Source organism: Pseudomonas sp. NCHU5216 (assembly GCF_052156495.1).
GTDB lineage: Bacteria > Pseudomonadota > Gammaproteobacteria > Pseudomonadales > Pseudomonadaceae > Aquipseudomonas.
On the sequence record NZ_JBQLIX010000011.1, the window covers coordinates 57,672 to 114,797 of the forward strand.

Consider the following 57,126-nt stretch of genomic DNA (forward strand, 5'->3'; position numbering starts at 1 on the left):
AACTGCGTGTCGAGGCCGGCCAGCGCCTGGCATTGCGCCTGGATCTGGGCGATACCGGCGAAATCAGTGCACCGCCGCTGGACGTGGCGGCCCTCGTCGACGATATCGCTGCCACCACCCAGGCCTGGCACGGCTGGGTGGGCCATATCGGCTGGACGGGCCCCTACCGCGAACCAGTGGTGCGCAGCGCCATCACCCTCAAGCTGCTGATTTACCAGCCAACCGGTGCGGTGGTCGCCGCCGGCACCACCTCGCTGCCAGAGGCACCTGGTGGTTCACGCAACTGGGACTACCGCTTCACCTGGTTTCGTGATGCCGGTTTCACCCTGGCCGCGCTGTTCGCCCTCGGCTGCCGCTCCGAGGCTCACGCCTGGGCCAGTTGGATGGAGGCGACCATCGAGCGCCACGGCATGCCGCTGCGCAACTTCTATGACCTGGACGGCTGCCTGCCACCCGGAGAGCGCCTGCTCGACGCTCTGCAGGGCTATCGCGGGGCGCGGCCGGTGCGGGTCGGCAACGCCGCCGATGCCCAGTTCCAGTTGGACATCTATGGCGAGCTGCTGCAGAGCGTATATATCTGCGACACAATGGCCGACGATGCGCTGCATTCGCACTGGGCCTACCTGCGCGAAGCGGCCGACTTCATCGCCGGGCACTGGCGCCAGGCGGATGAAGGCATCTGGGAAGTCCGCAGCGCGCCGCGCCACTTCGTGCATTCCAAGGTCATGGCCTGGACTGGCCTGCAGCGGGCCTTGTGGCTGCAGCAGCGTCACGGGCTGGAGGCCGACGTCCAGCGTTGGCGGCGCGAGAGCGAGCAACTGCGTTCCGAGGTGCTGCGCCATGGGCTTAACGCCGAGCGCAGCCACTTCGTCCGTGACTATGGGGGCGACGGCCTGGACGCCAACCTGTTGCTGTTGGCCCGCACCGGCTTCATCGACGGCCACAGCGAACTGTTTCGCAATACCGTGCAGGCGGTGCGCCGCGCCCTGGCGATCGAGGATCGCCCCTGGCTGCTGCGCCGCTACCACCGCCAAGACCCGGACGGCCTGCCTGGCGAGGAAGGCGCCTTCGTCATCTGCAGCTTCTGGCTGGTCGACGCCCTGGCCACCAGCGGTGCTCAAGCGGAAGCCGAGGCGCTGTTCGAGCAACTGCTGGCCCTGCAAGGTGGCCACGGCCTGCTGGCCGAGGAAGTCGACCCGCGTAACGGCCAGCAACTGGGCAACCTGCCCCAGGCCTACTCCCATGTGGGCTTGATCAACGCCGCCCTGCGCCTGCGCTTCGGGCCTCGCATTCCGGGCGAGACCAGCCCGCTGCAGCAGCGCTCAAAAGGTTGAAACCCTGCCGACCTGTCCTCGGTCACACCCCAGAGGCTGGCGGTTCAACCCTGGGCCGCCCGCCGTATTTGCTTGAGGAATGTCAGTGAGACCAGACGAATGAAGAAACTCGACCAGGTGGTGGTGATCTGCGGTGCCAGCGCCGGAGTGGGACGCGCCACCGCACATGCCTTCGCTGCCGCCGGTTACGCCGTCGGCTTGATCGCTCGCAGCGACGAGGGGCTGACCTCGACGGTCGAGGATTTGCAGCCTTATGGCGTCGACATCCTGGCCATCAGCCTGGACGTGGCCGATGCGCAAGCCCTCACCCTGGCCGCTCAGCGATTCGAGGCCGAACTCGGGCCGGTAGACGTCTGGATCAACTCCGCCATGGTGACCGTGTTCGCGCCGATAGAAGAACTGCTGCCGGACGAGATCAAGCGCGTCACCGAGGTGACCTACCTGGGCACCGTGCACGGCACGCAAGCCGCGCTTGCACTCATGCGCCCACGCAACCGTGGCGTCATCATCCAGGTCGGCTCGGCGCTCGCCTATCGTGCGATTCCCCTGCAGGCGGCCTATTGTGGCGCGAAGTTCGCGATACGCGGCTTCACCGATTCACTGCGCTGCGAGCTCATCCACAAAGGCAGCGACATCAAACTGTGCATGGTGCAACTGCCGGCCATGAACACGCCGCAATTCGACTGGGCGCGCAACAAGATGGCCAGGCCCGTCCAGCCGGTACCACCGATCCATGATCCGGAGGTCGCGGCTCGAGCCATTCTCAATGTCGTCTCCGCACCACCGCGAGAGCTCTGGCTGGGCATGTCATCGATCAAGGCCATCCTGGGCAGCCTGTTCCTTCCTGGCCTGCTCGATCGGCTGCTGGCGAAGAAAGCCTGGTCGGGCCAGCTCGAAGGCGATAGCGAACTTGCCCCGGGGGCAGAAAACCTGTTCGCCCCCGTGGACGGTCTGCACGAAGTACGCGGACGCTTCAAGCGCCATTCGCGCAAGCACGCCTTGGCATTGAGCTCAAGCCGGGTCATGGCCACGCTGGCAATCAGCGGGCTGCTGCTGGCCTTGCTGATATTCTGAGGTGCGCATGGGCGGGCATGACCGCAGGCCGCGCTTGAGTCTTGGTAGTGCCGGTTGGTTCTCTGGCTAGGCGGTGCTGTCGGCAAGAGCCTGCTGCTCGATGCTGTGCTCATTCGCTTGGCTCATCACTTCCACAACTTCCACAACTTCCACAACCCTTGGTTGATGGATAAGGACGGCAAGCACTATTGGGGCATCGAGGATCGGAATGCCAATGGCTGCGCAAGTAGGCCTACCTATCAGTCCTCCCCACCAAGTCCATCTCCTCTACCAGAATCGTAATCCTGCCCACTGTTGCCACCAGGCGTCCGACTGCGCCTCCGAGAACGTCTCCAGACATAGGTAAGCGTCACTGCCACCCCAACAATGGCAACAGCAATAGCCAAGGAATCCATTACTTGATCTCCTCCAGCGCACGCCCAAACTCATACGGCGAAACGAACTGCTCCCGGTTCGCATCCAGGTAGTCCGCCCACCACTGCACCATCAACCGGCGTTCGCCCAGGTGCTCGGTCTTGTGGATGCAGGATGCCCGCGCGGCGTTGCGCTCATGGGGGGCTCATCTGTCGCTCCGCCGTATTGTATCCTTGCTTCACTAGGCCCGACTCCACCAGAGCAGAATAGGCCATGGTGCGAAAGTGGTGGCCACAGACGTCCACCAGGGTGTCGCCCATGCACCACACGGCGAAGTTTACTGTCTTCTCGTTCATGGGGTTGTAGTGGTAGTGAATGGTCGCCAAGGAAAACCAGCGGGTAGCGACCAGAGAGAGCTTGAATCTGCTCGAGCAGAGCCAGGGCCTGGCGGGACAGGGGAACCAGATGAGGCGTGCGCCTCTTGGCGCAGCGGTGGGAATGCTTTGAGCCCTTGATCGGTTTACGCTGAACAGGGCTCGTCCAGAGGTCTCGGTCGAAGCGCACTTCTATAGACTTCTTTGAAATGACTATAGATTGCTAGATGGTGCCCGAAGCCGGACTCGAACCGGCACGCCATTGCTGGCGAGAGATTTTAAGTCTCCTGCGTCTACCGATTTCGCCATTCGGGCGGTAGCGCTGTGCGAAGGGCGGACTATATACAGCCCTCCGCCTCCTCGCAAGGCATGCAAAGCACGCCGCGGGGAATGAAAAAGGCCTCGTAAATCATGGATCTACGAGGCCTTTTGAATTGGAGGCTGAGGTCGGAATCGAACCGGCGTTCACGGATTTGCAATCCGGTGCATAACCACTCTGCAACTCAGCCTTGAAACGAACGAGCCGCCTTGGCGACTCGTGTAAAACTGGAGCGGGAAACGAGACTCGAACTCGCGACCCCGACCTTGGCAAGGTCGTGCTCTACCAACTGAGCTATTCCCGCTTGTCTTGTCGACGGGCGCCATTCTATAGAATCGAATGGCGCCGTCAAGCCTTTGATTCAAAAATACTTATTTCTTTTCCGTGGTGGTGCTGAGGTGCGGCCAGGCGGCCAGCAGGTAGTGCAGCATCGACCACAGGGTCAGCACCGCAGCGACCACCAGCAGCACATAACCCAGTATCACCCAGAAGGTGAAAACCGGCGGGTTACCCAGCAGGATGACCAGGGCGACCATCTGCGCAGCGGTCTTCCACTTGCCCAGGTTGGACACGGCCACGTGCGCCCGCGCGCCCAGCTCGGCCATCCATTCCCGCAGCGCGGAGACCACGATCTCACGGCCGATGATGGTCGCGGCCGCCAGGGTCAGCCAGAGGTTGGAGTGCTCGGCTACCAGAAGCACCAGCGCCACGGCCACCATCAGTTTGTCCGCGACCGGGTCGAGGAAGGCGCCGAAAGGCGTGCCCTGCTCCCAGCGGCGTGCCAGGTAGCCATCGAGCCAGTCGGTAGCGGCCGCGACGGCGAAGACCCCGCTGGCCGCCCAGTAACTCCAGGAGAACGGCAGATAGAACAGCAGTATGAAGACCGGTATCAGCGCGACCCGGAGCAAGGTAAGCAAGTTGGGGATATTCATCGGCACAACTAGGCTGCGAGGTGAACGAGCATTCTACTCGCTGTGCAGAGTGTCATAAATCGACTCAGCGAGCTTTTTACTGATTCCCGGCGCTTTGGCGATTTCCTCGGCGCTGGCACGGGACAGTTCCTGCAGACCTCCGAAGTGATTGAGCAGTTCGCGCCGTCGCTTGGGGCCGATGCCAGGCACTTCTTCCAGGGTCGAGGTACGCCGCGTCTTGCCGCGCCGCGCACGGTGCCCGGTGATGGCGAAGCGGTGCGATTCATCGCGGATCTGCTGGATCAGATGCAGCGCCGGGGAATTGCCGGGCAAGGTGAATTCGTGCTCGGCGTCATTCAGGTAGAGCACTTCGAGGCCGGGCTTGCGCGTCGTGCCCTTGGCCACGCCAAGCAGGATCAGATCGGGCACGGCCAGCTCCTGCAGCACTTCGCGGGCCATGGCCAGTTGCCCCTTGCCGCCGTCCACCAGCAGCACGTCGGGCAACTTGCCCTCGCCCTCCCTGATCTTGCTGAAGCGTCGGGTCAGCGCCTGATGCATGGCGGCGTAATCGTCGCCAGCGGTGACCCCTTCGATGTTGAAGCGGCGGTAATCGGACTTGAGCGGGCCTTCGGGACCGAACACCACGCAGGAAGCGACCGTCGCCTCGCCGCTGGAATGGCTGATATCGAAGCACTCCATGCGCTGCGGTGGCTCGTCCATCTGCAGCACATTGGCCAGGGCCTCGAAGCGCTCGGCCAGGTGCTGTCGATTGGCCAGGCGCGCGGCCAGCGCCTGTTCGGCATTGGTCACGGCGAGCTGCTGCCAGCGGGCACGGGTGCCGCGCACGCGCAGGCTGATGCTGAGGCTGCGCCCACGCAGTGATTCGATGGCTTCGACCAGCGTGGCGAAGTCTTCATGCTGCACGTTGACGATCAGCTCGCTGGGCAGGTCGCGCTCGACATTGCCCAGGTAGTACTGGGCGAGGAAGGCCATCAGCACATCGCCGCCCTCCTCCTCGATGGCCACCTGCGGGAAGAAGTTCTTGCTGCCCAGCACACGCCCACCACGCACGCTGATCAGGTGCACGCAGGCGCCCCCCGGGGTGAGCATCACCGCCACCACGTCGACGTCGCCCGTACCGCCTTCCATGCTCTGCTGATCCTGCACGCGGCGCAGCATGGCAATCTGGTCGCGTAGCTCGGCGGCCCGCTCGAACTCCAGTGCCATGGACGCCTTTTCCATGCTGGCGGACAGCTCCTCGCTCAACGCATTGCTGCGTCCTTCGAGGAACATCACGGAGTGGCGCACATCCTCGGCGTATTCCTGCGCGTCGACCAGGCCGACACAGGGCCCCTTGCAGCGCTTGATCTGATATTGCAGGCACGGCCGCGTGCGGTTGCGGTAATAGCTGTCTTCGCACTGGCGAACGAGAAAGGTCTTCTGCAGCAGTGCGAGGCTCTCGCGAATCGCCAGGGCGCTGGGATAGGGGCCGAAGTAGCGGCCCTTGGCCTTCTTCGCGCCACGATGAATACCCAGGCGCGGGAATTCACCATCCGAGAGAAACACGTAGGGATAGGACTTATCGTCGCGCAGGAGGATGTTGTAGGGCGGCCGCCATTCCTTGATCAGCGTCTGCTCGAGCAGCAGCGCCTCGGTCTCGTTGCCAGTGATGGTGGTCTCGATCTGCGCGATGCGCGCCACCAGCGCGGCGGTCTTGGGCGCCTGCCCGGTCTTGCGGAAGTAGCTGGCAAGGCGCTTCTTGAGGTTCTTCGCCTTGCCCACGTAGAGCAGCCGGCCCTCGCCATCGAACATGCGATAGACGCCGGGACGGCCACTGCAGGTCGCCAGGAAGGCACTGGAATCGAAAACGGCGGACATCTTCAGTTGACGGCGTCGACCATGCCGTGGCGTACCGCGAGCAGAGCCAGCTCGACGTCGCTGGTGATGGAAAGCTTCTCGAAGATGCGATAGCGGTAGGTGTTGACCGTCTTCGGTGACAGGCACAGCTTGTCGGAGATGGTCTGTACCTTGTGGCAGTTGGCGATCATCAGGGCGATCTGGATTTCCCGCTCGGAGAGCAGGTCGAACGGCGAGCCGCTGGTCTGCGGCTGGAAGGATTTCAGCGCCAGTTGCTGGGCGATCTGCGGGTCGATGTAACGCTGGCCGGCGAATACCAGGCGAATGGCCTGCACCATTTCGTCCAACGCGGCGCCCTTGGTCAGATAACCGGCGGCGCCGGCCTGCAGCAGACGCGTGGGGAAGGGATCTTCCTCGCACACGGTGACGGCGACGACTTTGATGTCGGGATGGCTGCGCATCAGCTTGCGGGTGGCTTCCAGGCCGCCGATGCCGGGCATCTTCACGTCCATCAGCACCACGTCGGGTTTAAGCTCGCGAACCTTGAGCAGGGATTCCTCCCCGGTGCAGGCTTCACCGACCACTTGCAGGCCATCGATGTCGGCGAGCATGCGGGTAATACCCGTGCGAACCAGATCGTGGTCGTCGACTACCAGCACCCTAATCACTCGCCACCTCATTGCCCATTGTCAGCCACCACACACGACGGTGAAGTTGTACTTGCCGAGCACCATAGCAGGCAGGCGGATGAAGGCCCAGCTTGGCGCATGGCAGTCAAAAATTAAGCGTCAGATTAAGGTAAGGCGTTGCACAAGGCAAAAGAGAAATTGGCAGTGTTGGCTCAGCTCACGCCGTCCCGCTCGACCAACCCAGGAAATCGCATTCTTCCGTTCCTACCCCTTTGCTGCATGACCGCTCTCGATTGTGCTCGCGCCGTAATGCAGCTCAGCAAGGTGATTCTAGCAAGTCATATCGATTCGTGGGGGTATGGCATAGCGTAATGAGCGGCCTCAAATCCATGGCCAAGCCTAGAAAAGATTACCCAAGGCCTTGCATTCACTTTAACCCTCTTCCCTGCCCGTCATCTTGTCGACATAGGCCGCAAAGAACCAATCCGGAATATCCTCGGTCTTGAACTCAAGGGCATTGCCATCGGTGATTTCAGCAAGAAGCACGGAACCCTCACCGGAGTTATCGAAGATATAGGCACGATTGCTAGCCGCTACGGCTGCCGGCAGCAGTTCAAGCGATCTCACGTATCGGGATCGAACCTTGTCAGGCTCGACCTCGTGCCCACCACCCTCAACACGAATTCTCACGCGGTCAACGTTGATTTCAGGGTCTTCAGTCGAAACGAAATAGAGGTAGGTTCGGTACCCATGCTCCATGGCCTTCTGCATTATCTCGACCTTGCTGGGGTGAGACATGACCGTTTCAAAGGTGAAATCCACACCTTTTTCGAGCAGACGCTGACGAATGAAGTCAGCAATTACCGAGGCGAAATAGGAGTCGACCCTGACCTTGCTGTAGTCGATTCTGGAACCGTCCAGGCCGAGCTTGGCGGCCTCCTCACTCAGCCCCTTCTTGATCAGCAAGGGGTTTGTAGCGTGGATATCGAGAAGATCTTGAAGGCAAACTTCGATATCGAAGGCGGCCAGGTCTATGAACCCCGTGGCCTTGGCCTCCGCTTCCAGCACGTCGGCATTCACGAATATTCGGATTTTCAGGAGTTCGGTTAGGTCATCCTTGATGGTGCTCTTACCCGATCCGTTTGGCCCAGCGAAGATTCGAAGCCTAGGCACTGTGTCCAGCCACTTGGCCTTCTATGCTGCGCACAGCGACCACTTGGCCGACAGTCACCTTACGCCGTGGCTTAGCCTTGCCTACTACTTCAATGCTGCCATCACGCGAAACACGAACCAGGTTACCGTTGTGGGTACGCAGGACGCCCTTGCTACTTGCCTGCAATGCGCGCAGGTACGCGGAACGGGTGGCCTCCATTGCTTGGCGGGCAACCATTTCGGAAGACTCCAGGCCGGACTGGGTAGGCTTTGCTTTTGCTTTCGTGCTCATAGGACGCTCCAAGCGAGAAGAACAAAGGCTGTTTCGTCGCTTGGGACATCATAGCTTCAAAAGGCGGCGCCCAAAAGAGCAACTCATGGCTTGTATGGGGGCGCTGGCGAGGGGGAGCCCAGCGCCATTCCTTGCATACAGGAGATGGCGGAAGCGGTGAGATTCGAACTCACGGATAGTTGCCCATCGACGGTTTTCAAGACCGTTGCCTTAAACCACTCGGCCACGCTTCCGTATTCGTAGTGCGCAGGTCAGGGATGTTGCATACCTGCGCAGCGATGCGGGCGGCAATCTTACCGGAACGCAACACACTGTCAAACTCTCTGTCTTGGCACTTGGGTAAGCTCTGTTATGATCCGGAGCAATCGGATTACGGATCCCCTCGTACTTACCAGGAGTGTCGCCATGCAAGAGCAAGATTATGTACTCAACCACTCGCAGGCCGACCAGATCGAGGTCAGCCGCGTGCTGCGCAACACCTACAGCCTGTTGGCCATCACCCTGGCCTTCAGCGGTCTGGTGGCCTTTCTCAGCCAGCGCGCCAACCTGCCGTACCCGAACTTCTTCGTGGTGCTGATCGGCTTCTACGGCCTGTTCTTCCTCACCTACAAGCTGCGTGACTCGGCCTGGGGCCTGGTTTCCACCCTCGCCCTGACCGGTTTCATGGGCTATACCCTCGGCCCGATCCTCAACCTCTATCTGGGCATGGCCAACGGCGCGCAGGTGATCACCTCGGCGTTCTCCATGACCGCACTGGTGTTCTTCGGTCTGTCCGCCTATGTGCTCACCACCCGCAAGGACATGAGCTTCCTCAGCGGCTTCATCACCGCCGGCTTCTTCGTGCTGATCGGCGCGATGCTGGCCAGCTTCTTCTTCCAGATCAGCGGCCTGCAACTGGCGATCAGCGCCGGCTTCGTGCTGTTCTCCTCGGTGTGCATCCTGTTCCAGACCAGCGCCATCATCCACGGTGGCGAGCGTAACTACATCATGGCCACCATCAGCCTCTATGTGTCGATCTACAACCTGTTCATCAGCCTATTGCAGATCTTCGGCATCATGGGTGGTGACGACTGACAGGTTTCGTCCCCCTCTGAGCCCGCTTCGGCGGGCTTTTCTTTTTGTGCGCGGCACCTGCCAGGCCTTATCATTGCCGCAGTTTTGAGCTGTCGGACGCCCCATGAAGTTTGCCATCGCCCTGTTCGCCGCACCTCACCTGCCCGCCTCGCGCCGCGCCCTGCGCTTCGCCCAGGCGGCATTGGCGGGTGGCCACGAAATCGTCCGCCTGTTCTTCTATCAGGATGGCGTGCACAGCGCCGCCAGCAATGTGGTCAGCCCGCAGGATGAGCTGGATATGCCCAGGGAGTGGCGCGAATTCGTCGCGGCCAACGGGCTGGACGCCGTGGTCTGCATCGCGGCGGCGCTGCGCCGGGGCGTTCTGGATGAGGCGGAAGCGCAACGTTACGCCCGCCCTGCCGCCAACCTGCAGGCGCCTTGGGAGCTGTCCGGTCTGGGCCAGTTGCACGAGGCGGCGCAACAGGCCGACCGCCTGATCTGTTTCGGAGGCCATTGATGAGCAAATCGCTGTTGATCATCAGCCGTCAGGCCCCCTGGAGCGGCCCCGGCGCTCGCGAGGCACTGGATATCGCCCTGGCCGGCGGCGCCTTCGATCTGCCCATCGGCCTGCTGTTTCTCGATGACGGCGTGCTGCAACTGAGCACCGGCCAGCAGCCCGGTGCGCTGCAACAGAAGGATCTCGGTGCCAACCTGCAGGCCCTGCCGATGTTCGGCGTCGAGGATCTGTACGCCAGCCAGCGCAGCCTGAACGAGCGCGGCCTCGGCGAGGCCGAACTGAACCTTGCGGTGCAGCACCTGGACGATAGCGCGCTGACCGCCCTTCTCGACCGTTACGACCAGGTGATCACCCTCTGATGGCCACCCTGCACATTCTTTCCCATTCGCCGTTCGCCGACAGCCGTCTGGCCAGTTGCCTGCGTCTGCTCGGTGCAGGTGATGCCCTGCTGCTCAGCGGCGATGCGGTTTACGCGCTGCAACCCGGCACGGCCAATCTGCAGGCGCTGCAACTGATGCCGGCCAGCATTGCCCTGCATGCCCTGGACGAAGACCTCACCGCCCGTGGCCTGCAAGCACCGGAGCGGGTGCAGGCAGTGGACTACCCCGGGTTCGTCGAACTCTGCACCCGCTACGCCAAGGTCAATAGCTGGTTATGAGCACGCTGAACGTCGGTGGACGCGAAATCGCCCTGGACAAGGACGGCTACCTGGTCGACCTGCAGGACTGGTCACGCCCGGTCGCCGAGGCACTGGCCAACGGCGAAGACCTGCAACTGAGCGATGAGCACTGGGAAATCCTTCAGCTACTGCGCGATTTCTATGCCGAATTCCAGCTCTCGCCAGCCAATCGCCCGCTGATCAAATACGTGGCGTTGAAACTGGGTACGGAAAAAGGCAACAGCCTGCACCTCAATCGCCTGTTCAAGGGCACCCCCGCCAAACTCGCCGCCAAGCTCGCCGGCCTGCCGAAACCGACCAATTGCCTATGAACCTGATCACCCCCGCCGAACACCCTTTCGCTCAGTTCGTGCGCATTCTCGGCAAGGGCAAACGCGGCGCACGCGGCCTGACCCGCGAAGAAGCGCGCGAAGCCATGGGCATGCTGCTCGATGGACAGGTCGAGGACGCCCAGCTCGGCGCTTTTCTGATGCTGCTGCGACACAAGGAGGAAAGCGCCGAGGAGCTGGCCGGCTTCACCGAGGCGATCCGTCAGCGCTTGCCCACGCCAGGCGTTGCCGTGGATCTGGACTGGCCCAGCTACGCTGGCAAGAAGCGCCACCTGCCCTGGTATCTGTTGGCAGCCAAGGCCCTCGCCGCCAGCGGCGTGCGCATCTTCATGCACGGCGGCGGCGCCCACACGGCCGGGCGCCTGTATAGCGAGCAGCTACTGCAGCGCCTGGATATCCCGCGTTGCCAGGATTGGCAGGCGGTTGCAGAAAGCCTCGACCGGCACAACCTGGCTTTCGCCTATCTGGGCGACTGGATGGCGCCCTTGCAGCGCATGATCGACCTGCGCAACACCCTTGGTCTGCGCTCGCCGATTCACTCCCTGGCGCGGGTGATCAATCCGCTCGCGGCCCGTTGCGGTCTGCAAAGCATCTTCCACCCCGGTTACCAGGCCGTGCACCGCGAGGCCAGCCGGCTGCTGGGTGATCATGCCATCGTCATCAAGGGCGAAGGCGGCGAGATCGAGGTCAACCCGGACGCCGCCTGCCACCTCTACGGCACAGGTGATGGCGAGGCCTGGGATGAAGAGTGGCCCGCGCTGTCAGCGCAGCGCCACGTCAAACCCGAGCGCCTGGATGCCGAGCACCTGCTGGCCGTCTGGCGCGGCGAGGCCGAGGACGACTATGCCCGCCTGGCCATTCTGGCGACCATGGCGCTGGCCTTGCGTGGCCTGGGCCTGGGCCGCGATACGGCCTTCAGCGAGGCGGAAAAGCGCTGGAACGCACGCCACTTATCGAGCTGACCGATAGGCGGAGCCAGGTTTTTCCATCTTTCTATCGAAGCAACCGCGATAGACTGCAGATTCATTCGCAGGCAAGAGGTAGGCAGCATGGGTTTGCTGATCGAAGGCACCTGGCACGATCAATGGTACGACACCGGCAAGAGCGGCCGTTTCCAGCGCGAGGAAGCGCAACGCCGCCACTGGATCACCGCCGACGGCAGCGCCGGCCCCAGCGGCGAATCGGGCTTCAAGGCGGGGGCAGGGCGTTACCACCTGTACGTTTCCCTGGCCTGCCCCTGGGCACACCGCACCCTCCTTCTGCGCAAGCTCAAGGGCCTGGAAGATCTGATCGAGGTGTCGGTGGTCAGTTGGCTGATGGGCGATCACGGCTGGACCTTCGACCCTCAGCACGGCTCCAGCGGTGACAAGCTCGACGACCTGGAATACCTGTATCAGCGGTATACCGCCGATGACGCCAGCTACACGGGCCGCGTTACCGTGCCGCTGTTGTGGGACAAACAGCAGCAGCGCATCGTCAGCAACGAGTCGGCCGAAATCATCCGCATGTTCAACAGCGCCTTCGACGGCCTGACCGGCAACGACCTGGACTTCTATCCGCAGCCGCTACGCGAGCGCATCGATCGGCTCAACGATGGCATCTATCCGGCGGTGAACAACGGCGTCTACCGCGCTGGCTTCGCCACCACCCAGGAGGCCTACGAAGAGGCCTTCGACGAGCTGTTCACCACGCTCGACGAACTGGAAGCCCTGCTGGGCGAACGGCGCTACCTGGCCGGTGAGTACCTGACCGAAGCGGATATTCGCCTGTTCACCACGCTGATTCGCTTCGATGCCGTCTACCACGGGCACTTCAAGTGCAACCTGCGGCGCATCCTCGACTACCCGAACCTGTCCAACTGGCTGCGCGAGTTGTACCAGTGGCCGGGTGTCGCCGAGACGGTGGATTTCACCCATATCAAGTCGCACTACTACGCCAGCCACGCCACCATCAACCCCACCGGCATCATCCCCAAAGGGCCTCGGCAGGACTTCAGCCAGTCGCATGACCGTGGGCGGCTGCCAGGCAAGGGCGTATATCGCCCTTAGGTCGATTGCACGGGGCGGATCGCGCTGTATTGATTCGCCCTGCTGCGCTCCTCAGGCATCAGAGCCCGCGTTGCGCGCCCTCGAACCAGGCCAGCTTGTCACGCAGGGTGACCACCTCACCGACGATCACCAGCGTCGGTGCGTGCACCTCGTGCTCGGCCACTAGCTGCGGCAAACTTTCCAGCGTGCCGGTGAACACCCGCTGGCTCTGCGTGGTGCCCTGCTGCACCAGGGCCGCCGGCGTGTTGGCCGCACGGCCGTGAGCGACCAGTTGCGCGCAAATGTCCGGCAGGCCGACCAGGCCCATGTAGAACACCAGGGTTTGCCCCGGCGCCACCAGATCCTTCCAGGGCAGGTTGCTGCTGCCATCCTTGAGATGGCCGGTGACGAAGCGCACCGACTGCGCATGGTCGCGGTGGGTCAGTGGGATACCGGCGTAGGCGGCGCAGCCCGAAGCGGCGGTGATGCCCGGCACCACCTGGAAGGGAATGCCCTCGCCCGCCAGTTGCTCGATCTCCTCGCCGCCACGGCCGAAGATGAAGGGGTCGCCGCCTTTCAGACGCAGCACGCGCTTGCCTTCTCGCGCCAGGTCGATCAGTAGCTGGTTGATCTGTTCCTGCGGCACGGCGTGCTCGGCGCGGCGCTTGCCCACATAGATGCGCTCGGCATCACGGCGGCACAGGTCGATGATCGCCGGGGCCACCAGGCGGTCATAGAGCACCACGTCGGCCTGCTGCATCAGGCGCAGGGCACGGAAAGTCAGCAGGTCGGGGTCGCCAGGGCCGGCGCCGACCAGATACACCTCGCCCAGCGCTCGCGGCGCGGCACCGGCCAGGCGTTCTTCCAGAAGGCGCTCACCCTCCTCCGGCTTGCCGGCGAATACGCTCTCGGCGATCTGCCCCTGAAACACGTCCTCCCAGAACACCCGGCGCTGCTGTACATCCGGAAATAGCTGCTTAACCCGATCCCGGAAGCGCTTGCCGAGGTTGGCCAATTGGCCATAGGTGGCCGGAATCCAGGTTTCGATCTTGGCGCGGATCAGCCTGGCCAGCACGGGGGCATCCCCGCCGCTGCTGACCGCGACGATCAGTGGCGAACGGTCGACGATGGCCGGGAAGATAACGCTGCACAACGCCGGCGCATCCACCACGTTGACCGGAATGCCCAGCGCCTGCGCCTCTGCGGAAATACGCGCGTTGAGCGGCTCGTCGTCGGTGGCGGCGATCACCAGCCCGACGCCCTGCAGGTCACCACTGGCGTAACCGCGCAGAAACACGCCAGCCTCGCCGGCCATGGCCTGCAGTTCACTGCGGATCTCCGGAGCCACAACATGCAGGCGCGCCCCGGCCTCGGCCAGCAGGCGCGCCTTGCGCAGCGCCACCTCGCCACCGCCGACGACCAGCACCGGGCGCTCTTTGAGCTTGTGAAAAAGCGGAAGAAATTCCATGAAGCAGCCTCAAGCTGCAAGCCACAAGCTTCAAGCGCGTCTTGCAGCTTGGGGCTTGCAGCTTGCGACTCTGGTTAGATGACGTCGATACCGCCCATATAGGGCTTGAGCACTTCGGGCACGCGAATGCTGCCGTCGGCCTGCTGGTAGTTTTCCAGTACCGCGACCAGGGTGCGCCCCACCGCCAGGCCGGAGCCGTTGAGGGTGTGAACCAGTTCGGTCTTGCCGGTTTCCGGGTTGCGGTAGCGCGCCTGCATGCGACGCGCCTGGAAGTCACCGCAGTTGGAGCAGGAAGAAATCTCGCGGTACTTGTCCTGGCTCGGCACCCAGACCTCCAGGTCGTAGGTCTTGGTGGCACCGAAGCCCATGTCGCCGGTGCACAGGGCCAGCACCCGGTAAGGCAGCTCCAGCGCCTGCAGCACGCGCTCGGCATTGGCGGTCAGGCTTTCCAGCGCTTCATAGGACTTGCTTGGCTCGACGATCTGCACCATCTCCACCTTGTCGAACTGGTGCTGGCGGATCATGCCGCGGGTATCGCGCCCGGAGGCACCGGCTTCGCTGCGGAAGCACGGGGTATGGGCGACGAACTTCAGCGGCAGTTGCTTGGCATCTAGAATCTCGCCGGCCACGATATTGGTCAGCGACACCTCGGCGGTCGGAATCAGGTAAAAGTCGGCCTCGCCTTCGCGGGTGATCTTGAACAGGTCTTCCTCGAACTTGGGCAACTGGCCGGTGCCCTGCAGGGCCGGCGCCTGTACCAGATAAGGTGTGTAGGCCTCTTCGTAGCCATGCTCGGCGGTGTGCAGGTTGATCATGAACTGCGCCAGGGCACGATGCAGGCGGGCGATGGGGCCGCGCAGCAGGGCGAAACGGGCGCCGGACAGCTTGGCCGCGGTCTCGAAATCCAGCCAGCCATGCTGCTCGCCAAGGGCGACGTGATCCTTGATCTCGAAATCGAAGGCACGCGGGGTGCCCCAGCGGCGCACTTCGACGTTGCCCTCTTCGTCCGCGCCTACCGGCACCGACTCGTGCGGCAGGTTGGGAATGGTCAGCATCAGGTGATCGAGCTCGGCCTGGATGCCGTCCAGCTCACGCTTGGCCTCCTCCAGCTCGTTGCCCATGCGGTCGACATCGGCCAGCAAGGGCGCGATGTCCTCACCGCGCGCCTTGGCCTGGCCAATGGACTTGGAACGGCTGTTGCGCTCGGCCTGCAACTGCTCGGTGCGCACCTGCACCGACTTGCGCTGACTCTCCAGTGCCTCGAGGCGGGCGACATCGAGGGCGAAGCCTCGGGTAGCGAGGCGCTCGGCGATTTCGGTGAGTTGCGTGCGGACGAGTTTGGAATCGAGCATGTTCGGGTCTCAATACATCGGCGAAATAAGGTGACGGCCACCAGTGTGACGCGGGTGGTGGAGTGTAAAGCCTTAACAGGCTGTTGAAAAACTACCTGCGTTGGCAATGCTGCGTTAAAAACAGACTCAAAATGCTCATATACAGCTCGTAAACTGCGCTTTTTCGCCTGTTTTTTCCTTGCCTTGCCTGCCTCGCCTACGTTTTTCAACGGCCTGTTAGCGGGTCAGGACGCCAATCGAGCCAGGCTCAGACCGACCCAGGCCGCCAACAGACCGCCCAGGATACTGAAGGCCAGATAGCCGAAGGCCTCCGGGGCACGACCGCCGTCCAGCAGCTTCATGATTTCCAGGCTGAAGGAGGAAAAGGTGGTGAAGCCGCCCAGCAGGCCGGTGACCAGCCCGGTGCGCAGCTCCAGCGGCAGGTCGGTGCGAGTCAGGAACAGCCCGGAGAGCAGGCCGATCAGCAGGCAGCCGACGAGATTCACGGCGAAGGTGCCCAGGTAGAAGTGACGCGGCCAATAACCAGCGAACCAGCTCGCTATCAGAAAGCGCAGCACCGATCCCACAGCTCCGCCCAGAGCGACGGCCAGCGCGACACGAATCATGGTTTTCTCCTTTGCCTGGGGCTGCTGGCGTCCAATTGACGCAAATGCTGCAGCTTATCGCGGATCTTCAGCTCCAGACCACGCGGCACCGGATCATAGTACTGCCGAGGTTCGAGGGTTTCGGGGAAATAATCCTCGCCGGCGGCATAGGCATCCGGTTCGTCGTGAGCGTAGCGGTATTCGTCGCCGTAGCCGAGCTGCTTCATCAGCTTGGTCGGCGCGTTGCGCAGGTGCAGCGGCACTTCCTGCGAACCCTGTTCGGCAGCATCGCGCATGGCCGCCTTGAAAGCCGTGTACACCGCGTTGCTCTTCGGCGCACAGGCCAGGTAGACGATGGCCTGGGCCACCGCCAGCTCGCCTTCCGGGCTGCCCAGGCGCTCCTGCACGTCCCAGGCGTTGAGGCACAGGGTCAGGGCGCGTGGGTCGGCGTTGCCGATGTCTTCGCTGGCCATGCGTACCACACGGCGGGCGATGTACAGCGGGTCGCAGCCACCGTCGAGCATGCGCGCGTACCAGTACAGGGCGCCGTCGGGGCTGGAGCCGCGCACCGATTTGTGCAGCGCGGAAATCTGGTCGTAGAAGGCTTCGCCGCCCTTGTCGAAGCGCCGACGGCTGTCACCCAGCAGGTTCTGCAGCAGTTCGACATCGATCTCACCGCCGTCCTCGGCCAGGTCGGCGGCGTTCTCGAGGAAGTTCAGCAGGCGTCGGCCATCGCCATCGGCAGCCGCCAGGAGAATCTGGAAGGCCTCGTCCGGCAGGCGCAACTGGCGCTCGCCCAGGCCTTTCGGGTCGGTGAGTGCGCGAGTGACCAGCTTGCGCATGGCCGCTTCGTCGAGGCTTTTCAGCACATAGACGCGGGCCCGTGACAGCAGTGCGTTGTTCAGCTCGAACGAGGGGTTTTCCGTGGTGGCGCCAATGAAGATCAGCGTGCCGTCTTCCACGTAGGGCAGGAAGGCGTCCTGCTGGCTCTTGTTGAAGCGGTGCACCTCGTCGACGAAAAGGATGGTGCGACGGCCATACTGGGCCGCATGCTGCTGAGCCACCTCGACGGCCTGGCGGATTTCCTTGACCCCCGAGAGCACGGCGGAAATGGTCTCGAAATGCGCGTCGGTGACCTTGGCCAGCAAGCGCGCCAGGGTGGTTTTGCCCACGCCCGGTGGCCCCCAGAAGATCATCGAGTGCAAGGCGCCCTGCTCCAGCGCCTCGCGCAGCGGCTTGCCCGGCGCCAATACGTGCTCCTGGCCGACGTACTCGTCCAGGCTGGTGGCACGCAAACGCGCAGCCAGAGGCTGCGCGACGGGTTGGCGGCCGAACAGATCCACGGCTTACTCCTGGATGACGTCCGCGCCGTCGGGGATGTCGAAGCTGAACAGGCTGTCGTCGACCGGCTCGTTCATCTTCACGTTGAGGAACAGGATGTTGGTGCGCTGGCCGATGCTGTCGATCAACTGCATGTCGTTGAGCACGCGGTTGCGGAAGGACAGGCGCAGGCTGTCGAACAGGCTGTCCTTGGCCTTGGGCTTGAGGATGAAGTCGACCACGCTGCCGCCTTCCTTGTAGTCGATGTCGAAGTTCTCGCGAATCTGCGACACATCGCCGGAGAGCAGCAGCGCCGGGGTATGGGTCAGACGCTGGTCGAGGGTCTGGATGGTCACCTGTTGCAGATCCGGGTCATACAGCCAGACCTTCTTGCCGTTGGAAACCAGCAACTGTTCCATCGGCTGATCGGTGTGCCAGCGGAACATGCCTGGGCGCTTGAGCACCATTTGCCCGGCGCTTTCCTGCAATTGGGTGCCACTGGCATCGAGAGTCAGTTGGGAAAAACGAGCGCTGATGGTCTGCGCCTGATTGAGCAATTCGGTCAGACGCTTGACGGCCGCGTCCTCGTCGGCGTGAGCGGTGAGCCAGGTGAAACTCAGAGCAGCCAGCAGTAGCAGGCGGATAACGCGCATATGAACCCCTTGAGTCCGTGTAAGGAAGGATTGCTGGCGGCCGCAGCCGCCTCGAAATATCTAGACCGCAAGCCCGGCAGGCGGTGCCGGGCGCTCAGTCACGCGATGGCCCGGGCGCGATGACCTCGCGCGAGCCGTTGGTGTTCATCGCGGTCACCACCCCTGCCATTTCCATCGCCTCGATCATCCGCGCGGCGCGGTTGTAGCCGATCTTGAGTTTGCGCTGCACGGCGGAAATGGAGGCGCGGCGGCTTTCCAGCACGAAGTTGACGGCCTCGTCGTACAGCGGGTCTTCCTCACTGCCCTCGCCGCCGCCTTCGCCACTGCCACCCTCGAAGCCGGTGCTGCCGCCTTCGTCGACACCGGCAAGGATGTCCTCGTTGTAATCCGGTGCACCGCGCAGTTTCCACGCCTCGACCACGCGGTGTACCTCGTCATCGGAAACGAAGGCGCCGTGCACACGGATCGGCAGGCTGGTGCCGGGCGGCATGTACAGCATGTCACCGTGGCCCAACAGTTGCTCGGCACCACCCTGGTCGATGATGGTGCGCGAATCGATCTTGCTCGACACCTGGAAGGCCATGCGCGTCGGGATGTTGGCCTTGATCAGACCGGTGATCACGTCCACCGACGGACGCTGCGTGGCCAGAATCAGGTGAATGCCGGCTGCCCGCGCCTTCTGGGCGATACGGGCGATCAGCTCTTCCACCTTCTTGCCGACGATCATCATCATGTCGGCGAACTCGTCCACCACCACCACGATGGTCGGCAAGGGCTTGAGCAACGGCGCCTCGTCATCCATGTTCTCGCGGCGGAACAGGGGATCCGGGATGGGTTCGCCCGCTTCGATGGCGTCCTTGACCTTGCGGTTGAAGCCCGCCAGGTTGCGCACGCCCATCTTCGACATCAATTTGTAGCGCCGCTCCATCTCGGCCACGCTCCAGCGCAGGGCGTTGGCCGCTTCCTTCATGTCGGTGACCACCGGACACAGCAGGTGCGGAATGCCTTCGTAGATCGACAGCTCGAGCATTTTCGGGTCGATCATGATCAGCCGCGCATCTTCCGGGCTCGACTTGAACAGGATCGACAGGATCATGGCGTTGACCCCCACCGACTTACCCGAGCCGGTGGTACCGGCCACCAGCAGGTGCGGCATCTTAGCCAGGTCGGTGATCACCGGCTTGCCACCGATGTCATGCCCCAGGGCCAGGGTCACCGGCGACTTGGCTTCGTCGTACTCCGGCGTCGACAGCACTTCGGAGAAGCGCACGATCTGCCGGTTCTCGTTGGGAATCTCGATACCGACCGTGGTCTTGCCCGGAATCACCTCGACCACGCGCACGCTGGTCACCGCCAGCGAACGGGCCAAGTCCTTGGCCAGGTTGGCGATACGGCTGACCTTAACCCCGGCAGCCGGCTGAATTTCGTAGCGAGTGATCACCGGGCCCGGGTGAATCGAGTCCACCGCCACCTCGACGCCGAACTCCTTGAGCTTGATTTCCAGCAGATGGCCGACGCCGGCCAGCGATTCCGGCGAATACTCGACCTTCTTCGCCTCGGCCGGGTCGAGCAGGGAGATCGGTGGCAAGGTGCCTTCCACGGCACTGTCGACGAACAGCGGCGCCTGCTTTTCCTTCTGTACGCGCTTGCTCGGCTCCGGCGCCTTGGCCGGTGGCGGTGTGGCAATGACCGGCGCCGGGCGCTTCTCCCGCTCGCTCATGTGCTTGCTCAGCGATTCCTCGCGTTCGAGCATGCGCTCCTTGACCCTGGCCTGCTCGCGGCGGTCGGCGATGACCGGCGCCGCCACTTCGTTGACCCGCTCGTCCAGCTCGCGCAGTTGCGCGACCATCTGCTTGCGCTCGCTGCGAGCGCTCCACCAGCCACTGATGGCGCCGTAGATCAGCTCGATCAGATCGAGGGTGATCTTGCCGGTCAGATCCATCACGCGGAACCAGGACAGGTCGGTGAACACGGTCAGGCCGAAGAGGAACAGCGCCAGGAACAGCAAGGTACTGCCCTGCACGTTCAGCGCATGCACCGCCAGGTCGCCCAGGCTGGCACCGAGCATGCCACCGCCGGAGCCCTGCATGCCGGGGCCTGCCGCAAAATGGATATCACCCAGCGCCACGCCGGAGAGAATCAGGAACACCAGGCCGATGCTGTGCCAGGAAAACATCCAGCCATTGAAGTGCCAGGGTTGATTGCGCGTGCGAAACACCTGCAGGGTCTTGACACCCAGCAGCAGCGGGAAGATGTAGGCGAAGTAGCCCAGCGCGCCGAACAGTGCGCTGGACAACCAGGCGCCGATGCTGCCACCGGCATTGGCGATGCGCTGAACCTGAACGCTGTTGTCCCAGGCAGGATCCGAGGCACTATAGGTGAGCAGCGCCATCAACACGTACAAACAGAGTGCTGCCAAGGCGATCAGGGCGCCTTCCTTCAGTCGATACTGAAGTTTCAGGCGCCAATCCGGAGTCTGCGAGGTGGAATTCTTCAAAACAGCCATATCCTGCGCGCTAGGCGCGTCCATCGGTAATTGCCGCAAAAGGAGGCATTGTACGGTTTTGCCCGCCTATCGTCATAACCTGAGCAATCAGACGGCGCTCCCGCAGCAGCGATGCTTCGGTGTAGCATAGCCGCCAGCAGATTCCATGCGGCTCAATTGGAGCACGCATTCTCTTTTGTGACAAAGGCTTATGGGGTTTTTTTATGAGCGAAGTCAAGCATTCACGCCTGATCATCCTGGGTTCCGGCCCTGCCGGTTACAGCGCTGCCGTCTACGCCGCGCGTGCCAATCTCAAGCCCGTGATCATCACCGGCATCCAGCCTGGCGGTCAGCTCACCACCACCACCGAAGTGGACAACTGGCCCGGTGACGTCGAAGGCCTCACCGGCCCAGCCCTGATGGAGCGCATGCAGAAGCATGCCGAGCGTTTCGACACCGAGATCATCTACGACCACATCCACACCGCCGAGTTGCAGAGCCGCCCCTTCGTGCTCAAGGGCGACAGTGGCACCTACAGCTGCGATGCGCTGATCATCGCCACCGGCGCCAGCGCCCAGTACCTCGGCCTGCCGTCGGAAGAGGCCTTCTCCGGCAAGGGCGTCTCGGCCTGCGCCACCTGCGATGGCTTCTTCTATCGCAACCAGGTGGTGGCCGTGATCGGTGGCGGCAACACCGCCGTGGAAGAAGCGCTGTATCTCTCCAACATCGCCAAGGAAGTGCACCTGGTGCATCGCCGCGACAAGCTGCGCGCGGAGAAGATTCTGCAGGACAAGCTGTTCGACAAGGCCGAGAACGGCAATATGCGCCTGCACTGGAACCACACCCTGGACGAAGTACTGGGCGACCAGACGGGTGTCACCGGCGTGCGCCTGAAGAACACCCTCGACGGCAGCACCCAGGAACTGGAGCTGGCCGGCGTGTTCATCGCCATCGGCCACAAACCCAACACCGAGCTGTTCATCGGCCAACTGGACATGCACGACGGCTACCTGAAGATCAAGGGCGGCAGCGAAGGCAATGCCACTGCCACCAGCATCGAAGGCGTGTTCGCCGCCGGCGACGTGGCCGACCACGTTTATCGCCAGGCGATCACCTCGGCCGGCGCCGGCTGCATGGCTGCGCTGGACGTCGAGAAGTTCCTCGAAAGCAATTGACAGAACCGGGCGAGCCGTTCGCTCGCCCTCCCCTGCCCCGCCGGATAACCGCGCATGCTGACCTGGCTGCAACGTGACTCACTGCAATTCCCGCCGCTCGACAAGGCCATGCGCGAGCCCAATGGCCTGCTGGCAGCCGGCGGCGACCTCAGCGCCGAACGCCTGATCAGCGCCTACCGCCACGGCTGTTTTCCCTGGTTCCAGGACGGCCAGCCGATCCTCTGGTGGTCACCGGATCCACGCACAGTGTTGTTCCCCGAGGAGCTTCACGTTTCCCGCAGCCTCGCCAAGCTGCTGCGCCAGCAGCGCTTTCGCGTCAGCTTCGACCAGGACTTCGCTGCCGTCATCGCTGCCTGCGCGGCGCCACGGGATTATGCCGATGGCACCTGGATCACCGGCGGCATGCAGCAAGCCTATCTGCGCCTGCATGAGCGCGGCCTCGCCCATTCGGTGGAGGTCTGGCAGGACCAGGAACTGGTCGGTGGCCTGTATGGTCTGGCCATGGGCCGCCTGTTTTTCGGCGAATCCATGTTCAGCCGTACCGACAATGCTTCCAAGGTGGGCTTCGTCACGCTGGTCGGCAAACTGCAACAATGGGGCTTCACCCTCATCGACTGCCAGATGCCCACGCAACACCTGCATAGCTTCGGCGCCAGAGCCATACCGCGCGCCACCTTCGCCGAGTATCTACAGCGTTATCTGGACGAACCCAGTGCCGCCGACTGGCGTCCATGACGCAGCAGGCGAATGCCGACAACTTGTGACCTCGACAGATATTGCCCAACGCGTGTGGTAGGCCTCAAAACCCTGGCTTACACTCTAGAGGCAAGGCTTTAACGAGGTACCACCATGACCGAGCTGGCTCGCCTGAAGTTCTACGCCACCCAGCCCCATCCATGCAGCTACCTGCCCGACGAACAGGCCACCACCCTGTTTCTCGATCCCAGTCAGCCCATGGACGTACAGGTGTATGCCGAACTTTCCGACATGGGCTTTCGCCGCAGCGGCGACCATCTCTATCGCCCGCACTGCCAGCAATGCACGGCTTGCATTCCGGCGCGCATTCCCGCTGCGTTGTTCATCCCCAATCGCCAGCAACGCCGCATTCTCAAGCGTAACGAAGACATCAACGTGCGCTCGGTACGCCCGGCATTCACCGAGGAGTACTACGACCTGTACGTGCGCTACATCGAGCAGCGCCATGCCGATGGCGACATGTACCCACCCAGCCGCGATCAGTTCGCCACCTTCCTGGTGCGCGACCTGCAGTTCTCTCGCTTCTATGAGTTCCGCCTGCAGGATCGCCTGCTGGCCATCGCCGTTACCGACGTGCTGCCCAATGGCCTCTCGGCGGTCTACACCTTCTATGACCCCGACGAGGAGCGCCGCAGCCTCGGCCGTTTCGCCATTCTCTGGCAGATCGGCGAAACCGAGCGCCTGGGTCTGGAGGCCGTTTACCTGGGCTACTGGATCAAGAACTGCCGCAAGATGAACTACAAGACCCAGTACCGCCCCATCGAACTCTTCGTCAATCAACGCTGGACACTACTCACCTAGGGTCTGTTGACGTTTCGCTCGCGGCCGCGACGGAGCCAGTTTTTGCGCGGAGCTAGGCGCGAGACGCGAAGTTTGGTCGCCCAAATGAGCCGTTGAGCAACAACGGTTCGCGCAAAAACTGGCCCGTCCCTTCGGGTTGCGCGGCAAATTGCGCCATGCGTCGTTGCGGGATTTGGCAAGGGAACGACCATTACCTGCATCCCGCGCCTAGCCCGGCGCAATTTGGCGCAGCAACGCGGCTCACGTCGAAACATCAACAGGCCCTAGCGCCCTCCGCCAACCTTCCAGGCCCCTCGACAATCCAAGCCACTTGGCGTAGCCCCCTGTTTTCGGGCACAATGCACGCCGCTTTTGCCTGGCGCCAGTTGCACCGGGCCATTTTCTGGATACCGAGGGCTTTACTGCATGTCGAAAGAAGACAGCTTCGAAATGGAAGGCACTGTCGTCGACACCCTGCCCAACACCATGTTCCGCGTGGAGTTGGAAAACGGGCACGTCGTTACCGCGCACATCTCCGGCAAGATGCGCAAGAACTACATCCGCATTCTCACTGGTGACAAGGTGCGCGTCGAACTGACACCTTATGACTTGAGCAAGGGCCGCATCACCTACCGCGCCCGTTAAGCCAAGCACCAAACGAAAGCGCCCGGCATATGCCGGGCGTTTTCGTTGCTTGCAAAGAAAGCGCAGCGGCCGAAGCCGCTGCAGCCTGCGTGGCGATCAGGCGACCTCCGCCGCCGTCTCGAACTCGAAGCTCGGTTCGCCATCCTTGATGTCGATGTAGACCACGCCACCGTGCTCGGCCAGTTCGCCAAAGAGGATTTCCTCGGCCAGCGGACGCTTGATCTTGTCCTGGATCAGGCGCGCCATCGGCCTGGCGCCCATCTGCACATCGTAGCCGCGTTCGGCCAGCCAGCCGCGCGCGGCATCGCTGACTTCCAGCGTGACATGCTTGTCCTCGAGCTGCGCCTGCAGTTCGGTGAGGAACTTGTCGACGATGCTCTTGATCACTTCGTGGCTCAGGCGGCCGAACTGGATGATGGTATCCAGGCGGTTGCGGAACTCCGGAGTGAAGCTCTTCTTGATGACTTCCATGGCATCGGTGGAGTGATCCTGCTGAGTGAAGCCGATCGATGCCCGCGAGGCGGTTTCCGCACCGGCGTTGGTGGTCATGATCAGGATCACGTTGCGGAAGTCCGCCTTGCGCCCGTTGTTGTCGGTCAGGGTGCCGTGATCCATCACCTGCAGCAGCAGGTTGAAGACTTCCGGGTGCGCCTTCTCGATCTCATCGAGCAGCAGCACGCAGTGCGGTTGCTTGGTGATCGCTTCGGTAAGCAAGCCACCCTGATCGAAACCGACATAGCCGGGCGGCGCACCGATCAGGCGCGACACGGTGTGGCGTTCCATGTACTCGGACATGTCGAAGCGCACCAGCTCGATTCCCAGCGCCTTGGCCAGTTGCCGCGCCGCCTCGGTCTTGCCGACACCAGTGGGGCCGGCGAAGAGGAACGAGCCCACCGGCTTGTCCGGCGCCTTGAGCCCGGCGCGCGACAGCTTGATGGCAGTGGCCAGCGAGTCGATGGCGGCGTCCTGACCGAACACGGTGAGCTTGAGGTCGCGCTCCAGATTGCGCAGCAGTTCCTTGTCGGAGCTGGAGACATGCTTCGGCGGAATCCGCGCGATCTTGGCGACGATGTCCTCGACCTGAGCCACATCGATACGCGCCACGCGCTTGTCTTCGGGCTGCAGGCGCTGATAGGCGCCGGCCTCGTCGATCACGTCGATGGCCTTGTCCGGCATGTGCCGGTCATTGATATAGCGCGCGGCCAGTTCGGCAGCAGCGCGCAGGGCCTCGTCGCTGTATTCGATGTGGTGATGCTGCTCGAAACGCGCCTTGAGCCCCTTGAGGATGCCGACGGTATCCTCGACCGAAGGCTCGACCACGTCGACCTTCTGGAAGCGGCGTGCCAGGGCACGATCCTTCTCGAAGATGCCGCGGAACTCCTGGAAGGTGGTGGAGCCGATGCAGCGGATCTCACCGGAAGACAACAGCGGCTTGAGCAGGTTGGAGGCGTCCATCACTCCGCCCGAGGCAGCCCCGGCACCGATGATGGTGTGGATCTCATCGATGAAGAGGATGGCGTGCGGGCGCTTGCGCAGCTCGTTGAGCAGCGCCTTGAAGCGTTTCTCGAAGTCACCACGGTACTTGGTGCCGGCCAGCAAGGCACCGAGATCCAGCGAGTAGACCACGCTGTCGGCCAGCAGGTCGGGCACTTGTTCGTCGACGATGCGCTTGGCCAGGCCTTCGGCGATGGCGGTCTTGCCGACGCCAGCCTCGCCGACCAGCAACGGGTTGTTCTTGCGCCGCCGGGCAAGGATCTGCGCCACGCGTTCGACTTCATGCTCACGGCCGACCAGCGGATCGATGCGGCCCTGGCGGGCCAGCTCGTTCAGGTTGCTGGCATAGGCATCGAGCGGATTGCCAGAGGCGGAAGCTTCGCCACCCTCCTCGTCCTGCATCTCCGGGTCATGCTCATGCTGATCGCCATGGCCCGGCACCTTGGAAATACCATGAGCGATGTAGTTGACCACGTCGATACGGGCCACGCTCTGTTGCTTGAGCAGGAATACCGCCTGGCTTTCCTGTTCGCTGAAAATTGCCACCAGCACATTGGCGCCGGTCACCTCGCGCTTGCCGGAGCTTTGCACATGGAACACCGCGCGCTGCAGCACGCGCTGGAAGCCCAGGGTCGGCTGGGTTTCGCGGTCTTCGTCATGCTGGGGAATCAATGGCGTGGTGGAGTCGATGAACTCCTGCAGGTCATGGCGCAGCTTGTCGAGATTGGCTCCACAGGCACGCAGCACACTGGCTGCCGCCTCATTGTCGAGCAAGGCCAACAGCAGGTGCTCCACCGTCATAAACTCATGACGCTTGGCGCGAGCCTCTTTGAAGGCCAGATTGAGGGTGACTTCGAGCTCTCGGTTCAACATAGCTTCACCTCATACCCAAGTGGCCGGCGTTAGCCGTCCTTCTCTATTTCACAGAGTAGCGGATGCTGACTCTCCCGTGCGTACTGATTGACCTGCATGGCTTTGGTCTCCGCAATATCACGGGTGTATACGCCGCATACCGCACGCCCTTCTGTATGGACGGCCAACATGATCTTGGTCGCCAGCTCCCGATTCATGCCGAAAAAGGTTTCGAGCACTTCGACGACGAAATCCATCGGGGTGTAGTCATCGTTGAATAGGACAACCTTGTACAGCGGTGGTGCCTTGAGCGCTGGCTTGGATTCCTGGATCGCGACGCCAGAGGAGTCGTCCTCATGCTCTGCCGGGTGATCCTGATTGAATGTTAGTCGAATCTGGCTACTTGCATGCATGTTGGAATCAAAGGTTCTCGGCTGGACGAACGGGGGGATGCTTGAAGGAGTTTGACTGACTTCTCAACCCATTGCCGAGCCAACTTGACTATCGGCAAAAGGGTGTTACAACCAATGAATACCCTTTTCAATTTCAGGGTTTCAGGGATTCCGCGCCGTCGTCCAGCCGGATCGGTTAACGCGCGGAATCGAAGTGGATGATACTCCAGAGATGGGGTTCTTTGCAGAGGGATGTGAGCATGCTCAGCGGTAAGGTCAAGTGGTTCAACAACGCCAAAGGCTACGGATTCATTGTGGCCGATGGTCGAGATGAGGACCTGTTCGCCCACTACTCGGCCATTCAGATGGAGGGTTACAAGACACTCAAGGCAGGTCAGGCGGTTCGTTTCGACATCGTGCAGGGCCCCAAGGGCTTGCACGCCGTCAACATCAGTGCCGCCACCACAGCAACGGACGCCACGGTCAGCGCGCCACACACGGCCAGCAGTGAGAGCCCCGTCGACGCCTGATATTTCCCTGACCCATCAAGAGAAAAGGCCAGTCATGTGACTGGCCTTTTCTTTATTACGCAACCTGCCGTTACATGTGCACGATCATGGCGTCGCCGAACTCGGAGCAGGACAGCAGCGTGGCCCCGTCCATCAGACGCTCGAAGTCGTAGGTGACGGTCTTCGCCGCGATGGCGCCATTGGTGCCCTTGATGATCAGATCGGCCGCTTCGGTCCAGCCCATGTGGCGCAGCATCATCTCGGCCGAGAGGATGAGCGAGCCTGGGTTGACCTTGTCCTGGCCTGCGTATTTCGGCGCGGTACCGTGGGTGGCCTCGAACATGGCCACCGAATCCGACAGGTTGGCACCCGGCGCGATACCGATGCCGCCCACTTCCGCCGCCAGGGCATCGGACAGGTAGTCACCATTGAGGTTGAGGGTGGCGATCACATCGTATTCGGCCGGACGCAACAGAATCTGCTGCAGCATGGCGTCGGCGATCACGTCCTTGACCACGATGTTCTTGCCGGTGCGCGGGTTCTCGAACTGCATCCAGGGGCCGCCATCGAGCAGTTCAGCGCCGAATTCCTCGCGAGCGAGCTCATAGCCCCACTCCTTGAAGGCACCTTCGGTGAATTTCATGATGTTGCCCTTGTGCACCAGGGTCACCGAGCTGCGGTCGTTGTCCACCGCGTATTGCAGGGCCTTGCGCACCAGGCGCTTGGTGCCGGCCTCGGAAACCGGCTTGATGCCGATGCCGCACATGTCGGTGAAGCGGATCTTCTTGACCCCCATCTCTTCGGTGAGGAACTTGATGACCTTTTCCGCTTCGGGGCTGCCGGCTTTCCATTCGACGCCGGCATAGATGTCCTCGGAGTTCTCGCGGAAGATCACCATGTCCACGTCACCCGGCTTCTTGACCGGGCTGGGCACGCCCTCGAACCAGCGTACCGGGCGCTGACAGACGTACAGGTCGAGCTCCTGACGCAGCGCCACGTTGAGCGAGCGAATGCCGCCACCCACCGGAGTGGTCAGCGGGCCCTTGATCGAGACCACGTAATCACGCACGGCTTCGAGGGTTTCCTTCGGCAGCCAGGTGTCCTGGTCATAGACCTGGGTGGCCTTCTCGCCGGCGTAAACCTCCATCCAGGAAATCTTGCGGGCGCCGCCATAGGCCTTCTCGACCGCTGCGTCGACCACCTTGATCATCACCGGGGAAATATCCACGCCGATGCCATCGCCCTCGATGTAGGGGATGATCGGGTTGCTCGGAACGTTCAGCGACATATCGGCATTGACGGTGATTTTGTCACCCTTGGCTGGCACCTGGATCTTTTGGTATCCCATTGCTGGACTCCATCTCGTGGTTAGACAGTGTGCGTGTGCATTCCCGAGAGTAGCGCAAAGCGAAGATTCAGACACGCATGCAAAGGTCTTATGCAACTGGGCATTCTGCGACGCGTCGACGCAGTGATATACTGCTTAGGTGACTAACGAGTCATAAGGGGTGGCCCGTCTGGAACCGGATGGCAGCCTCTTGAAACCTGTGGCAGGCCACCACCGGCCACAGGCTCGAAACGCTCGACACTCTACGGGTGCATCCAACATCACCGCGGCGAGTCCTCGACCCGGCCCCACCACCACGGGGCTCAAGCGCTTACCGGCGCTGGTCGAGTTTCTATGCGCGCTCAGCAAAGAAGAGAGTTAACGCTAAATGTCCACCCCCTCGAAGATCATCTATACCTTCACCGACGAAGCTCCGGCCCTTGCTACCTATTCGCTTCTGCCCATCGTGGAAGCCTTCGCCGCATCGGCCAATATCGCCGTTGAAACCCGCGACATCTCTCTTGCCGGGCGTATCCTGGCAAGCTTTGCCGACCGCCTGGATGCCGACAAGCGCATCGACGACGACCTGGCCAAACTGGCCGAGCTGACCCTGCAGCCGGACGCCAACATCATCAAGCTGCCCAACATCAGCGCCTCCGTACCCCAGCTCAAGGCCGCCATCGCCGAGCTGCAGGCCCAGGGCTACAACATCCCCAACTTCCCGGAAGACCCGCAGAGCGAGGAAGACAAGGAAGTACGCGCCCGTTACGCCAAGATCCTCGGCAGCGCGGTGAACCCGGTGCTGCGTGAAGGCAACTCCGACCGTCGCGCCCCGGCCGCGGTCAAGGCCTACGCCCGCAAGCACCCGCACAGCATGGGCAAATGGAGCATGGCCTCGCAGTCCCACGCCGACTACATGCGCGGCGGTGACTTCTTCTCCAGCGAGCAATCGATCACCATGGCCAAGGCCGGAGATGTGCGCATCGAGTTCGTCGGCAAGGACGGCAAGGTCGAGGTCAAGAAGCAGCTCGCCCTGCAGGAAGGCGAAGTGTTCGACAGCATGTTCATGAGCTGCCGCAAGCTGCGTGACTTCTTCGAGAAGACCCTGCAAGACTGCAAGGAAACCGGCGTGATGTGGTCCCTGCACGTCAAGGCGACCATGATGAAGGTCTCCCACCCGATCGTCTTCGGCCACGCCGTCAGCGTCTACTACAAGGACGTGTTCGACAAGTACGGCGAGCTGTTCAAGGAACTGGGCGTCAACCCGAACAACGGCATCAGCAGCGTCTACGACAAGATCAAGGCACTGCCGGCCTCGCAGCAGGAAGAAATCCTCCACGACATCCACGAGGTCTACGCCCATCGCCCGGAAATGGCCATGGTCGACTCGGTCAAGGGCATCACCAACCTGCACATCCCGAGCGACGTCATCGTCGACGCCTCGATGCCGGCGATGATCCGCAACTCCGGTCAGATGTGGGGCAAGGATGGCAAGCAGAAAGACACCAAGGCCGTCATGCCTGAGAGCACCTACGCTCGCATTTACCAGGAAATGATCAACTTCTGCAAAACCAACGGTGCCTTCGACCCGACCACCATGGGCAGCGTGCCGAACGTCGGCCTGATGGCGCAGAAGGCCGAGGAATACGGCTCCCACGACAAGACCTTCGAGATGACCGCCGACGGCACCATGCGCGTCGTAGCGGCTGACGGCACCGTGCTGATGCAGCACGAAGTCGAAGCCGGCGACATCTGGCGTGCCTGCCAGACCAAGGACGCGCCGATCCGCGACTGGGTCAAGCTGGCCGTTACCCGCGCCCGCCAGTCCAACACCCCGGCCATCTTCTGGCTGGATCCGGAGCGCGCCCACGACCGCGAGCTGCAGAAGAAAGTCGAGCTGTACCTCAAGGATCATGACCTGAGCGGCCTGGATATCCGCATGATGGGCTACAACGAAGCCATCCGCGTGTCCATGGAGCGCATGATCCGTGGCCAGGACACCATCTCGGTGACCGGCAACGTACTGCGTGACTACCTGACCGACCTGTTCCCGATCATGGAGCTGGGCACCTCGGCCAAGATGCTGTCCATCGTGCCGCTGATGGCCGGCGGTGGCATGTACGAGACCGGCGCCGGCGGTTCGGCTCCGAAACACGTACAGCAACTGGTTGAAGAGAACTACCTGCGCTGGGATTCCCTGGGCGAGTTCCTGGCCCTGGCCGTTTCCCTGGAAGAAACCGGCATCAAGACCGACAACGCCAAGGCCAAGGTACTGGGCAAGACCCTGGATCAGGCCACTGGCAAGCTGCTGGACAACAACAAGTCCCCGGCGCGCAAGGTGGGTGAGATCGACAACCGTGGCAGCCACTTCTACCTGGCACTGTACTGGGCACAGGCCCTGGCCGAGCAGAATGACGACGCCGAACTCAAGGCTCACTTCGCCCCGCTGGCCAAGCAACTGACCGAGCAGGAAGCGACCATCGTTGGCGAGCTGGCTGCCGTACAGGGCAAGCCGGCCGAGATCGGCGGCTACTACCGCTCCAACCCCGAGCTGACCAGCAAGGTGATGCGCCCCAGCGCCACCTTCAATGCCGCTCTGGCTGCATTGAATGCCTGATAAGGCTTGAGTGTCAGAAGAACCCCGGCCTGGTGCCGGGGTTCTTTATTTATGGATCTGGACACTCTTTGTAGGAGCGAGCTCTTTTCGCGAAGCTTTTTCGCGAGCGGAGCTCGCTCCTACAGGGTTTCGCCCAGCAAACGATTCCGGAGAAAGCGAAAATGGATTGGCAACCCCATATCACCGTGGCCACAGTGATCGAAGATCAGGGTCGCTTCTTGTTCGTCGAAGAGCTCAAGGCCGGTCGCATGGTGCTCAACCAACCCGCCGGGCATCTGGAGGCCAACGAGTCGCTGCGCGAGGCCGCATTGCGCGAAACCCTGGAGGAAACCGGCTGGGACGTGGAGCTGACCGCCCTGCTCGGCATCTACCTCTACACCGCACCGAGCAATGGCGTGACCTATCAGCGCGTCTGCTTCAGCGCCCGCCCAGTGCGCCATGATCCCGAGCGCGAGCTGGACGCCGACATCAGTGGTATCACCTGGCTGAGCCGCGACGAACTGGCCGCCCAACCCGAGCGCTGGCGCAGCGAGCTGGTACTGCGCTGCGTGGACGATTACCTGGCCGGCGTCAGCGGACCGCTGGAGCTGCTGCGCGATTGATCGCCAGCGCACGCCTTCGTGTAGGGTGCGCTGCGCGCACCAGGAGAAATAGCGCGGTGCTCGGTGCGCACGGCGCACCCTACGGCACCGATGCGCGATTGAGCGTAAGCGCATGCCTTCGCGTAGGGTGCGCTGCGCGCACCAGGAAATAGCGCGGTGCTTGCTCGGTGCGCACAGCACACCCTACAGATAACCCGACACTCGAACACCCCGGATTTCATCCGGGCTACGGGGGCAGGCTTTCTGGTAGACTCGGCAGTTTTTCAGGCTTCACTCGCAGATTCCCATGCAAGCACCTAGCACCCAACGCGTGATCGTCGGCATGTCCGGCGGCGTCGATTCGTCCGTTTCCGCCCTGCTGCTGCTGGAGCAGGGTTACCAGGTCGAAGGCCTGTTCATGAAGAACTGGGACGAAGACGACGGCACCGAATACTGCACCGCCATGGATGACCTGGCCGACGCCCAGGCCGTATGCGATCACATCGGCATCAAGCTGCACACCGCCAACTTCGCCGCCGAATACTGGGACAACGTGTTCGAGCACTTCCTCGCCGAATACAAGGCCGGGCGCACGCCGAACCCGGACATCCTGTGCAACCGCGAAATCAAGTTCAAGGCCTTCCTCGACTACGCCCTGAGCCTCGGCGCCGACCTGATCGCCACCGGCCACTATGTGCGCCGCCGCGATATCGACGGCCGCACCGAGCTGCTCAAAGGTCTGGATCCGAACAAGGATCAGAGCTACTTCCTGCACGCCGTCGGCGGCGAGCAGATCGCCAAGACCCTGTTCCCGGTGGGCGAACTGGAAAAGCCGCAGGTGCGCGCCATTGCCGAGAAGTACGAGTTGGCCACGGCGAAGAAGAAGGACTCCACCGGCATCTGCTTCATCGGTGAGCGCCGCTTCAGTGATTTTCTCAAGCAGTACCTGCCAGCGCAGCCAGGCGATATCGAAACCACCGACGGCCAGATCATCGGCCGCCATCATGGCCTGATGTATCACACCATTGGCCAGCGCCAGGGCCTGGGCATCGGCGGCATGAAAGACGCCGGCGACGAGCCCTGGTATGTGCTACGCAAGGATCTGAGCCGTAACGTGCTGATCGTCGGTCAAGGCAACGAACACCCCTGGCTGTTCTCCCGAGCCCTGCTCGCTTCGGACATCTATTGGGTCAACCCGGTGGATCTGAGCACCCCGCGTCGCCTGACGGCCAAGGTGCGCTACCGCCAGAGTGATCAGGCCTGCACGCTGGAGAGAACCGACAGCGGCTATCGCGCCCTGTTCGACGAACCCCAGCGCGCCGTGACTCCGGGCCAGTCCGTAGTGTTCTATGACGGCGAGGTGTGCCTGGGTGGCGGCGTGATCGAAACCGCCGAAGCTTGCCAAGGGGATGCTCGATGACCCCGATTCAGGAGCAACTGGTCGCCCTCGGCGCCGTCTTCGAGGCCGCGGTACTGGCGGATCGGATCGCCCGCACCGGCCAGATCAGCGAAGCGTCGCTGGGCTGCATGCTCGGCAGCCTTCTCGTCCGTGATCCACAAAGCACGCTGGACGTCTACGGCGGAGACGACCTCAACCTGCGTGACGGCTATCGCGCCCTGATCAGCGCCCTGGAGCGCAATCCGTCGGCCCTGCAGCGCGAACCACTGCGCTATTCCCTGGCACTGATCGGCCTGGAGCGACAACTGGACAAGCGCAGCGACATGCTGGACATCATGGGCAGCCGCCTGGATCAGATCCAGCAACAGGTCGAGCACTTCGGCCTGGTGCATGACAATGTCATCGCCGCCTGCGGCGGCCTGTACCAGGACACCATCAGCACTTTCCGCCAGCGCATCCAGGTACACGGCGACATGCGCTTCCTGCAACAGCCGAACAACGCGGCGAAGATTCGCGCCCTGCTGCTTGCCGGCATCCGCTCCGCCCGCCTGTGGCGCCAGCTCGGCGGGCACCGCTGGCAACTGGTGTTCAGTCGCGGCAAGTTGCTCAAGGAACTCTATGAGCTGATGCGCGCCTGAATGAACGCCCCGACTCGCAGCAGCAGACCGCTGCAGGGCGCCCTCCTGCTGGCCATATCCGCTTTGCTGTTCGCCTTTACCGGGGTCGGCATCCGCGAGATTTCCGCCAGCGTCAACAACGAGTCGGTGGTGTTCTTCCGCAATCTGGTGGGCGTACTGTTCTTTCTGCCGCTGCTGCTGGTGCGCGGAGTCAGGCCACTGCGCACCACTCGTCTGAAATCTCACCTGTGGCGCACCACCTACGGCCTGGCGGCGATGTACTGCTTCTTCTACGCCATCGCCCACCTGCCGCTGGCCGACGCCATGCTGTTCACCTACTCGGCGCCGGTGTTCACCCCGCTGATCGCCCATTTCTGGCTCAAGGAGCCGCTGACCCGACGCATGCTCATCAGCAGCCTGATCGGCCTGTGCGGTGTGGCCCTGGTGGCCAAACCCAGTGCCGCGCTGTTCGAGGGCGAAGCATTGGTCGGCCTGGCCGCCAGTCTGCTGGCCGCCTTCGCCTTCGTCTCCATCCGCGAGATGAGCGACAGCGAACCGGCCACCCGCATCGTCTTCTATTTCTCGTTGTTCAGCGCGCTGTTTTCCGCCATTCCATTGTCCTGGAGCTGGCAACCACTGGATGCCAACCAGCTTGGCTGGCTCCTGGGCATTGGCCTGCTGGCCACCGCCAGCCAGGTCATCATGTCGCGCGCCTACGGCCTGGCACCGCCTGGGCTGATCGGCCCGGTCGCCTACCTGGCCATCGTCTTCGCCGGCCTCATCGCCTGGCTATTGTGGGGCGAGACGCCGGACAACCTCTCGCTGCTAGGCGCGGTATTCATCTTCGCCGCCAGCCTGCTTTCCATCAGCCGCAAGCGACAAGCTGCAAGTAACAGCGAACGCTGAGGGTTTCCGACGGGGCTTCTTACTTGTCGCTTGAAGCTTGGAGCTTGAAGCAGCTCTTTCATGTACAATATGCGCCCTTTTCGTCAGAGGCCGTCCAGGCACCTGAGCTAGAGCCCGCTTCATTGAGGCAGGCACCATGCGCAGAACCCCGGATGACCGATCAGCCCGACAGCCCGAGAACGCCCACATGCAGCTTTCCTCGCTCACCGCGGTTTCCCCCGTCGACGGCCGCTACGCCGGCAAAACCAGCGCCCTGCGCCCCATCTTCAGTGAATACGGCCTGATTCGTAGCCGCGTCCTGGTCGAAGTGCGCTGGCTGCAGCGCCTGGCCGCCCACGAGGGCATCCCGGAAGTGGCGCCCTTCTCCGCCGAAGCCAACGCCCTGCTCGATGAGCTGGCGGAGAACTTCGCCGTTGAGCACGCCGAGCGCGTGAAAGAGATCGAGCGCACCACCAACCACGACGTCAAGGCCGTGGAATACCTGCTCAAGGAGCAGGCCGCCAAGCTGCCGGAGCTGGAGAAAGTCAGCGAGTTCATCCACTTTGCCTGCACCAGCGAGGACATCAACAACCTGTCCCACGCCCTGATGCTGCGCGAAGGCCGTGACGATGTGCTGCTGCCGTTGATGAAGCAAGTAGCAGGCGCCATCCGCGAGCTGGCGGTGAAGTTCGCCGACGTGCCGATGCTCTCGCGCACCCACGGCCAGCCGGCCTCGCCGACCACCCTGGGCAAGGAACTGGCCAACGTGGTCTACCGCCTGGAGCGCCAGATCGCTCAGGTCGCCGCCGTGCCGCTGCTGGGCAAGATCAACGGCGCCGTGGGCAACTACAACGCCCACCTGTCTGCCTACCCGAGCATCGACTGGGAAGCCAACGCCCGTCAGTTCATCGAGAACGACCTGGGCCTGAGCTGGAACCCCTACACCACCCAGATCGAGCCGCACGACTACATCGCCGAGCTGTTCGATGCCATCGCCCGCTTCAACACCATCCTCATCGACTTCGACCGTGACGTCTGGGGCTACATCTCCCTCGGTTACTTCAAGCAGAAGACCGTGGCCGGCGAAATCGGCTCCTCGACCATGCCGCACAAGGTCAACCCGATCGACTTCGAGAACTCCGAAGGCAATCTGGGTATCGCCAATGCGATCTTCCAGCACCTGGCCAGCAAGCTGCCGATCTCCCGCTGGCAGCGCGACCTGACCGATTCCACCGTGCTGCGCAACCTGGGTGTCGGCTTCGCTCACAGCGTCATCGCCTACGAGGCAAGCCTCAAAGGAATCAGTAAGTTGGAGCTCAATGCTCAGCGTATTACTGAAGATCTGGATGCCTGCTGGGAGGTGCTCGCCGAGCCGATCCAAACCGTGATGCGCCGCTACGCCATCGAGAACCCGTACGAGAAGCTCAAGGAATTGACCCGCGGCAAGGGCATAAGCGCCGAGGCACTGCAAACTTTCATCGATGGCCTGGACATGCCAGCCGCCGCCAAGGAAGAACTAAAGCAACTGACCCCGGCGCGCTACATCGGTAACGCCGTGGCCCAGGCCAAGCGTATCTGAGCACACCAGCCTCGAGGACGCCCGGCTGAGCCGGGCGTTTTTGTTTAAAGGTTTTTATTCATTTCAAGGGCTTATCGATGAATCCTGATACTCCGCTGCAGTTGCTGGGTGGCCTCACAGCCCGTGAATTCCTGCGCGACTACTGGCAGAAGAAGCCGCTGCTGGTGCGCCAGGCCGTTCCTGACTTCGAGAGCCCGATCAGCCCGGACGAACTGGCCGGCCTGGCCCTGGAAGAAGAGGTCGAGTCGCGCCTGGTGATCGAACACGGCGAACGCCCCTGGGAGCTGCAGCGCGGCCCGTTCAACGAGGACACCTTCCAGTATCTGCCCGAGCGCGACTGGACACTGCTGGTACAGGCCGTCGACCAATTCGTGCCGGAAGTGGCCGAGCTGCTGGAAGACTTCAAGTTCCTGCCCAAGTGGCGCATCGACGACCTGATGATCAGCTTCGCCGCCCCCGGTGGCGGCGTTGGCCCGCATTTCGACAACTACGACGTATTCCTGCTGCAGGCTCACGGCCATCGCCGCTGGCAGATTGGCCAGATGTGCGATGCCGACAGCCCGCTGCTTCCCCACGCCGATCTGAAGATCCTGGCGCGATTCGAACCAACCGATGAATGGGTGCTGGCACCCGGCGACATGCTCTACCTGCCGCCATGCCTCGCCCACTGTGGCACCGCTGAGGATGATTGCATGACCTATTCCGTGGGCTTCCGCGCGCCAAGCGCCGCTGAAGTACTGACCCATTTCACCGATTTTCTCGGCCAATTCCTCCCCGACGAGGAACGCTACAGCGATGCCGACATCCAGCCCAGCGAGGATCCCAACCAGATCCAGCGCGACGCCCTGGAGCGCCTCAAGGCTCTGCTCAACGAGCACATGAGCGACGAACGCCTGCTGATGACCTGGTTCGGCCAGTTCATGACCGAGCCCAAGTACCCGGAACTGGTGGCCGGCATCGAGATCGAGGAGGAAGACTTCCTCGGCGCCCTGGAAGATGGCGCGATCGTCATTCGCAACCCCAGCGCACGCATGGCCTGGTCGGAAGTGGGTGAAGACCTGGTGCTGTTCGCCAGCGGCCAGAGCCGCCTGGTGTCGGCGCGCCTGCGCGAGCTGCTGAAGCTGATCTGCAGCGCCGATGCGTTACATATCGACAACCTTGGCGCCTGGTTGGCCGATGACGAGGGGCGTACCCTGCTGTGGGAACTGGTCAAGCAAGGCAGCCTGGGGTTCGCCGATGAGTGAGATCACCGTTCGCGTGGCGGATTGGCACCGAGACAGCGCCGAGATCCGCCGCATCCGCGACACCGTCTTCGTCGCCGAGCAATCGGTACCACCCGAGCTGGAATGGGATGCCGAGGATGCCGAAGCGGTGCACTTTCTCGCCGAGGAAGGTGATTACGCCGTGGGCACCGCGCGTCTGCTGCCGGATGGCCATATCGGTCGCGTCTCGGTACTCAAGGACTGGCGCGGCCTCAAGGTTGGCGAGACGCTGATGCAGGCAGTGATCGCCGAAGCGGAAAAACGCGGCCTGCATCAGCAAATGCTCACCGCCCAGGTGCATGCCACGCCGTTCTATGAAAGGCTAGGCTTCAGGATTGTCAGCGACGAGTACCTCGACGCCGGCATACCGCACGTGGATATGGTGCGCACCAGCCAATAGAGAAGCAGATGAACGACAAAGACGCCCCGGTCGACATGATCGATACGCCAGAATCCATTGAACTGGCGGCCATCGAATTCGAGTCGCCGGGGCGTTTTGTCGTGCACAACCCCGAGCCCGTCACGCCAGAGGCGAGGCAGTGGCAGGCCGCTCCCTTCGTCCTCGGTCAGCATGAGCACCTGGAGCGTTTCAGCCAGCCACCGGAGGCTCGCGCCCACGCCCTCGCATTGATGCAGCAGGCGCAACGCAGCCTGTGCCTGTACAGCGACGACCTGGAGCCCTGGCTCTACAACCATGGCAGTGTGCAGCAAGCCTGCAGCCGCTTTCTGCTGGCAAGCCCACGGGCCCGTTTGCGCATTCTGCTGCGCGATACCAGCCGCGCCGTGAAGGAAGGCCATCGCCTGCTCGCCCTGTCGCGGCGACTGTCTTCCAACCTGCATATCCGCAAGCTCAACCCGGACTACGCCAGCCTCGAGCAGGTCTTCCTGATCGCCGACGACAAAGGGCTGCTCCTGCTGCCGGAGCTCGACCAGCAGGCCGGCTACACGCTGTACAACGATCTGGCGCGCGTGCGTCAACATCAGGCTCAGTTCGACCAGGCCTGGGACACCAGCATCACCGCCCCCGATCTGCGGAGCTTTCTGCTATGACCCTGCGTACGCTGCTCGCCACCCTGCTCCTCTGCCTGTGCCTGCCCCTGCAGGCGGCCACGGAGGTGATCCCGCTGAACTACCGCACCGCCGACGAGGTGCTCGGCGTGGTGCAGTCGATGCTCGGCAGCGAGGGCAAGGTCAGCGCCTATGGCAACCAACTGATCGTCAACGCACCGCCGGCCAAGATCGGCGAAGTGCGCGTACTGCTGCAGCAGCTCGACACCCGCCCGCGACGCCTGCTGATCACCGTGGAAAGCGCCGACAGCAGCCAGCAGAACGACCGTGGTTATGGGGTCGACGGCAGCCTCAGTGCCGGTAACGCCGAGGTGCAGATCGGCCGTGGCGAGGTCAATGGCCGCGACCAGGTGCGCATCATCCGCCGCAGCACCGACAGCCGTGGCGGTGGCACCCAGCAGGTGCAGGCCACCGAGGGCTACCCGGCGCTGATCCAGGTAGGCCAGAGCGTGCCCCTGACCAGCACTCGCACCGGCCCCTACGGCCAGGTCTATCAGGACACCCAGTACCGCGACGTGACCCGTGGCTTCTATGTGACGGCCAGCCTCTCCGGCGAACTGGTGCATGTCTCCATCAGCAGTCAGCGTGATCGGCTCAGCAACAGCCGCCCGGGCACGATCGACGTGCAGAGCACCGATACCCGTGTCAGCGGCCGTCTCGGCGAATGGATGACCCTGGGCGGCGTCAGCGAACAAAGCAGCTCTAGCGATAGCGACGTGCTGCGCCGCTACAGCACCCAGGGGCGTGAAGACATGTCCCTGCGCATCAAGGTCGAAGCCCTCGACTGATATCCCCGACCAAAGTCCAATGCCCATGCTCCTCAGGAAGCATGGACAAGCCGTGCCACCCCTGAAATCCCTGAAACGCCCGCGCCATGCGGCGCGGTGCGTGACCAGCCAGTCGTCTACTGAATATGTAGTAGTCCGAAAAAAGCACTACAAAACGTTTGACGAAGCACCTGACGAGAGGCATGATGGCTTCGCTCCCGCTAGCCAGGGGTCCTGAAAAGGATCTCCAGATCGCCAACGAAGCACTTCGTAGCGATCCGTGTCCCAACAGCCCACAAGGCCGTACGACGAGGTTGCGACTGGAACGAAGTTGTCCTGAGGGACGGGGAAGCGTCAAGTAACAGACAGATCGCCAGGCTCAGCACTGCGCCAAGGGTTTCCACGAGCCCGAAGCCTGTAGCGCCGGCGACCTGCTCGCCTACACCCCTCCTCGCAGTACATCCTCGCCTTTCAGCCGTTTTCTCGCCGTCGAAGTGGTAGCCGCCCGCAGTCGTCGCCTCCGTGCGCGTCTAGAGTGGGTAGTTGGTGCTCAAACAACATATTCTTTGAAGGATTGACCATGTCCGCATATCAAAACGACATCAAGGCTGTAGCCGCTCTGAAAGAGAAGTTCGGCAGCAGCTGGAGCGCTATCAACCCCGAGTCCGTCGCCCGTATGCGCGCCCAGAACCGCTTCAAGACCGGTCTGGAAATCGCTCAGTACACCGCTGACATCATGCGCAAGGACATGGAAGAGTACGACGCCGACTCCTCCCTCTACACCCAGTCCCTGGGCTGCTGGCACGGTTTCATCGGTCAGCAGAAGCTGATTTCGATCAAGAAGCACCTGAAAACCACCAACAAGCGCTACCTCTACCTGTCCGGCTGGATGGTTGCCGCCCTGCGCTCCGACTTCGGCCCGCTGCCGGATCAGTCGATGCACGAGAAGACCGCCGTCTCCGACCTGATCGAAGAGCTCTACACCTTCCTGCGTCAGGCTGACAGCCGCGAACTGGATCTGCTGTTCACCGCCCTGGATGCCGCTCGCGAAGCCGGCGACCAGGCCAAGGCTGCCGAGATCCAGAACCAGATCGACAACTTCGAGACTCACGTCGTCCCGATCATCGCCGACATCGACGCAGGTTTCGGTAACCCGGAAGCCACCTACCTGCTGGCCAAGCGCATGATCGAAGCCGGTGCCTGCTGCATCCAGATCGAGAACCAGGTTTCCGACGAGAAGCAGTGCGGCCACCAGGACGGTAAAGTGACCGTTCCGCACGCCGACTTCCTCGCCAAGATCGCTGCCGTTCGCTATGCCTTCCTCGAACTGGGCATCGACAACGGCGTGATCGTCGCGCGTACCGACTCCCTGGGCGCCGGTCTGACCAAGCAGATCGCCGTGACCAAAGAGCCGGGCGACCTGGGTGACCTGTACAACTCCTTCCTCGATTGCGAAGAAGTTGCCGCCTCCGACCTGGGCAACGGTGACGTCGTGATCAACCGTGGCGGCAAACTGCTGCGTCCCAAGCGCCTGCCGTCCAACCTGTTCCAGTTCCGCAAGGGCACGGGTGAAGACCGCTGCGTACTGGACTGCATCACCAGCCTGCAGAACGGCGCCGACCTGCTGTGGATCGAGACCGAGAAGCCGCACGTTGGCCAGATCAAGGGCATGGTCGACCGCATCCGCGAAGTCATCCCGAATGCCAAGCTGGTGTACAACAACAGCCCGTCCTTCAACTGGACCCTGAACTTCCGTCAGCAGGTGTTCGACGCCATGGTTGCCGAGGGTAAGGACGTGTCCGCCTACGACCGCGCCAAGCTGATGAGCGTCGAGTACGACGAGACCGAGCTGGCTCAGATCGCCGACGAGAAGATCCGTACCTTCCAGCGCGATGGTTCCGCTCACGCCGGCATCTTCCACCACCTGATCACCCTGCCGACCTACCACACCGCGGCACTGTCCACCGACAACCTGGCCAAGGGTTACTTCGCCGACCAGGGCATGCTGGCCTACGTCAAGGGCGTGCAGCGTCAGGAACTGCGTCAGGGTATCGCCTGCGTCAAGCACCAGAACATGGCTGGCTCCGACATCGGCGACAACCACAAGGAGTACTTCGCTGGCGAAGCTGCTCTGAAGGCAAGTGGTAAAGACAACACCATGAACCAGTTCCACTAAGAACGGTTCCCCGCAGCGGGCCACGCACCCGCTGCGTCTTTTGCCTAATCCGCCCCGGCTTGCCGGGGCTTTTTTATGCCTGGCGGTATCGCAAACGTCTCGGCGGGTGTTCTTCGGCGCGCGCCAAGAAGCGCTACCAACCCGATGTTTTATCGCCCCCTTCTCCACGCGGCTTTGTGCAGCAGCGCACAGGGCCTGTCATTATTCCGTCGCTTTACTTGGTTAGCGTCATGGCTCCGTCGATCAGCCTAACCAGGAGCCCTCCGTGCGTAATCAAGAAGAGCAAGACGTGCTATTCGGCAATGGTGATGAACCGCTTAGCAATACGTCCGATAACCCCCATATCAATGACCTCGTCGAAGCCGGCCTGAGCCGCCGCCAGGTGGTAGCCGGCGGTGCTGCGCTCGGCGTCATGGGTTTTCTCGGTGTCGCCCTGCCCGGCAGCGCCGAGGCCGCCGGCAATCCGCTCAAGGATCTGCTCGAGCGTCTGAAAAAACGCAACAAGCGCCTGCCGTTCGATGCCGTCGCGGTTACCCGTGCCGACACCATTACCGTGCCAGCCGGTTACCGAGCGACCGCCTTCATCCCCTGGGGAACGCCGATCCGTGGCAGCTTCCCGGCATTCCTCGAAACCGCTGGCAACAGTGCCGCCGATCAGGCCGACCAGGCCGGCATGCACCATGACGGCATGCACTTTTTCCCCATCGATGGTCAGCGCGGCGGCGGTCACAAGAGCGATCACGGCCTGCTGGTACTCAACCACGAGTACATCGACGCCCAGCTTCTGCACCCCAACGGCCCCACGCTGATCGCAGGCAAGCGCAGCAGCGCCGATGAGGTACGCAAGGAAATCAATGCCCATGGCGTTTCGGTCGTGGAAGTGCGCCGTACGCGCGGCCAGTGGGAAGTACTGCCCAGCGCGCGCAACCGTCGCATCACCGGTGCGACGCCCATGCAGATCAGCGGCCCCGCGCGTGGCCACGCCCTGCTCAGAACCCGCTACAGCCCTGACGGCACTGCCACTCGCGGCACGCTGAACAACTGCTCCAACGGCTTCACGCCCTGGGGTACCTACCTGACCTGCGAGGAAAACTGGGCCGGCTATTTCGCCAGCGGCGACAGCGAGCGCCCGCGCGAAATGACCCGCTACGGGGTCGGCAGCGCCAGTCGCTACGGCTGGGATCACCTGGCCGGCGACGAATTCCAGCGTTTCAACGCCACCCGCCTGGCCGCCGATGCCAGTGGCGACTATCGCAACGAGCCGAACCACTTCGGCTGGATCGTCGAGATCGACCCCTTTGCACCGGAATCCGCCCCGATCAAGCGTACCGCTCTGGGCCGTTTCGCTCACGAGGGCCTGGTGTTCGCACCGGTCAAGCCGGGCCGTCCGGTGGTCTGCTATTCCGGCGACGATTCGCAGAACGAGTACATCTACAAGTTCGTCAGCCGCCGCAGGTACATACCGGGTCGTAGCAACGGCAGCCTGCTCGATGAGGGCACGCTTTACGTGGCGCGTTTCAAGGCCAACGGCAAGGGCGAATGGCTGCCACTGGACATCAAGAACAAGGCTTTCCAGGCCGCCTGCGAGTCCGCCGGGGTAAGCTTTGCCGACCAGGGCGAAGTGCTGATCAACACCCGCCTGGCTGCCGATATCGTCGGAGCCACCAAGATGGATCGCCCGGAATGGGGCGCGGTGAACCCGAACAATGGCGACGTCTACTTCACCCTCACCAACAACACGTCGCGCACCGTGGTCGATGCGGCCAACCCACGTCCGGCCAATGCCTATGGCCACATCATCCGCTGGCGCGAGCAGAGCCGCGACTATGCCGGCCGCGAGTTCGTCTGGAGCCTGTTCCTGCTGGCTGGCCCGGAGAGCGACAGCCTCGACCTCAACGGCAAGCCGCTGACCGCCGACAATCGCCTGGCCAGCCCGGATGGCCTGTGGTTCGATGAGGACGGTCGCCTGTGGATTCAGACCGACATGAGCGGCAGCCAGCTCGCCAGCGGGCCATTCGGCAACAACCAGATGCTGGTGGCCGAACCGACCACCGGTGAGATGAAGCGCTTCCTGGTAGGCCCCGTAGGTTGTGAGGTCACCGGCATCACCGCCACACCGGACTTCCGCACACTCTTCGTCAACATCCAGCATCCGGGTGAAGGCTCCACGCCGACGGATTTCCGCAGCACCTGGCCGGACGGCCCCGGCCGTCGCCCACGCTCGGCCACCGTGATCGTCACCCGCGAAGACGGCAAGCCGCTGTTCTAAGCCTGTCGCAGGCACCCTCTCCCGAGCACGGCGAGGGTGCTTGCCTCTTCTGCCACCGACAACGCGACGAGCAGCTTGAACAGCTAAAGCTAAGGCGAGCACATGCCTGGACGCAGCCCGTCACCCTCACCTTCCTGTGGCCATGAACCCTCCTTTATATGAACAAAGCTTTTAATGCACTTGATGCATTGAAGAAGCCGCCTGCCATTCCCTTGCAGAGCGAGTCTCAACGCGAACGAAAGGGTTTTATTAGCATCCGTCCGCGCAAGTTTTCTTCTGCTACCTTTAATCCCAAGAGCAGTGCGAATTTGCTGCGAAAGTTTCGTTCGTTCGGCCATCGGTATTGCTGCCAAAGTATGCTCGCGCGCCACTGCCAAGTCTCGGACAATACTGACCGTCAAGCCCTTCGAGCAGCGTTACCGGTGCAGCGAGCCCCCGATTCAGAGCGGCGAGCGCGACAGAGTGTTGCGTAGATGCAACGAGGCCGTGCAGCTACGCAAAACAATGAACCTATCCGCCATACGTCAATCTGCAACATCAGGATCCCTGTGATGAGCGCTTGGCTACAAACGAGCCACAGGGCAAGGGTTTTGACGCAAAGAAGACCGAATTTATTTGACGCTGGAAATTTACTTATGCCGTTCATCGGGCATAGAATTGTTTTCAGGATTTTTCAGAGCCCGTGCTGCTTGCACGGCTCCATCACGAATAATAGAAGCCGTCTCTTTACCAAGGGGTACCGGCATGCCTGATGCGGTAACGACCATGTCCCAGAACTGGGCTTTCGCTGTTTTCTTGCTGGGTGTCTGCGGGCTCATCGCCTTCATGCTCGGCCTTTCCAGCCTGCTCGGCAGCAAGGCCTGGGGGCGCAGCAAGAACGAACCCTTCGAGTCGGGCATGCTTCCCACCGGCAGCGCGCGTCTGCGCCTGTCAGCCAAGTTCTATCTGGTCGCGATGCTCTTCGTGATCTTCGACGTTGAAGCCCTCTATCTCTTCGCTTGGGCAGTCTCGGTGCGCGAAAGCGGCTGGGCGGGCCTGATCGAAGCTACAGTTTTCATAGCAATTCTGTTGGCAGGTCTTGTCTATCTTTGGCGTATCGGCGCGCTCGATTGGGCACCGCAGGGACGTCGTGAACGGCAGGCGAAGCTGAAACAATGAGGCTTTGGCGATGCAATACAAACTTACTCGGGTCGACCCGAATGCGCCCAACGAGGCGTATCCGATCGGCCAGCGGGAGGTCGTCTCCGACCCGCTGCTAGAGGATCAGGTTCACAAGAACATCTACATGGGCAAGCTCTCGGACGTGCTCAACGGCGCGGTCAACTGGGGGCGCAAGAATTCCTTGTGGCCGTACAACTTCGGCCTGTCCTGCTGCTATGTGGAAATGACCACCGCCTTCACCGCCCCGCATGACGTGGCGCGTTTCGGTGCGGAAGTCATTCGCGCATCACCGCGCCAGGCCGACTTCATGGTCATCGCCGGCACCTGCTTCATCAAGATGGCGCCGGTCATCCAGCGTCTCTATGAGCAGATGCTGGAGCCCAAGTGGGTCATCTCCATGGGTTCATGCGCCAACTCCGGCGGCATGTACGACATCTACTCGGTCGTTCAGGGCGTGGACAAGTTCCTCCCCGTGGACGTCTACATTCCCGGCTGCCCACCCCGCCCCGAGGCGTTCCTGCAAGGCCTGATGCTGCTGCAGGAATCCATCGGCCAGGAGCGCCGCCCGCTATCCTGGGTCGTTGGCGATCAAGGCATCTACCGTGCCGAAATGCCTTCGCAGAAGGAACAGCGTCGCGAGCAGCGAATCGCCGTTACCAACCTGCGTAGCCCCGACGAAGTCTGAGCCGGTGCTTGCCTGTGCAAGCGTCACGCCCACTTTCTACGTTGATCGACAGCGACCGAGACCATGACTCAAGACACCGTTGTGTCCATACCGCCTTACAAGGCTGACGATCAGGACGTCGTCACCGAGCTGCACGCCCGCTTTGGCGAAGACAGCTTCACCCTGCAAGCCACCCGCACCGGCATGCCGGTGCTCTGGGTCGCTCGCGAGCGCCTCATCGACGTGCTCACCTGCCTGCGCAACCTGCCGCGCCCCTACGTGATGCTCTATGACCTGCACGGTGTCGACGAGCGCCTGCGCACCCAGCGTCGCGGCCTGCCCGAAGCCGACTTCACGGTGTTCTACCACCTGATGTCGCTGGAGCGTAATAGTGACGTGATGATCAAGGTCGCCTTGTCCGAGCGCGACCTCAACCTGCCTACCGCCACCGGCATCTGGCCCAACGCCAACTGGTACGAGCGCGAAGTCTGGGATCTGTACGGCATCACCTTCACCGGCCACCCGCACCTGAGCCGCATCATGATGCCGCCGACCTGGGAAGGTCACCCGCTGCGCAAGGACTACCCAGCGCGCGCCACCGAATTCGATCCGTTCAGCCTGACCCTGGCCAAGCAGCAGCTTGAGGAAGAGGCAGCGCGCTTCCGCCCCGAAGACTGGGGCATGAAACGCGGTGGCGAGCACGAGGACTACATGTTCCTCAACCTCGGCCCCAACCACCCGTCTGCCCACGGCGCCTTCCGCATCATCCTGCAGCTCGACGGCGAAGAGATCGTCGATTGCGTGCCGGAGATCGGCTACCACCATCGTGGTGCCGAGAAGATGGCCGAACGGCAGAGCTGGCACAGTTTCATCCCCTACACCGACCGCATCGACTACCTCGGCGGGGTGATGAACAACCTGCCCTACGTGCTATCGGTGGAGAAACTCGCCGGCATCAAAGTGCCGGCCCGCGTCGACTTCATCCGCGTGATGCTCGCCGAGTTCTTCCGCATCACCAGCCACCTGCTGTTCCTCGGTACCTACATCCAGGACGTCGGTGCGATGACCCCGGTGTTCTTCACTTTCACCGACCGCCAGCGCGCCTACAAGGTGATCGAAGCCATCACCGGCTTCCGCCTGCACCCGGCCTGGTACCGCATCGGCGGCGTCGCCCACGACCTGCCGCGCGGCTGGGACAAGCTGGTCAAGGAATTCGTCGACTGGCTGCCCAAGCGCCTCGATGAATACGAGAAGGCGGCGCTGAAGAACAGCATCCTCAAGGCCCGTACCATCGGCGTGGCGCAATACAACACCAAGGAAGCGCTGGAATGGGGCACCACCGGTGCCGGCCTGCGCGCCACTGGCTGCGACTTCGACCTGCGCAAGGCGCGGCCCTACTCCGGCTACGAGCACTTCGAGTTCGAGGTGCCGCTGGCGGCCAATGGCGATGCCTATGACCGCTGCATGGTGCGCGTGGAAGAGATGCGCCAGAGCATCCGCATCATCGATCAGTGCCTGAAGAACATGCCGGAAGGCCCGTACAAGGCTGACCACCCGCTGACCACGCCGCCGCCGAAAGAGCGCACGCTGCAGCACATCGAAACCCTGATCACCCACTTCCTGCAGGTTTCCTGGGGCCCGGTCATGCCGGCCAACGAAGCCTTCCAGATGATCGAGGCGACCAAGGGCATCAACAGCTACTACCTGACGAGCGACGGCAGCACCATGAGCTACCGCACCCGGATTCGCACCCCCAGCTTCGCCCACCTGCAGCAGATACCCTCGGTGATCCGCGGCAGCATGGTGGCGGATCTGATCGCCTATCTTGGCAGTATCGACTTCGTCATGGCCGACGTGGACCGCTGACATGATCCAGACAACCAATAGCAGCACGCTAATTCAGACCGACCGTTTCACCCTCAGCGAAAGCGAGCGCTCGGCCATCGAGCACGAGATGCATCACTACGAAGACCCGCGCGCCGCCAGCATCGAAGCGCTGAAGATCGTGCAGAAGGCACGCGGCTGGGTGCCGGACGGCGCCGCCGATGCCATTGGCGAAATTCTCGGCATCCCGGCCAGCGACGTCGAGGGCGTGGCCACTTTCTACAGCCAGATATTCCGTCAGCCGGTGGGGCGCCATGTGATTCGCGTGTGCGACAGCATGACCTGCTACATCGGCGGCCATGAATCGGTGCTCAGTGAGATGCAGAAGCAGCTTGGCATCGGCCTTGGCCAGACCACCAGCGATGAGCGTTTCACCCTGCTGCCGGTGTGTTGCCTGGGCAACTGCGACAAGGCTCCTGCGGTGATGATCGACGACGACACCTTCGGCGATGTCCAACCTGACGGCGTCGCCAAGCTGCTGGAGGCCTACAAATGAAGACGCTCACCTCCATCGGCCCAGCCAACCGCATCACCCGCAGCGAAGAAACCCATCCGCTGACCTGGCGCCTGCGTGACGATGCCCAGCCGGTATGGCTGGAGGAATACCAGCAGAAGAACGGCTACGCCGCCGCGCGCAAGGCACTGACCGAGATGGCCCAGGCCGACATCGTGCAGACCGTCAAGGAATCCGGCCTCAAGGGTCGCGGTGGCGCAGGCTTCCCCACGGGCGTGAAGTGGGGCCTGATGCCAGCCGACGAATCCATGAACATCCGCTACCTGCTGTGCAATGCGGACGAAATGGAGCCCAACACCTGGAAAGACCGTCTGCTGATGGAGCAACTGCCACACCTGTTGGTGGAAGGCATGCTGATTTCGGCGCGCGCGCTCAAAGCCTATCGCGGCTATATCTTCCTGCGCGGCGAGTATGTCGACGCCGCCGCCAACCTCAACCGCGCCATCGACGAAGCCAAGGCTGCCGGCCTGCTCGGCAAGAACATCTTCGGCAGCGGCTTCGATTTCGAGCTGTTCGTGCACACCGGCGCCGGCCGCTACATCTGCGGCGAGGAAACCGCGCTGATCAACTCGCTGGAAGGCCGCCGCGCCAACCCGCGCGCCAAGCCGCCCTTCCCGGCTGCCGTTGGCGTCTGGGGCAAGCCCACCTGTGTCAACAACGTCGAGACCCTGTGCAACGTGCCGGCCATCATTGGCCAGGGCGTGGACTGGTACAAGGGCCTGGCCCGCCCGGGCAGCGAAGACCACGGCACCAAGCTGATGGGCTTCTCCGGCAAGGTGAAGAACCCTGGCCTGTGGGAGCTGCCGTTCGGCGTCACCGCCCGCGAGCTGTTCGAGGACTACGCTGGTGGCATGCGCGATGGCTACAGGCTCAAGTGCTGGCAGCCTGGTGGCGCCGGTACTGGTTTCCTGCTGCCCGAGCATCTCGAGGCGCAGATGTACGCCGGCGGCATCGCCAAGGTCGGCACGCGCATGGGCACTGGCCTGGCGCTGGCGGTGGACGACTCGATCAACATGGTGTCCCTGCTGCGCAACATGGAAGAGTTCTTCGCCCGCGAGTCCTGCGGCTGGTGCACGCCGTGCCGCGACGGCCTGCCGTGGAGCGTGAAGATTCTCCGTGCCCTGGAGCGCAAGCAAGGCAGTGCCGAAGACATCCAGACCCTGCTGGGGCTGGTCAACTTCCTCGGCCCGGGCAAGACCTTCTGTGCTCACGCACCAGGTGCCGTGGAGCCGCTGGGCAGCGCCATCAAGTATTTCCGTGAAGAGTTCGAGGCCGGCGTCGTCGCCGAGGTCATCCCACCCAAGGTGGCAGCCCACGCCTCATGAGCCTGAAGGCCGGACGAATGGGCACAAGGCGCCGTCCGGCCCGGGTCGACAAGAAGAATTCCCTTAGCCCGTCCACCTTCGGGTGGGCAAACGAAGACTGAAGAAAATGGCCACTATCCACGTAGACGGCAAAGATCTCGAAGTCGACGGAGCAGACAACCTCTTGCAGGCCTGCCTGTCTCTCGGACTCGATATCCCCTACTTCTGCTGGCACCCGGCGCTAGGCAGCGTCGGTGCGTGCCGCCAGTGCGCGGTCAAGCAGTACAACGACGAGAACGACACCCGTGGTCGCCTGGTCATGTCCTGCATGACGCCCGCCACCGACAACACCTGGATTTCCATTGACGATGAGGAAGCCAAGCAATTTCGCGCCAGCGTCGTCGAATGGCTGATGACCAACCACCCACACGACTGCCCGGTGTGCGAGGAAGGCGGTCACTGCCACCTGCAGGACATGACGGTGATGACCGGGCATAACGCCCGTCGTTATCGCTTCACCAAGCGCACCCACCAGAACCAGGAGCTGGGCCCGTTCATCGCCCACGAGATGAACCGCTGCATCGCCTGCTACCGCTGCGTGCGCTACTACAAGGACTACGCCGGCGGCACCGACCTGGGCGTCTACGGCGCGCACGACAACGTGTACTTCGGCCGCGTCGAGGACGGCACGCTGGAAAGCGAGTTCTCCGGCAACCTGGTGGAGGTCTGCCCCACCGGCGTGTTCACCGACAAGACCCACTCCGAGCGCTACAACCGCAAGTGGGACATGCAGTTCGCCCCGAGCATCTGCCATGGCTGCTCCAGCGGCTGCAACATCAGCCCCGGTGAGCGCTACGGCGAGCTGCGCCGCATCGAGAACCGCTTCAACGGCTCAGTCAACCAGTACTTCCTCTGCGACCGTGGCCGCTTCGGCTATGGCTACGTCAACCGCGAAGACCGCCCGCGTCAGCCGCTGCTGGCCGGCCAGGCCATCGGCATCGACGCCGCGCTGGACAAGGCCGCCGAGCTGCTCAAGGGCAAGCGTGTGATCGGCATTGGCTCGCCGCGCGCCAGCCTGGAGTCCAACTTCGCCCTGCGCGAACTGGTGGGTGCCAGCAACTTCTATAGTGGTATCGCGACCAGCGAACTGACCAATATCCGCCTGATCCGCGACATCCTGCAGAACGGCCCGCTGCCGACACCGACCCTGCGCGATGTCGAGCTGCACGACGCCATCTTCGTCCTCGGCGAAGACCTGACCCAGACCGCCGCGCGCCTGGCCCTGGCTCTGCGCCAGGCGGTCAAGGGCAAGGCCACCGAGATCGCTGCCGGCGCGCGGATTCAGGACTGGCATATGGCAGCGGTGCAAAACGTCGCCCAGCACGCGCTGCACCCGCTGTTTATTGCCAGCGTCACGGAAACCCGCCTGGATGACGTGGCTGCCGAAAGCGTGCACGCCGCCCCGGCCGACCTGGCTCGTATCGGTTTCGCCGTGGCCCACGCCATCGACCCGAACGCTCCAGCCGTCGACGGCCTGGAAGCCGAAGCGCAAGCGCTGGTACAGCGCATCGCCGATGCCCTGATAAATGCCAAGCGCCCGCTGATCGTCTCCGGCGCCTCGCTGGGCAACAAAGCCCTGATCGAGGCCGCTGCCAATATCGCCAGCGCGCTGAAGAATCGTGAGAAGGCCGGCTCGCTGAGCCTGGTGGTGCCCGAAGCCAACAGCCTGGGTCTGGCACTGCTGGGCGGCGAGTCCGTCGATGCCGCACTGGATGCCCTGAGTGGCGGCCAGGCCGATGCCGTAGTGGTACTGGAAAACGACCTGTACCGCCGCGCGGATACCGCCAAGGTCGATGCCGCGCTCAGCGCCGCACAGACGGTGATCGTTGCCGATCACCAGCGCACCGCCACCAGCGAACGCGCCCACCTGCTGCTGCCGGTGGCCAGCTTCGCCGAAGGCGACGGCACCCTGGTCAGCCTCGAAGGCCGCGCCCAGCGCTTCTTCCAGGTCTATGAGCCGAGCTACTACGACAGCAATATTCTGATCCGCGAAGGCTGGCGCTGGCTGCATGCGCTGCATAGCACCCTGCAAGGCAAGGCCGTGGACTGGACGCAACTGGATCAGGTCACCGAGGCCTGCGCCGCCAGCAACCCGCTGTTGGCAGGAATCAAGGACGCCGCGCCGAGCGCCTCGTTCCGCATCAAGGGCCTGAAGCTGGCGCGCGAGCCGCACCGCTACAGCGGCCGCACCGCCATGCGCGCCAACATCAGCGTGCACGAGCCGCGCCAGCCGCAGGATCAGGACACCGCTTTCGCCTTCTCCATGGAAGGCTACGCCGGCAGCAAGGAAGACCGGCAGCAGATTCCGTTCGCCTGGTCGCCGGGCTGGAACTCGCCGCAGGCCTGGAACAAGTTCCAGGACGAGGTCGGTGGTCATCTGCGTGCCGGCGACCCCGGCGTGCGTCTGCTGGAGGCCGCCGGTAACGTCCTGCCCTGGTTCGCCGTGAATGCTGCGTTCAATCCGGCAGCCGGCACCTGGCAGGTGGCGCCGCTGCACCACCTGTTCGGCAGTGAGGAAAACTCCGCGCGCGCCAAACCGATTCAGGAGCGCATGCCCGAGCCCTACGTGGCCCTGGCCCGTGATGAAGCGGCACGCCTGGGCGTGAACGACGGCGCGCTGCTGGCCCTGCGCGTCAACGGCCAGGCGCTGCGCTTGCCGCTGCAGGTGCGTGATGATCTGGCGGTCGGTCTGGTCGGCCTGCCGGTTGGCCTGCCGGGTATTCCGGCAGCAGTCGCCGGTGCCAGCGTGACCCTGCTACAGGAGGCCGCGCAATGAGCTGGTTGACGCCCGAACTGATCGAGATCGTCATTGCGGTACTCAAGGCCATCGTCATCCTGCTGGTGGTGGTGGTCTGCGGCGCGCTGCTGAGCTTCATCGAGCGGCGCCTGCTCGGCTGGTGGCAGGATCGCTACGGCCCCAACCGTGTGGGGCCGTTCGGCATGTTCCAGATCGCCGCCGACATGATCAAGATGTTCTTCAAGGAGGACTGGACGCCGCCGTTCGCCGACAGGTTCATCTTCACCCTGGCGCCGATGATCGCCTTCGCGGCGATGCTGATGGCCTTCGCCATCATCCCCATCACCCCGACCTGGGGCGTGACGGATCTGAACATCGGCATCCTGTTCTTCTTCGCCATGGCCGGTCTTTCGGTTTATGCCGTGCTGTTCGCCGGCTGGTCGAGCAACAACAAGTTCGCCCTGCTCGGCAGCCTGCGCGCTTCGGCCCAGACCATCTCCTACGAGGTATTCCTGGCCCTGGCGCTGATGGGTGTGGTGGCGCAGGTCGGCTCGTTCAACATGCGCGACATAGTCGATTACCAGGCGCAGAACCTGTGGTTCATCATTCCGCAGTTCTTCGGCTTCTGTACCTTCTTCATCGCAGCGGTGGCCGTGACCCACCGTCACCCGTTCGACCAGCCGGAAGCCGAGCAGGAGCTGGCCGACGGTTACCACATCGAATACGCCGGGATGAAATGGGGCATGTTCTTCGTCGGCGAGTACGTGGCCATCGTCACCGTGTCGGCGCTGCTCGTGACCCTGTTCTTCGGTGGCTGGCACGGCCCGTTCGGCCTCCTGCCGCAGATTCCGTTCTTCTGGTTCGCGCTGAAAACGGCCTTCTTCATCATGATCTTCATTCTGCTGCGCGCGTCGATCCCACGCCCGCGCTATGACCAGGTCATGGCCTTCAGCTGGAAGTTCTGCCTGCCGCTGACCCTGATCAACCTGCTGGTGACCGGCGCCGTCGTGCTGGCCACGGCCCAGTAAGAGGAGATTTACAAAGCAGCGAACGAAGGTCAGGCAAGGCGAAGTTCGCCGAAAAAGCGGAGTGTACGAGTAGTACATGAGCATTTTGAGGTGGACTTCAACGCAGCATGACCGAGTGCAGCAATTTGTAGATTTCCTCGTAGGAGAGATGAGAATGTTCAAATATATCTGGGACGTGCTGGTCGGTACCGGCACCCAACTGCGCAGCCTGGTCATGGTGTTCAGCCATGGCTTTCGCAAGCGCGACACCCTGCAATACCCGGAAGAGCCGGTCTATCTGCCGCCGCGCTACCGGGGCCGCATCGTCCTGACCCGTGATCCCGACGGCGAAGAACGCTGCGTGGCCTGCAACCTGTGCGCCGTGGCCTGCCCGGTGGGTTGCATCTCGCTGCAGAAGGCCGAGACCGACGACGGTCGTTGGTACCCGGAGTTCTTCCGCATCAACTTCTCGCGCTGCATCTTCTGTGGCCTGTGCGAGGAAGCCTGCCCGACCACCGCGATCCAGCTCACCCCCGATTTCGAGATGGGCGAGTTCAAGCGTCAGGATCTGGTGTACGAGAAGGAAGACCTGCTGATCAGCGGCCCCGGCAAGAACCCGGACTACAACTTCTACCGCGTTGCCGGTATGGCCATCGCCGGCAAGCCCAAGGGCGCCGCGCAGAACGAGGCCGAGCCGATCAATGTCAAGGGGCTGCTGCCATGACTCGTTCTTACCCTCTCCCCCAGCCCCTCTCCCGCACGCGGGAGAGGGGAGCAATGAGGAGCTTCTGATGGAATTCGCGTTCTACTTCGCCGCCGGTGTGGCGGTGGCCGCAACGGTCGGGGTGGTCACCAACACCAACCCGGTGCATGCCCTGCTCTATCTCATCGTCTCGCTCTTGGCGGTGTCGATGGTGTTCTTCGCCCTTGGCGCGCCCTTTGCCGGTGCGCTGGAAATCATCGTCTACGCCGGCGCCATCATGGTGCTGTTCGTCTTCGTGGTGATGATGCTCAACCTCGGCCCGGCTGCTGCCGAGCAGGAGCGCAAGTGGCTGACGCCCGGCATCTGGGTCGGCCCGGCGATTCTCAGCGCCCTGCTGCTCGGCCAGTTGCTCTATGTGCTGCTCAACCATGTCAGCGACGCCCATATCGGCCACACCACGGTGGAAGCCAAGGCCGTCGGCATCAGCCTGTTCGGCCCCTATCTGCTGGCCGTGGAACTGGCCTCCATGCTGCTGCTCGCCGCACTGGTCGCCGCCTACCACCTGGGCCGCCACGACGCCAAGGAGCCCACCGCATGACCGGTATCCCACTCGAACACGGCCTGGCCTTGGCCGGCGTGCTGTTCTGCATCGGCCTGGTCGGGCTGATGGTGCGGCGCAACATCCTGTTCATCCTGATGAGCCTGGAAGTGATGATGAACGCCGCTGCGCTGGCCTTCGTCGTCGCCGGCGCCCGTTGGGGCGCGGCTGACGGCCAGGTGATGTTCATTCTGGTGATCACTCTGGCAGCCGCCGAGGCCAGTATCGGCCTGGCGATCCTGCTGCAGCTGTATCGCCGCTTCAACACTCTGGATATCGACGCTGCCAGCGAGATGCGCGGATGAACCTTCTAGCCCTGACTCTATTCTTCCCGCTGCTCGGCTGGCTGCTGCTGGCCTTCTCGCGCGGACGCTTCTCGGAAAACACCAGCGCGGTGATCGGTGTCGGCTCCATCGGCCTGGCCGCTGCCAGCGCTGCCTGGGTCATCGCTGCCTTTCTCGGCAACCCGCCGGCCGGCGGCGCCTACAGCCTGACCCTGTGGCAGTGGATGAGCGTCGAAGGCCTGGCGCCGAGCTTCACCCTGCACCTGGATGGTCTGTCGGCCACCATGCTCGGCGTAGTCACCGGCGTGGGTTTTCTGATCCACCTGTTCGCCAGTTGGTACATGCGCGGCGAGGAAGGCTACTCGCGCTTCTTCGCCTACACCAACCTGTTCATCTTCAGCATGTTGCTGCTGGTACTCGGCGACAACCTGCTGGTGCTGTTCTTCGGCTGGGAAGGCGTGGGCCTATGCTCCTACCTGCTGATCGGCTTCTACTACAAGCACGTGCCCAACGGTAACGCAGCTCTCAAGGCCTTCATCGTCACCCGCGTCGGCGACGTGTTCCTGATGATCGGCATGTTCATCCTGTTCCTCAACCTCGGCACCCTGAACATTCAGGAGCTGATGGTACGGGCACCGCAGCAGTACGTGGCCGGCGACGCCTGGCTGTGGGTCGCGACGCTGATGCTGCTCGGCGGCGCGGTCGGTAAATCCGCCCAGTTGCCACTGCAGACCTGGCTGGCCGACGCCATGGCTGGCCCGACCCCGGTGTCGGCGCTGATCCACGCGGCCACCATGGTCACCGCCGGCGTCTACCTGATCGCCCGTACCCACGGCCTGTTCCTGCTGACCCCGGAGATTCTCGAACTGGTCGGCGTCGTCGGCGGCGTGACCCTGGTGCTGGCCGGCTTTGCCGCGCTGGTGCAGACCGACATCAAGCGCATCCTCGCCTACTCCACCATGAGCCAGATCGGCTACATGTTCCTCGCCCTGGGCGTCGGCGCCTGGGACGCGGCGATCTTCCACCTGATGACCCACGCCTTCTTCAAGGCCCTGCTGTTCCTCGCCTCCGGCGCGGTGATCAATGCCTGCCACCACGAGCAGAACATCTTCAAGATGGGCGGCCTGTGGAAGAAGCTGCCGCTGGCCTACGCCAGCTTCGTCGTCGGTGGTTCCGCACTGGCCGCCCTGCCGCTGCTGACCGCCGGTTTCTACTCCAAGGACGAGATCCTCTGGGAAGCCTTCGCCAGCGGTCATAGCGAGCTGCTCTATGCAGGCCTGGTCGGTGCCTTCCTGACCTCGATCTACACCTTCCGCCTGATCTTCATCGCCTTCCACGGCGAGCAGAATACCGAGGCGCACGCCGGCCATGGCATCGCCCACAACTTGCCGCTGATGGTGCTGATCGTGCTGTCCACCTTCATCGGCGCCTGGATCACTCCGCCGCTGGCCGGCGTGCTGCCGGAAAGCGTCGGCCATGCCGGGGGCGAGGCCAAGCACAGCCTGGAACTGCTCTCGGGGCTGATCGCGGTGAGCGGCATCCTCATCGCCGCCCTGCTCTTCCTCGGCCAACGCCGCGTCGTCTCCGCCGTGGCGCAGAGCGCACCGGGTCGCCTGCTGAGCGCGCTGTGGTTCGCCGCCTGGGGCTTCGACTGGCTCTACGACAAGCTGTTCGTGCGCCCTTACCTGCTGCTCTGCCACCTGCTGCGCCGCGACCCCATCGACCGCGGCATCGGCCTGGTTCCGCTGCTCGCGCGCGGTGGCAACGCCGCACTGGTGCGCAGCGAAACCGGCCAGGTGCGCTGGTACGCCGCCTCCATCGTCGGTGGCGCCGTGCTGGTGTTCGCCGTCATCCTCTTTCTGAGTTAAGGAAAACAGCCTGATGATTCTGCCCTGGCTAATCCTGATTCCCTTCATCGGCGGCTTGCTGTGCTGGCAAGGCGAGCGCTTCGGCCACGCCCTGCCGCGCTGGATCGCCCTGATCACCATGGGTCTGCTGTTCGTCCTGAGCCTGTGGCTGTGGGTCAGCGGTGACTTCACCCTGGCCCCAGCCCCGGACGGCGGCCCGCGCTGGGCCCACGAGTTCGTCATCGACTGGATCCCGCGTCTGGGCATCACCATTCACCTGGCGATGGATGGCCTGTCGGTGCTGATGGTGGTACTCACCGGCCTGCTCGGTGTGCTGTCGGTGCTCTGCTCGTGGAACGAAATCCAGCACCGCGTCGGCTTCTTCCACCTCAACCTGATGTGGATTCTCGGCGGCGTGGTTGGCGTGTTCCTCGCCGTCGACCTGTTCCT

General features: G+C 62.9%; 52 protein-coding genes and 4 tRNA genes (2 of these 56 running past the window's edge). 38 read left to right on the top strand and 18 right to left on the bottom strand.

Annotated features, from left to right (window positions below):
- Together ACSVIK_RS10515 and ACSVIK_RS10520 are read left to right on the top strand one after the other, a co-directional pair.
- On the top strand, window positions 1-1,334 hold the 3' portion of the coding sequence (locus ACSVIK_RS10515) for a glycoside hydrolase family 15 protein (RefSeq protein ID WP_442444282.1). 523 nt of this gene lie to the left of the window's left edge; the window shows 1,334 of its 1,857 coding nt (coding positions 524-1,857); its start codon lies beyond the left edge, outside the window; the stop codon is at window positions 1,332-1,334.
- A 99-nt stretch (window positions 1,335-1,433) separates the two neighbouring features.
- Window positions 1,434-2,408 (top strand): SDR family oxidoreductase, encoded by a 975-nt coding sequence (locus ACSVIK_RS10520; protein ID WP_442444283.1) that lies wholly within the window; start codon window positions 1,434-1,436, stop codon window positions 2,406-2,408.
- Between the two features lie 956 nt (window positions 2,409-3,364).
- Here ACSVIK_RS10520 and ACSVIK_RS10525 read toward each other — a convergent pair.
- From ACSVIK_RS10525 to ACSVIK_RS10565, 9 genes are all read right to left on the bottom strand, one after another.
- Window positions 3,365-3,451: transfer RNA gene (locus ACSVIK_RS10525), tRNA-Leu, on the bottom strand.
- Between the two features lie 120 nt (window positions 3,452-3,571).
- Window positions 3,572-3,645: transfer RNA gene (locus ACSVIK_RS10530), tRNA-Cys, on the bottom strand.
- A gap of 38 nt (window positions 3,646-3,683) precedes the next feature.
- Window positions 3,684-3,759: transfer RNA gene (locus ACSVIK_RS10535), tRNA-Gly, on the bottom strand.
- A gap of 67 nt (window positions 3,760-3,826) precedes the next feature.
- Entirely contained in the window at window positions 3,827-4,387 is a 561-nt protein-coding gene (pgsA, locus tag ACSVIK_RS10540) for a CDP-diacylglycerol--glycerol-3-phosphate 3-phosphatidyltransferase (protein ID WP_442444284.1), read from the bottom strand.
- 33 nt (window positions 4,388-4,420) lie between these two features.
- The gene (gene uvrC / locus ACSVIK_RS10545; RefSeq protein WP_442444285.1) at window positions 4,421-6,244 is read right to left on the bottom strand and encodes an excinuclease ABC subunit UvrC; all 1,824 of its coding nucleotides are present in this window, start codon (window positions 6,242-6,244) and stop codon (window positions 4,421-4,423) included.
- Window positions 6,245-6,246: 2 nt separating this feature from the next.
- Window positions 6,247-6,891 carry a response regulator transcription factor GacA gene (gene gacA, locus ACSVIK_RS10550; RefSeq protein ID WP_268184085.1) on the bottom strand — a complete coding sequence of 215 codons (645 nt, stop codon included), beginning with the start codon at window positions 6,889-6,891 and terminating at the stop codon, window positions 6,247-6,249.
- A gap of 393 nt (window positions 6,892-7,284) precedes the next feature.
- Entirely contained in the window at window positions 7,285-8,010 is a 726-nt protein-coding gene (locus tag ACSVIK_RS10555; protein WP_442444338.1) for a zeta toxin family protein, read from the bottom strand.
- A 7-nt stretch (window positions 8,011-8,017) separates the two neighbouring features.
- Entirely contained in the window at window positions 8,018-8,296 is a 279-nt protein-coding gene (locus ACSVIK_RS10560) for a hypothetical protein (RefSeq protein WP_442444286.1), read from the bottom strand.
- Window positions 8,297-8,441: 145 nt separating this feature from the next.
- A tRNA-Ser gene (locus tag ACSVIK_RS10565) sits at window positions 8,442-8,529 on the bottom strand.
- A 172-nt stretch (window positions 8,530-8,701) separates the two neighbouring features.
- Between ACSVIK_RS10565 and ACSVIK_RS10570 the strand changes: the two genes are divergently transcribed.
- The 7 genes from ACSVIK_RS10570 (at window position 8,702) to ACSVIK_RS10600 (ending at window position 12,922) form a co-directional block, all read left to right on the top strand.
- Window positions 8,702-9,370, top strand: a complete 669-nt coding sequence (locus ACSVIK_RS10570) for a Bax inhibitor-1/YccA family protein (RefSeq protein ID WP_442444287.1) — start codon at window positions 8,702-8,704, stop codon at window positions 9,368-9,370.
- A gap of 103 nt (window positions 9,371-9,473) precedes the next feature.
- On the top strand, window positions 9,474-9,866 hold the full coding sequence (tusD, locus tag ACSVIK_RS10575; protein ID WP_442444288.1) for a sulfurtransferase complex subunit TusD: 393 nt from the start codon (window positions 9,474-9,476) through the stop codon (window positions 9,864-9,866).
- Entirely contained in the window at window positions 9,866-10,225 is a 360-nt protein-coding gene (gene tusC / locus ACSVIK_RS10580) for a sulfurtransferase complex subunit TusC (RefSeq protein ID WP_442444289.1), read from the top strand. The genes tusD and tusC overlap by 1 nt, the downstream gene beginning before the upstream one ends.
- Entirely contained in the window at window positions 10,225-10,524 is a 300-nt protein-coding gene (gene tusB / locus ACSVIK_RS10585) for a sulfurtransferase complex subunit TusB (RefSeq protein ID WP_442444290.1), read from the top strand. The genes tusC and tusB overlap by 1 nt, the downstream gene beginning before the upstream one ends.
- Complete coding sequence (locus tag ACSVIK_RS10590; RefSeq protein ID WP_442444291.1) at window positions 10,521-10,856, top strand: TusE/DsrC/DsvC family sulfur relay protein; 336 nt, start codon at window positions 10,521-10,523, stop codon at window positions 10,854-10,856. The genes tusB and ACSVIK_RS10590 overlap by 4 nt, the downstream gene beginning before the upstream one ends.
- Window positions 10,853-11,836: a glycosyl transferase family protein gene (locus tag ACSVIK_RS10595; RefSeq protein ID WP_442444292.1), complete on the top strand. Its 984-nt coding sequence runs from the start codon at window positions 10,853-10,855 to the stop codon at window positions 11,834-11,836. Before ACSVIK_RS10590 ends, ACSVIK_RS10595 begins: the two co-directional genes overlap by 4 nt.
- 87 nt (window positions 11,837-11,923) lie before the next feature.
- Window positions 11,924-12,922, top strand: coding sequence for a glutathione S-transferase family protein (locus tag ACSVIK_RS10600; protein WP_442444293.1), 999 nt, complete (start codon window positions 11,924-11,926; stop codon window positions 12,920-12,922).
- A 58-nt stretch (window positions 12,923-12,980) separates the two neighbouring features.
- Here the strand turns inward: ACSVIK_RS10600 and cysG are convergent, their stop codons facing one another.
- The 6 genes from cysG to ACSVIK_RS10630 all read right to left on the bottom strand — a co-directional run bounded on the left by cysG (window position 12,981) and on the right by ACSVIK_RS10630 (window position 20,784).
- A complete protein-coding gene (gene cysG / locus ACSVIK_RS10605; protein WP_442444294.1) occupies window positions 12,981-14,369 on the bottom strand; it encodes a siroheme synthase CysG in 1,389 nt (462 codons plus the stop codon).
- Between the two features lie 74 nt (window positions 14,370-14,443).
- The gene (gene serS, locus ACSVIK_RS10610) at window positions 14,444-15,721 is read right to left on the bottom strand and encodes a serine--tRNA ligase (RefSeq protein ID WP_442444295.1); all 1,278 of its coding nucleotides are present in this window, start codon (window positions 15,719-15,721) and stop codon (window positions 14,444-14,446) included.
- 224 nt (window positions 15,722-15,945) lie between these two features.
- Complete coding sequence (gene crcB, locus ACSVIK_RS10615) at window positions 15,946-16,326, bottom strand: fluoride efflux transporter CrcB (protein WP_442444296.1); 381 nt, start codon at window positions 16,324-16,326, stop codon at window positions 15,946-15,948.
- Window positions 16,323-17,648: a replication-associated recombination protein A gene (locus ACSVIK_RS10620; protein ID WP_442444297.1), complete on the bottom strand. Its 1,326-nt coding sequence runs from the start codon at window positions 17,646-17,648 to the stop codon at window positions 16,323-16,325. Before ACSVIK_RS10620 ends, crcB begins: the two co-directional genes overlap by 4 nt.
- Window positions 17,649-17,651: 3 nt before the next feature.
- Window positions 17,652-18,278 carry an outer membrane lipoprotein chaperone LolA gene (gene lolA / locus ACSVIK_RS10625; protein WP_442444298.1) on the bottom strand — a complete coding sequence of 209 codons (627 nt, stop codon included), beginning with the start codon at window positions 18,276-18,278 and terminating at the stop codon, window positions 17,652-17,654.
- 94 nt (window positions 18,279-18,372) lie between these two features.
- Complete coding sequence (locus ACSVIK_RS10630; protein ID WP_442444299.1) at window positions 18,373-20,784, bottom strand: DNA translocase FtsK; 2,412 nt, start codon at window positions 20,782-20,784, stop codon at window positions 18,373-18,375.
- Window positions 20,785-20,987: 203 nt separating this feature from the next.
- On the opposite strand from ACSVIK_RS10630, the gene trxB reads away from it, so the two are divergent.
- The 4 genes from trxB to infA all read left to right on the top strand — a co-directional run bounded on the left by trxB (window position 20,988) and on the right by infA (window position 24,119).
- Entirely contained in the window at window positions 20,988-21,938 is a 951-nt protein-coding gene (gene trxB, locus ACSVIK_RS10635; RefSeq protein WP_442444300.1) for a thioredoxin-disulfide reductase, read from the top strand.
- A 54-nt stretch (window positions 21,939-21,992) separates the two neighbouring features.
- Window positions 21,993-22,673 (top strand): leucyl/phenylalanyl-tRNA--protein transferase, encoded by a 681-nt coding sequence (gene aat, locus ACSVIK_RS10640; protein ID WP_442444301.1) that lies wholly within the window; start codon window positions 21,993-21,995, stop codon window positions 22,671-22,673.
- A gap of 114 nt (window positions 22,674-22,787) precedes the next feature.
- Window positions 22,788-23,495 (top strand): arginyltransferase, encoded by a 708-nt coding sequence (locus ACSVIK_RS10645; protein WP_442444302.1) that lies wholly within the window; start codon window positions 22,788-22,790, stop codon window positions 23,493-23,495.
- Between the two features lie 405 nt (window positions 23,496-23,900).
- The gene (infA, locus tag ACSVIK_RS10650; RefSeq protein ID WP_002553999.1) at window positions 23,901-24,119 is read left to right on the top strand and encodes a translation initiation factor IF-1; all 219 of its coding nucleotides are present in this window, start codon (window positions 23,901-23,903) and stop codon (window positions 24,117-24,119) included.
- Window positions 24,120-24,215: 96 nt separating this feature from the next.
- Here infA and clpA read toward each other — a convergent pair whose 3' ends face one another.
- Window positions 24,216-26,486 carry an ATP-dependent Clp protease ATP-binding subunit ClpA gene (gene clpA, locus ACSVIK_RS10655; RefSeq protein ID WP_268184056.1) on the bottom strand — a complete coding sequence of 757 codons (2,271 nt, stop codon included), beginning with the start codon at window positions 26,484-26,486 and terminating at the stop codon, window positions 24,216-24,218.
- Between the two features lie 29 nt (window positions 26,487-26,515).
- Window positions 26,516-26,878, bottom strand: a complete 363-nt coding sequence (gene clpS, locus ACSVIK_RS10660; RefSeq protein WP_268184055.1) for an ATP-dependent Clp protease adapter ClpS — start codon at window positions 26,876-26,878, stop codon at window positions 26,516-26,518.
- Window positions 26,879-27,117: 239 nt separating this feature from the next.
- On the opposite strand from clpS, the gene cspD reads away from it, so the two are divergent.
- Window positions 27,118-27,387: a cold shock domain-containing protein CspD gene (gene cspD / locus ACSVIK_RS10665; RefSeq protein WP_442444303.1), complete on the top strand. Its 270-nt coding sequence runs from the start codon at window positions 27,118-27,120 to the stop codon at window positions 27,385-27,387.
- Between the two features lie 70 nt (window positions 27,388-27,457).
- Here the strand turns inward: cspD and icd are convergent, their stop codons facing one another.
- Window positions 27,458-28,714 carry an NADP-dependent isocitrate dehydrogenase gene (icd, locus tag ACSVIK_RS10670; protein WP_442444304.1) on the bottom strand — a complete coding sequence of 419 codons (1,257 nt, stop codon included), beginning with the start codon at window positions 28,712-28,714 and terminating at the stop codon, window positions 27,458-27,460.
- Window positions 28,715-29,081: 367 nt separating this feature from the next.
- On the opposite strand from icd, the gene ACSVIK_RS10675 reads away from it, so the two are divergent.
- The 24 genes from ACSVIK_RS10675 to nuoM all read left to right on the top strand — a co-directional run.
- Window positions 29,082-31,310: an NADP-dependent isocitrate dehydrogenase gene (locus ACSVIK_RS10675; RefSeq protein ID WP_442444305.1), complete on the top strand. Its 2,229-nt coding sequence runs from the start codon at window positions 29,082-29,084 to the stop codon at window positions 31,308-31,310.
- Between the two features lie 161 nt (window positions 31,311-31,471).
- Window positions 31,472-31,912, top strand: a complete 441-nt coding sequence (locus tag ACSVIK_RS10680) for an NUDIX hydrolase (RefSeq protein WP_442444306.1) — start codon at window positions 31,472-31,474, stop codon at window positions 31,910-31,912.
- 286 nt (window positions 31,913-32,198) lie between these two features.
- A complete protein-coding gene (gene mnmA / locus ACSVIK_RS10685; protein ID WP_442444307.1) occupies window positions 32,199-33,311 on the top strand; it encodes a tRNA 2-thiouridine(34) synthase MnmA in 1,113 nt (370 codons plus the stop codon).
- On the top strand, window positions 33,308-33,928 hold the full coding sequence (gene hflD, locus ACSVIK_RS10690) for a high frequency lysogenization protein HflD (RefSeq protein ID WP_442444308.1): 621 nt from the start codon (window positions 33,308-33,310) through the stop codon (window positions 33,926-33,928). The genes mnmA and hflD overlap by 4 nt, the downstream gene beginning before the upstream one ends.
- Entirely contained in the window at window positions 33,929-34,813 is an 885-nt protein-coding gene (locus ACSVIK_RS10695; protein ID WP_442444309.1) for a DMT family transporter, read from the top strand.
- 187 nt (window positions 34,814-35,000) lie between these two features.
- A complete protein-coding gene (purB, locus tag ACSVIK_RS10700) occupies window positions 35,001-36,371 on the top strand; it encodes an adenylosuccinate lyase (RefSeq protein ID WP_442444310.1) in 1,371 nt (456 codons plus the stop codon).
- Between the two features lie 77 nt (window positions 36,372-36,448).
- Window positions 36,449-37,615, top strand: a complete 1,167-nt coding sequence (locus ACSVIK_RS10705) for a ribosomal protein uL16 3-hydroxylase (protein ID WP_442444311.1) — start codon at window positions 36,449-36,451, stop codon at window positions 37,613-37,615.
- Entirely contained in the window at window positions 37,608-38,033 is a 426-nt protein-coding gene (locus tag ACSVIK_RS10710) for a GNAT family N-acetyltransferase (RefSeq protein WP_442444312.1), read from the top strand. The genes ACSVIK_RS10705 and ACSVIK_RS10710 overlap by 8 nt, the downstream gene beginning before the upstream one ends.
- Window positions 38,034-38,041: 8 nt before the next feature.
- On the top strand, window positions 38,042-38,683 hold the full coding sequence (locus ACSVIK_RS10715) for a DUF7931 domain-containing protein (protein WP_442444313.1): 642 nt from the start codon (window positions 38,042-38,044) through the stop codon (window positions 38,681-38,683).
- Window positions 38,680-39,489: a secretin N-terminal domain-containing protein gene (locus tag ACSVIK_RS10720; protein WP_442444314.1), complete on the top strand. Its 810-nt coding sequence runs from the start codon at window positions 38,680-38,682 to the stop codon at window positions 39,487-39,489. Before ACSVIK_RS10715 ends, ACSVIK_RS10720 begins: the two co-directional genes overlap by 4 nt.
- 559 nt (window positions 39,490-40,048) lie before the next feature.
- Window positions 40,049-41,644, top strand: a complete 1,596-nt coding sequence (locus ACSVIK_RS10725) for an isocitrate lyase (protein WP_442444315.1) — start codon at window positions 40,049-40,051, stop codon at window positions 41,642-41,644.
- 265 nt (window positions 41,645-41,909) lie between these two features.
- Complete coding sequence (locus ACSVIK_RS10730; RefSeq protein WP_442444316.1) at window positions 41,910-43,913, top strand: PhoX family protein; 2,004 nt, start codon at window positions 41,910-41,912, stop codon at window positions 43,911-43,913.
- 744 nt (window positions 43,914-44,657) lie between these two features.
- Window positions 44,658-45,071 carry an NADH-quinone oxidoreductase subunit A gene (locus ACSVIK_RS10735; RefSeq protein ID WP_024308132.1) on the top strand — a complete coding sequence of 138 codons (414 nt, stop codon included), beginning with the start codon at window positions 44,658-44,660 and terminating at the stop codon, window positions 45,069-45,071.
- A gap of 10 nt (window positions 45,072-45,081) precedes the next feature.
- Window positions 45,082-45,759: a NuoB/complex I 20 kDa subunit family protein gene (locus ACSVIK_RS10740; RefSeq protein WP_013715478.1), complete on the top strand. Its 678-nt coding sequence runs from the start codon at window positions 45,082-45,084 to the stop codon at window positions 45,757-45,759.
- Window positions 45,760-45,822: 63 nt separating this feature from the next.
- Window positions 45,823-47,604 carry an NADH-quinone oxidoreductase subunit C/D gene (nuoC, locus tag ACSVIK_RS10745; RefSeq protein ID WP_442444317.1) on the top strand — a complete coding sequence of 594 codons (1,782 nt, stop codon included), beginning with the start codon at window positions 45,823-45,825 and terminating at the stop codon, window positions 47,602-47,604.
- 1 nt (window position 47,605) lies between these two features.
- On the top strand, window positions 47,606-48,118 hold the full coding sequence (gene nuoE, locus ACSVIK_RS10750; RefSeq protein ID WP_442444318.1) for an NADH-quinone oxidoreductase subunit NuoE: 513 nt from the start codon (window positions 47,606-47,608) through the stop codon (window positions 48,116-48,118).
- Window positions 48,115-49,461, top strand: coding sequence for an NADH-quinone oxidoreductase subunit NuoF (gene nuoF / locus ACSVIK_RS10755; protein ID WP_442444319.1), 1,347 nt, complete (start codon window positions 48,115-48,117; stop codon window positions 49,459-49,461). Before nuoE ends, nuoF begins: the two co-directional genes overlap by 4 nt.
- A gap of 106 nt (window positions 49,462-49,567) precedes the next feature.
- Entirely contained in the window at window positions 49,568-52,276 is a 2,709-nt protein-coding gene (gene nuoG, locus ACSVIK_RS10760) for an NADH-quinone oxidoreductase subunit NuoG (protein ID WP_442444320.1), read from the top strand.
- On the top strand, window positions 52,273-53,265 hold the full coding sequence (nuoH, locus tag ACSVIK_RS10765) for an NADH-quinone oxidoreductase subunit NuoH (protein WP_442444321.1): 993 nt from the start codon (window positions 52,273-52,275) through the stop codon (window positions 53,263-53,265). The genes nuoG and nuoH overlap by 4 nt, the downstream gene beginning before the upstream one ends.
- A gap of 154 nt (window positions 53,266-53,419) precedes the next feature.
- Window positions 53,420-53,968 (top strand): NADH-quinone oxidoreductase subunit NuoI, encoded by a 549-nt coding sequence (gene nuoI / locus ACSVIK_RS10770; protein ID WP_017677093.1) that lies wholly within the window; start codon window positions 53,420-53,422, stop codon window positions 53,966-53,968.
- Between the two features lie 67 nt (window positions 53,969-54,035).
- The gene (gene nuoJ / locus ACSVIK_RS10775) at window positions 54,036-54,545 is read left to right on the top strand and encodes an NADH-quinone oxidoreductase subunit J (RefSeq protein WP_017360843.1); all 510 of its coding nucleotides are present in this window, start codon (window positions 54,036-54,038) and stop codon (window positions 54,543-54,545) included.
- Entirely contained in the window at window positions 54,542-54,850 is a 309-nt protein-coding gene (gene nuoK, locus ACSVIK_RS10780) for an NADH-quinone oxidoreductase subunit NuoK (RefSeq protein WP_003460477.1), read from the top strand. Before nuoJ ends, nuoK begins: the two co-directional genes overlap by 4 nt.
- Entirely contained in the window at window positions 54,847-56,697 is a 1,851-nt protein-coding gene (nuoL, locus tag ACSVIK_RS10785) for an NADH-quinone oxidoreductase subunit L (protein WP_442444322.1), read from the top strand. Before nuoK ends, nuoL begins: the two co-directional genes overlap by 4 nt.
- Before the next feature lie 13 nt (window positions 56,698-56,710).
- Window positions 56,711-57,126 carry the 5' portion of an NADH-quinone oxidoreductase subunit M gene (gene nuoM, locus ACSVIK_RS10790; protein ID WP_442444323.1) on the top strand. Its footprint extends 1,114 nt past the window's final position, so 416 of the gene's 1,530 nt are visible here — the first part of the coding sequence; the start codon lies at window positions 56,711-56,713; its stop codon lies off the right edge, out of view.

Bases quoted from the DNA above. Each gene is read 5' to 3' on its own strand.
- hflD (WP_442444308.1), top strand. From the start codon at position 33,308: ATGACCCCGATTCAGGAGCAACTGGTCGCCCTCGGCGCCGTCTTCGAG.
- ACSVIK_RS10710 (WP_442444312.1), top strand. From the start codon at position 37,608: ATGAGTGAGATCACCGTTCGCGTGGCGGATTGGCACCGAGACAGCGCC.
- infA (WP_002553999.1), top strand. From the start codon at position 23,901: ATGTCGAAAGAAGACAGCTTCGAAATGGAAGGCACTGTCGTCGACACC.
- nuoG (WP_442444320.1), top strand. From the start codon at position 49,568: ATGGCCACTATCCACGTAGACGGCAAAGATCTCGAAGTCGACGGAGCA.
- ACSVIK_RS10695 (WP_442444309.1), top strand. From the start codon at position 33,929: ATGAACGCCCCGACTCGCAGCAGCAGACCGCTGCAGGGCGCCCTCCTG.
- ACSVIK_RS10590 (WP_442444291.1), top strand. From the start codon at position 10,521: ATGAGCACGCTGAACGTCGGTGGACGCGAAATCGCCCTGGACAAGGAC.
- clpS (WP_268184055.1), bottom strand. From the start codon at position 26,878: ATGCATGCAAGTAGCCAGATTCGACTAACATTCAATCAGGATCACCCG.
- cspD (WP_442444303.1), top strand. From the start codon at position 27,118: ATGCTCAGCGGTAAGGTCAAGTGGTTCAACAACGCCAAAGGCTACGGA.
- uvrC (WP_442444285.1), bottom strand. From the start codon at position 6,244: ATGTCCGCCGTTTTCGATTCCAGTGCCTTCCTGGCGACCTGCAGTGGC.
- ACSVIK_RS10560 (WP_442444286.1), bottom strand. From the start codon at position 8,296: ATGAGCACGAAAGCAAAAGCAAAGCCTACCCAGTCCGGCCTGGAGTCT.
- tusD (WP_442444288.1), top strand. From the start codon at position 9,474: ATGAAGTTTGCCATCGCCCTGTTCGCCGCACCTCACCTGCCCGCCTCG.
- ACSVIK_RS10725 (WP_442444315.1), top strand. From the start codon at position 40,049: ATGTCCGCATATCAAAACGACATCAAGGCTGTAGCCGCTCTGAAAGAG.
- ACSVIK_RS10595 (WP_442444292.1), top strand. From the start codon at position 10,853: ATGAACCTGATCACCCCCGCCGAACACCCTTTCGCTCAGTTCGTGCGC.
- trxB (WP_442444300.1), top strand. From the start codon at position 20,988: ATGAGCGAAGTCAAGCATTCACGCCTGATCATCCTGGGTTCCGGCCCT.
- tusC (WP_442444289.1), top strand. From the start codon at position 9,866: ATGAGCAAATCGCTGTTGATCATCAGCCGTCAGGCCCCCTGGAGCGGC.
- ACSVIK_RS10645 (WP_442444302.1), top strand. From the start codon at position 22,788: ATGACCGAGCTGGCTCGCCTGAAGTTCTACGCCACCCAGCCCCATCCA.
- lolA (WP_442444298.1), bottom strand. From the start codon at position 18,278: ATGCGCGTTATCCGCCTGCTACTGCTGGCTGCTCTGAGTTTCACCTGG.
- nuoL (WP_442444322.1), top strand. From the start codon at position 54,847: ATGAACCTTCTAGCCCTGACTCTATTCTTCCCGCTGCTCGGCTGGCTG.
- ACSVIK_RS10600 (WP_442444293.1), top strand. From the start codon at position 11,924: ATGGGTTTGCTGATCGAAGGCACCTGGCACGATCAATGGTACGACACC.
- icd (WP_442444304.1), bottom strand. From the start codon at position 28,714: ATGGGATACCAAAAGATCCAGGTGCCAGCCAAGGGTGACAAAATCACC.
- tusB (WP_442444290.1), top strand. From the start codon at position 10,225: ATGGCCACCCTGCACATTCTTTCCCATTCGCCGTTCGCCGACAGCCGT.
- serS (WP_442444295.1), bottom strand. From the start codon at position 15,721: ATGCTCGATTCCAAACTCGTCCGCACGCAACTCACCGAAATCGCCGAG.
- nuoH (WP_442444321.1), top strand. From the start codon at position 52,273: ATGAGCTGGTTGACGCCCGAACTGATCGAGATCGTCATTGCGGTACTC.
- crcB (WP_442444296.1), bottom strand. From the start codon at position 16,326: ATGATTCGTGTCGCGCTGGCCGTCGCTCTGGGCGGAGCTGTGGGATCG.
- ACSVIK_RS10570 (WP_442444287.1), top strand. From the start codon at position 8,702: ATGCAAGAGCAAGATTATGTACTCAACCACTCGCAGGCCGACCAGATC.
- ACSVIK_RS10705 (WP_442444311.1), top strand. From the start codon at position 36,449: ATGAATCCTGATACTCCGCTGCAGTTGCTGGGTGGCCTCACAGCCCGT.
- ACSVIK_RS10630 (WP_442444299.1), bottom strand. From the start codon at position 20,784: ATGGCTGTTTTGAAGAATTCCACCTCGCAGACTCCGGATTGGCGCCTG.
- ACSVIK_RS10715 (WP_442444313.1), top strand. From the start codon at position 38,042: ATGAACGACAAAGACGCCCCGGTCGACATGATCGATACGCCAGAATCC.
- purB (WP_442444310.1), top strand. From the start codon at position 35,001: ATGCAGCTTTCCTCGCTCACCGCGGTTTCCCCCGTCGACGGCCGCTAC.
- nuoI (WP_017677093.1), top strand. From the start codon at position 53,420: ATGTTCAAATATATCTGGGACGTGCTGGTCGGTACCGGCACCCAACTG.
- ACSVIK_RS10740 (WP_013715478.1), top strand. From the start codon at position 45,082: ATGCAATACAAACTTACTCGGGTCGACCCGAATGCGCCCAACGAGGCG.
- nuoJ (WP_017360843.1), top strand. From the start codon at position 54,036: ATGGAATTCGCGTTCTACTTCGCCGCCGGTGTGGCGGTGGCCGCAACG.
- nuoF (WP_442444319.1), top strand. From the start codon at position 48,115: ATGAAGACGCTCACCTCCATCGGCCCAGCCAACCGCATCACCCGCAGC.
- ACSVIK_RS10675 (WP_442444305.1), top strand. From the start codon at position 29,082: ATGTCCACCCCCTCGAAGATCATCTATACCTTCACCGACGAAGCTCCG.
- pgsA (WP_442444284.1), bottom strand. From the start codon at position 4,387: ATGAATATCCCCAACTTGCTTACCTTGCTCCGGGTCGCGCTGATACCG.
- cysG (WP_442444294.1), bottom strand. From the start codon at position 14,369: ATGGAATTTCTTCCGCTTTTTCACAAGCTCAAAGAGCGCCCGGTGCTG.
- ACSVIK_RS10680 (WP_442444306.1), top strand. From the start codon at position 31,472: ATGGATTGGCAACCCCATATCACCGTGGCCACAGTGATCGAAGATCAG.
- nuoK (WP_003460477.1), top strand. From the start codon at position 54,542: ATGACCGGTATCCCACTCGAACACGGCCTGGCCTTGGCCGGCGTGCTG.
- clpA (WP_268184056.1), bottom strand. From the start codon at position 26,486: ATGTTGAACCGAGAGCTCGAAGTCACCCTCAATCTGGCCTTCAAAGAG.
- ACSVIK_RS10735 (WP_024308132.1), top strand. From the start codon at position 44,658: ATGCCTGATGCGGTAACGACCATGTCCCAGAACTGGGCTTTCGCTGTT.
- mnmA (WP_442444307.1), top strand. From the start codon at position 32,199: ATGCAAGCACCTAGCACCCAACGCGTGATCGTCGGCATGTCCGGCGGC.
- nuoE (WP_442444318.1), top strand. From the start codon at position 47,606: ATGATCCAGACAACCAATAGCAGCACGCTAATTCAGACCGACCGTTTC.
- aat (WP_442444301.1), top strand. From the start codon at position 21,993: ATGCTGACCTGGCTGCAACGTGACTCACTGCAATTCCCGCCGCTCGAC.
- ACSVIK_RS10720 (WP_442444314.1), top strand. From the start codon at position 38,680: ATGACCCTGCGTACGCTGCTCGCCACCCTGCTCCTCTGCCTGTGCCTG.
- ACSVIK_RS10520 (WP_442444283.1), top strand. From the start codon at position 1,434: ATGAAGAAACTCGACCAGGTGGTGGTGATCTGCGGTGCCAGCGCCGGA.
- nuoC (WP_442444317.1), top strand. From the start codon at position 45,823: ATGACTCAAGACACCGTTGTGTCCATACCGCCTTACAAGGCTGACGAT.